This window comes from Pseudomonas sp. AC239 (assembly GCF_979258545.1).
Window position 1 is genome coordinate 3,293,125 of the sequence record NZ_OZ409864.1, and the last position, 54,859, is coordinate 3,347,983.

Annotated in this window: 58 protein-coding genes and 2 tRNA genes (1 of these 60 cut by a window edge); 41 read left to right on the top strand and 19 right to left on the bottom strand. The window is 59.7% G+C overall.

Going from position 1 to position 54,859, the window contains the following annotated elements; translation table 11 throughout:
- The 33 genes from ACZ0AZ_RS14905 to recX all read left to right on the top strand — a co-directional run.
- Window positions 1–67 carry the 3' end of a baseplate J/gp47 family protein gene (locus tag ACZ0AZ_RS14905; protein WP_463537645.1) on the top strand. Its footprint begins 929 nt before the window's first position, so the window shows 67 of its 996 coding nt (coding positions 930–996); its start codon lies beyond the left edge, outside the window; the stop codon is at window positions 65–67.
- Window positions 64–699 carry a phage tail protein I gene (locus ACZ0AZ_RS14910; protein WP_463537646.1) on the top strand — a complete coding sequence of 212 codons (636 nt, stop codon included), beginning with the start codon at window positions 64–66 and terminating at the stop codon, window positions 697–699. Before ACZ0AZ_RS14905 ends, ACZ0AZ_RS14910 begins: the two co-directional genes overlap by 4 nt.
- Window positions 700–3,102 (top strand): phage tail-collar fiber domain-containing protein, encoded by a 2,403-nt coding sequence (locus ACZ0AZ_RS14915; protein WP_463570795.1) that lies wholly within the window; start codon window positions 700–702, stop codon window positions 3,100–3,102.
- A 9-nt stretch (window positions 3,103–3,111) separates the two neighbouring features.
- Window positions 3,112–3,657 carry a DUF4376 domain-containing protein gene (locus ACZ0AZ_RS14920; RefSeq protein ID WP_463537648.1) on the top strand — a complete coding sequence of 182 codons (546 nt, stop codon included), beginning with the start codon at window positions 3,112–3,114 and terminating at the stop codon, window positions 3,655–3,657.
- A 103-nt stretch (window positions 3,658–3,760) separates the two neighbouring features.
- A complete protein-coding gene (locus ACZ0AZ_RS14925; protein WP_129998788.1) occupies window positions 3,761–3,946 on the top strand; it encodes a hypothetical protein in 186 nt (61 codons plus the stop codon).
- Window positions 3,947–3,948: 2 nt separating this feature from the next.
- Window positions 3,949–5,115, top strand: a complete 1,167-nt coding sequence (locus tag ACZ0AZ_RS14930; RefSeq protein ID WP_463537649.1) for a phage tail sheath protein — start codon at window positions 3,949–3,951, stop codon at window positions 5,113–5,115.
- Complete coding sequence (locus tag ACZ0AZ_RS14935; RefSeq protein WP_039762530.1) at window positions 5,115–5,621, top strand: phage major tail tube protein; 507 nt, start codon at window positions 5,115–5,117, stop codon at window positions 5,619–5,621. The genes ACZ0AZ_RS14930 and ACZ0AZ_RS14935 overlap by 1 nt, the downstream gene beginning before the upstream one ends.
- A gap of 164 nt (window positions 5,622–5,785) precedes the next feature.
- A complete protein-coding gene (locus ACZ0AZ_RS14940) occupies window positions 5,786–6,367 on the top strand; it encodes a phage tail assembly protein (protein ID WP_129998790.1) in 582 nt (193 codons plus the stop codon).
- A gap of 129 nt (window positions 6,368–6,496) precedes the next feature.
- Complete coding sequence (locus tag ACZ0AZ_RS14945; RefSeq protein ID WP_463570793.1) at window positions 6,497–8,695, top strand: phage tail tape measure protein; 2,199 nt, start codon at window positions 6,497–6,499, stop codon at window positions 8,693–8,695.
- Window positions 8,695–9,078, top strand: coding sequence for a phage tail protein (locus tag ACZ0AZ_RS14950; RefSeq protein WP_129998792.1), 384 nt, complete (start codon window positions 8,695–8,697; stop codon window positions 9,076–9,078). The genes ACZ0AZ_RS14945 and ACZ0AZ_RS14950 overlap by 1 nt, the downstream gene beginning before the upstream one ends.
- Window positions 9,071–9,283 carry a tail protein X gene (locus ACZ0AZ_RS14955; RefSeq protein ID WP_039762536.1) on the top strand — a complete coding sequence of 71 codons (213 nt, stop codon included), beginning with the start codon at window positions 9,071–9,073 and terminating at the stop codon, window positions 9,281–9,283. Before ACZ0AZ_RS14950 ends, ACZ0AZ_RS14955 begins: the two co-directional genes overlap by 8 nt.
- A 9-nt stretch (window positions 9,284–9,292) precedes the next feature.
- On the top strand, window positions 9,293–10,315 hold the full coding sequence (locus ACZ0AZ_RS14960; RefSeq protein ID WP_129998793.1) for a phage late control D family protein: 1,023 nt from the start codon (window positions 9,293–9,295) through the stop codon (window positions 10,313–10,315).
- 157 nt (window positions 10,316–10,472) lie between these two features.
- Complete coding sequence (locus ACZ0AZ_RS14965; RefSeq protein ID WP_129998794.1) at window positions 10,473–11,057, top strand: phage tail terminator protein; 585 nt, start codon at window positions 10,473–10,475, stop codon at window positions 11,055–11,057.
- The gene (locus ACZ0AZ_RS14970; RefSeq protein ID WP_039762541.1) at window positions 11,054–11,236 is read left to right on the top strand and encodes a DUF2635 domain-containing protein; all 183 of its coding nucleotides are present in this window, start codon (window positions 11,054–11,056) and stop codon (window positions 11,234–11,236) included. The genes ACZ0AZ_RS14965 and ACZ0AZ_RS14970 overlap by 4 nt, the downstream gene beginning before the upstream one ends.
- Window positions 11,236–12,732: a phage tail sheath subtilisin-like domain-containing protein gene (locus ACZ0AZ_RS14975; protein WP_129998795.1), complete on the top strand. Its 1,497-nt coding sequence runs from the start codon at window positions 11,236–11,238 to the stop codon at window positions 12,730–12,732. Before ACZ0AZ_RS14970 ends, ACZ0AZ_RS14975 begins: the two co-directional genes overlap by 1 nt.
- Window positions 12,733–12,799: 67 nt before the next feature.
- Window positions 12,800–13,147: a phage tail tube protein gene (locus tag ACZ0AZ_RS14980; protein WP_039762543.1), complete on the top strand. Its 348-nt coding sequence runs from the start codon at window positions 12,800–12,802 to the stop codon at window positions 13,145–13,147.
- Complete coding sequence (locus tag ACZ0AZ_RS14985; RefSeq protein WP_039762545.1) at window positions 13,144–13,440, top strand: phage tail assembly protein; 297 nt, start codon at window positions 13,144–13,146, stop codon at window positions 13,438–13,440. Before ACZ0AZ_RS14980 ends, ACZ0AZ_RS14985 begins: the two co-directional genes overlap by 4 nt.
- A 130-nt stretch (window positions 13,441–13,570) precedes the next feature.
- The gene (locus ACZ0AZ_RS14990) at window positions 13,571–15,460 is read left to right on the top strand and encodes a phage tail protein (RefSeq protein ID WP_463537652.1); all 1,890 of its coding nucleotides are present in this window, start codon (window positions 13,571–13,573) and stop codon (window positions 15,458–15,460) included.
- The gene (locus ACZ0AZ_RS14995; RefSeq protein ID WP_129998797.1) at window positions 15,457–16,692 is read left to right on the top strand and encodes a DNA circularization protein; all 1,236 of its coding nucleotides are present in this window, start codon (window positions 15,457–15,459) and stop codon (window positions 16,690–16,692) included. The genes ACZ0AZ_RS14990 and ACZ0AZ_RS14995 overlap by 4 nt, the downstream gene beginning before the upstream one ends.
- 4 nt (window positions 16,693–16,696) lie before the next feature.
- The gene (locus ACZ0AZ_RS15000; protein WP_463537653.1) at window positions 16,697–17,746 is read left to right on the top strand and encodes a phage baseplate assembly protein; all 1,050 of its coding nucleotides are present in this window, start codon (window positions 16,697–16,699) and stop codon (window positions 17,744–17,746) included.
- 151 nt (window positions 17,747–17,897) lie between these two features.
- Entirely contained in the window at window positions 17,898–18,407 is a 510-nt protein-coding gene (locus ACZ0AZ_RS15005; RefSeq protein ID WP_041478093.1) for a phage baseplate assembly protein V, read from the top strand.
- Window positions 18,407–18,805, top strand: coding sequence for a phage GP46 family protein (locus ACZ0AZ_RS15010; protein WP_463537654.1), 399 nt, complete (start codon window positions 18,407–18,409; stop codon window positions 18,803–18,805). Before ACZ0AZ_RS15005 ends, ACZ0AZ_RS15010 begins: the two co-directional genes overlap by 1 nt.
- Window positions 18,795–19,838, top strand: a complete 1,044-nt coding sequence (locus ACZ0AZ_RS15015) for a baseplate J/gp47 family protein (protein WP_129998799.1) — start codon at window positions 18,795–18,797, stop codon at window positions 19,836–19,838. The genes ACZ0AZ_RS15010 and ACZ0AZ_RS15015 overlap by 11 nt, the downstream gene beginning before the upstream one ends.
- Window positions 19,826–20,425, top strand: coding sequence for a YmfQ family protein (locus tag ACZ0AZ_RS15020; RefSeq protein WP_463537655.1), 600 nt, complete (start codon window positions 19,826–19,828; stop codon window positions 20,423–20,425). Before ACZ0AZ_RS15015 ends, ACZ0AZ_RS15020 begins: the two co-directional genes overlap by 13 nt.
- A gap of 12 nt (window positions 20,426–20,437) precedes the next feature.
- The gene (locus tag ACZ0AZ_RS15025) at window positions 20,438–21,991 is read left to right on the top strand and encodes a hypothetical protein (RefSeq protein WP_039762561.1); all 1,554 of its coding nucleotides are present in this window, start codon (window positions 20,438–20,440) and stop codon (window positions 21,989–21,991) included.
- A gap of 1 nt (window position 21,992) precedes the next feature.
- On the top strand, window positions 21,993–22,460 hold the full coding sequence (locus ACZ0AZ_RS15030; protein ID WP_463537656.1) for a tail fiber assembly protein: 468 nt from the start codon (window positions 21,993–21,995) through the stop codon (window positions 22,458–22,460).
- Window positions 22,461–22,593: 133 nt separating this feature from the next.
- On the top strand, window positions 22,594–23,481 hold the full coding sequence (locus tag ACZ0AZ_RS15035; protein ID WP_463537657.1) for a gp53-like domain-containing protein: 888 nt from the start codon (window positions 22,594–22,596) through the stop codon (window positions 23,479–23,481).
- Entirely contained in the window at window positions 23,482–23,928 is a 447-nt protein-coding gene (locus tag ACZ0AZ_RS15040; protein ID WP_463537658.1) for a tail fiber assembly protein, read from the top strand.
- Window positions 23,929–24,039: 111 nt separating this feature from the next.
- Window positions 24,040–24,606: a glycoside hydrolase family 19 protein gene (locus ACZ0AZ_RS15045; RefSeq protein WP_129998802.1), complete on the top strand. Its 567-nt coding sequence runs from the start codon at window positions 24,040–24,042 to the stop codon at window positions 24,604–24,606.
- Entirely contained in the window at window positions 24,585–25,103 is a 519-nt protein-coding gene (locus ACZ0AZ_RS15050) for a lysis system i-spanin subunit Rz (protein WP_039762571.1), read from the top strand. Before ACZ0AZ_RS15045 ends, ACZ0AZ_RS15050 begins: the two co-directional genes overlap by 22 nt.
- Window positions 25,104–25,170: 67 nt before the next feature.
- A complete protein-coding gene (locus ACZ0AZ_RS15055; protein ID WP_463537659.1) occupies window positions 25,171–25,671 on the top strand; it encodes a CinA family protein in 501 nt (166 codons plus the stop codon).
- A gap of 83 nt (window positions 25,672–25,754) precedes the next feature.
- Window positions 25,755–26,813 (top strand): recombinase RecA, encoded by a 1,059-nt coding sequence (gene recA / locus ACZ0AZ_RS15060; protein WP_039762573.1) that lies wholly within the window; start codon window positions 25,755–25,757, stop codon window positions 26,811–26,813.
- 8 nt (window positions 26,814–26,821) lie between these two features.
- Window positions 26,822–27,289: a recombination regulator RecX gene (recX, locus tag ACZ0AZ_RS15065; protein ID WP_039762574.1), complete on the top strand. Its 468-nt coding sequence runs from the start codon at window positions 26,822–26,824 to the stop codon at window positions 27,287–27,289.
- A 59-nt stretch (window positions 27,290–27,348) separates the two neighbouring features.
- On the opposite strand, the gene ACZ0AZ_RS15070 is transcribed toward recX, so the two are convergent.
- The gene (locus ACZ0AZ_RS15070; RefSeq protein ID WP_129998804.1) at window positions 27,349–28,464 is read right to left on the bottom strand and encodes an LOG family protein; all 1,116 of its coding nucleotides are present in this window, start codon (window positions 28,462–28,464) and stop codon (window positions 27,349–27,351) included.
- Between the two features lie 339 nt (window positions 28,465–28,803).
- Here ACZ0AZ_RS15070 and ACZ0AZ_RS15075 point away from each other — a divergent pair, with 339 nt between their 5' ends.
- The gene (locus tag ACZ0AZ_RS15075; RefSeq protein WP_039762578.1) at window positions 28,804–29,001 is read left to right on the top strand and encodes a hypothetical protein; all 198 of its coding nucleotides are present in this window, start codon (window positions 28,804–28,806) and stop codon (window positions 28,999–29,001) included.
- Here ACZ0AZ_RS15075 and ACZ0AZ_RS15080 read toward each other — a convergent pair whose 3' ends face one another.
- Window positions 29,002–29,427, bottom strand: coding sequence for a PA3611 family quorum-sensing-regulated virulence factor (locus ACZ0AZ_RS15080; protein ID WP_007908738.1), 426 nt, complete (start codon window positions 29,425–29,427; stop codon window positions 29,002–29,004). It abuts the gene before it with no gap.
- A 189-nt stretch (window positions 29,428–29,616) separates the two neighbouring features.
- Here ACZ0AZ_RS15080 and ACZ0AZ_RS15085 point away from each other — a divergent pair, with 189 nt between their 5' ends.
- The 3 genes from ACZ0AZ_RS15085 to ACZ0AZ_RS15095 all read left to right on the top strand — a co-directional run bounded on the left by ACZ0AZ_RS15085 (window position 29,617) and on the right by ACZ0AZ_RS15095 (window position 31,673).
- Entirely contained in the window at window positions 29,617–30,360 is a 744-nt protein-coding gene (locus tag ACZ0AZ_RS15085) for a tRNA-uridine aminocarboxypropyltransferase (RefSeq protein ID WP_129998805.1), read from the top strand.
- A gap of 225 nt (window positions 30,361–30,585) precedes the next feature.
- Window positions 30,586–31,236 carry a response regulator transcription factor ErdR gene (gene erdR, locus ACZ0AZ_RS15090; protein ID WP_039762582.1) on the top strand — a complete coding sequence of 217 codons (651 nt, stop codon included), beginning with the start codon at window positions 30,586–30,588 and terminating at the stop codon, window positions 31,234–31,236.
- A 74-nt stretch (window positions 31,237–31,310) separates the two neighbouring features.
- Window positions 31,311–31,673 (top strand): diacylglycerol kinase, encoded by a 363-nt coding sequence (locus ACZ0AZ_RS15095; RefSeq protein ID WP_016771411.1) that lies wholly within the window; start codon window positions 31,311–31,313, stop codon window positions 31,671–31,673.
- On the opposite strand, the gene ACZ0AZ_RS15100 is transcribed toward ACZ0AZ_RS15095, so the two are convergent.
- The gene (locus tag ACZ0AZ_RS15100; protein WP_024011881.1) at window positions 31,670–32,596 is read right to left on the bottom strand and encodes a LysR family transcriptional regulator; all 927 of its coding nucleotides are present in this window, start codon (window positions 32,594–32,596) and stop codon (window positions 31,670–31,672) included. The genes ACZ0AZ_RS15095 and ACZ0AZ_RS15100 overlap by 4 nt on opposite strands.
- A 132-nt stretch (window positions 32,597–32,728) precedes the next feature.
- Between ACZ0AZ_RS15100 and fpr the strand changes: the two genes are divergently transcribed.
- Entirely contained in the window at window positions 32,729–33,508 is a 780-nt protein-coding gene (fpr, locus tag ACZ0AZ_RS15105) for a ferredoxin-NADP reductase (protein WP_007908723.1), read from the top strand.
- A 156-nt stretch (window positions 33,509–33,664) separates the two neighbouring features.
- Here fpr and tsaA read toward each other — a convergent pair whose 3' ends face one another.
- The 6 genes from tsaA to rimO form a co-directional block, all read right to left on the bottom strand.
- On the bottom strand, window positions 33,665–34,363 hold the full coding sequence (gene tsaA / locus ACZ0AZ_RS15110; RefSeq protein ID WP_165368409.1) for a tRNA (N6-threonylcarbamoyladenosine(37)-N6)-methyltransferase TrmO: 699 nt from the start codon (window positions 34,361–34,363) through the stop codon (window positions 33,665–33,667).
- Between the two features lie 165 nt (window positions 34,364–34,528).
- On the bottom strand, window positions 34,529–35,299 hold the full coding sequence (locus tag ACZ0AZ_RS15115) for an SDR family oxidoreductase (protein ID WP_463537660.1): 771 nt from the start codon (window positions 35,297–35,299) through the stop codon (window positions 34,529–34,531).
- Window positions 35,300–35,468: 169 nt separating this feature from the next.
- The gene (locus tag ACZ0AZ_RS15120) at window positions 35,469–35,936 is read right to left on the bottom strand and encodes a YehS family protein (RefSeq protein ID WP_016771408.1); all 468 of its coding nucleotides are present in this window, start codon (window positions 35,934–35,936) and stop codon (window positions 35,469–35,471) included.
- A gap of 69 nt (window positions 35,937–36,005) precedes the next feature.
- Window positions 36,006–36,716: an rRNA pseudouridine synthase gene (locus tag ACZ0AZ_RS15125; protein ID WP_129998808.1), complete on the bottom strand. Its 711-nt coding sequence runs from the start codon at window positions 36,714–36,716 to the stop codon at window positions 36,006–36,008.
- A 189-nt stretch (window positions 36,717–36,905) separates the two neighbouring features.
- A complete protein-coding gene (locus tag ACZ0AZ_RS15130; protein ID WP_160768296.1) occupies window positions 36,906–37,379 on the bottom strand; it encodes a GNAT family N-acetyltransferase in 474 nt (157 codons plus the stop codon).
- Between the two features lie 220 nt (window positions 37,380–37,599).
- Window positions 37,600–38,937, bottom strand: coding sequence for a 30S ribosomal protein S12 methylthiotransferase RimO (gene rimO / locus ACZ0AZ_RS15135; RefSeq protein ID WP_024011887.1), 1,338 nt, complete (start codon window positions 38,935–38,937; stop codon window positions 37,600–37,602).
- 349 nt (window positions 38,938–39,286) lie between these two features.
- Here rimO and ACZ0AZ_RS15140 point away from each other — a divergent pair, with 349 nt between their 5' ends.
- Window positions 39,287–41,128: a potassium transporter Kup gene (locus ACZ0AZ_RS15140; protein WP_372339860.1), complete on the top strand. Its 1,842-nt coding sequence runs from the start codon at window positions 39,287–39,289 to the stop codon at window positions 41,126–41,128.
- 198 nt (window positions 41,129–41,326) lie between these two features.
- On the opposite strand, the gene ACZ0AZ_RS15145 is transcribed toward ACZ0AZ_RS15140, so the two are convergent.
- From ACZ0AZ_RS15145 to ACZ0AZ_RS15165, 5 genes are all read right to left on the bottom strand, one after another.
- On the bottom strand, window positions 41,327–41,653 hold the full coding sequence (locus tag ACZ0AZ_RS15145) for a DUF3077 domain-containing protein (RefSeq protein WP_463537662.1): 327 nt from the start codon (window positions 41,651–41,653) through the stop codon (window positions 41,327–41,329).
- Window positions 41,654–42,340: 687 nt separating this feature from the next.
- Window positions 42,341–43,636: a virulence factor family protein gene (locus tag ACZ0AZ_RS15150; RefSeq protein WP_310406811.1), complete on the bottom strand. Its 1,296-nt coding sequence runs from the start codon at window positions 43,634–43,636 to the stop codon at window positions 42,341–42,343.
- Entirely contained in the window at window positions 43,636–46,275 is a 2,640-nt protein-coding gene (gene mprF / locus ACZ0AZ_RS15155; RefSeq protein WP_463537663.1) for a bifunctional lysylphosphatidylglycerol flippase/synthetase MprF, read from the bottom strand. The genes ACZ0AZ_RS15150 and mprF overlap by 1 nt, the downstream gene beginning before the upstream one ends.
- A gap of 279 nt (window positions 46,276–46,554) precedes the next feature.
- A tRNA-Met gene (locus tag ACZ0AZ_RS15160) sits at window positions 46,555–46,631 on the bottom strand.
- A gap of 217 nt (window positions 46,632–46,848) precedes the next feature.
- Window positions 46,849–46,925, bottom strand: a tRNA-Met gene (locus ACZ0AZ_RS15165).
- Between the two features lie 279 nt (window positions 46,926–47,204).
- Between ACZ0AZ_RS15165 and dinB the strand changes: the two genes are divergently transcribed.
- Complete coding sequence (gene dinB, locus ACZ0AZ_RS15170) at window positions 47,205–48,266, top strand: DNA polymerase IV (RefSeq protein WP_129998816.1); 1,062 nt, start codon at window positions 47,205–47,207, stop codon at window positions 48,264–48,266.
- A 110-nt stretch (window positions 48,267–48,376) separates the two neighbouring features.
- On the opposite strand, the gene ACZ0AZ_RS15175 is transcribed toward dinB, so the two are convergent.
- From ACZ0AZ_RS15175 to ACZ0AZ_RS15190, 4 genes are all read right to left on the bottom strand, one after another.
- Window positions 48,377–49,330, bottom strand: a complete 954-nt coding sequence (locus ACZ0AZ_RS15175) for a hypothetical protein (RefSeq protein ID WP_039762595.1) — start codon at window positions 49,328–49,330, stop codon at window positions 48,377–48,379.
- A gap of 17 nt (window positions 49,331–49,347) precedes the next feature.
- A complete protein-coding gene (locus ACZ0AZ_RS15180) occupies window positions 49,348–51,063 on the bottom strand; it encodes a proline--tRNA ligase (RefSeq protein WP_463537664.1) in 1,716 nt (571 codons plus the stop codon).
- Between the two features lie 129 nt (window positions 51,064–51,192).
- Complete coding sequence (locus tag ACZ0AZ_RS15185) at window positions 51,193–52,752, bottom strand: AmpG family muropeptide MFS transporter (protein WP_039762596.1); 1,560 nt, start codon at window positions 52,750–52,752, stop codon at window positions 51,193–51,195.
- A 43-nt stretch (window positions 52,753–52,795) separates the two neighbouring features.
- On the bottom strand, window positions 52,796–53,149 hold the full coding sequence (locus ACZ0AZ_RS15190) for an MGMT family protein (protein WP_463537665.1): 354 nt from the start codon (window positions 53,147–53,149) through the stop codon (window positions 52,796–52,798).
- 165 nt (window positions 53,150–53,314) lie between these two features.
- Here ACZ0AZ_RS15190 and ACZ0AZ_RS15195 point away from each other — a divergent pair, with 165 nt between their 5' ends.
- Window positions 53,315–54,322, top strand: coding sequence for a DUF481 domain-containing protein (locus ACZ0AZ_RS15195; RefSeq protein ID WP_129998819.1), 1,008 nt, complete (start codon window positions 53,315–53,317; stop codon window positions 54,320–54,322).
- A 117-nt stretch (window positions 54,323–54,439) separates the two neighbouring features.
- On the opposite strand, the gene ACZ0AZ_RS15200 is transcribed toward ACZ0AZ_RS15195, so the two are convergent.
- Window positions 54,440–54,649, bottom strand: a complete 210-nt coding sequence (locus tag ACZ0AZ_RS15200; protein WP_002554837.1) for a cold-shock protein — start codon at window positions 54,647–54,649, stop codon at window positions 54,440–54,442.
- Between the last annotated feature and the right edge of the window lie 210 nt (window positions 54,650–54,859).

The window sequence follows — 54,859 nt, forward strand, 5'->3', positions numbered from 1 at the left end:
GATCGTGACGACCGCGTTTCAGGCGCCGTATTGCACCGCGGTCGAAATCGAGGTGCTGACGCTATGAGTGAAAAAACTCAGCGGCCAACCTTGCTTCCGGCTAACAGCTCGGCACTGGAACGCGGACTGGATCTGGGCTTCGGTGCCTTGCTCGATCGCATCGCACCGCCGTTCCCCGAACTGATGAACCCCAGCGAAACGCCGGTGGCCTTCCTGCCTTATCTGGCTGCCGATCGTGGCGTCGCCGAATGGAGTACCGATGCGCCGGAAGCGGAAAAGCGCCTGACCGTCGAACTGGCCTGGCCCACTGCACGCCAGGCCGGCACTCGAAAAGCGCTGGAAAACGCCGCCAAAGGTTTGCAATTAAGACCCGAGATCCGCGCCTGGTACGAACAGACACCGCCCGGCGTGCCGTACAGCTTTTCCGTACGAGCCTTCAGCGACCAACCCTACAGCGAAGAAATCGATGCACGTCTCGACCGCCGTCTGGCCGATGCGAAAAGCGAGAGGGACGTTCTCTCCGTATCGGTGGGTTTGAGCGCATTCGGCAGTCACGTCATCGGTGCTGCGACGTTCTGCGGCGAGCTGACTACGGTTTATCCGGTGTTCACCGAAGGCCTTGAAACCTCTGGCGAGGCGTTCATGGCCGCGGCTTTGTACACCGTCGAAACATCCACTATTTATCCTCAGGGGGCCTGAATGGCTGACTATTACACCCTGCTCACCAACGCAGGGATTGCCTACGAAACGGCGTGCAAGGCCGCAGGTACGCCGATCAAGCTGACGCAGATTTCCGTCGGCGACGGCAACGGCGCGGTCTACAACCCGGCCGCCACCGCGACCGCACTGAAACGCGAAGTCTGGCGCGGGCCACTCAATGCACTGTTCCAGGATGAGAAAAACCCGAGCTGGCTGCTCGCCGAAGTGACCATTCCGCCGGATGTTGGCGGCTGGTATGTGCGGGAAGCGGGGCTGTGGACTGACACCGGGATTCTTTACGCCATCGTCAAATATCCGGAGTCGTTCAAACCGGTGCTGGCGACGTCGGGCTCGGGTAAAGAGTTTTACATTCGCTCGATTTTCGAGACCAGTAATGCGTCGCTGGTGACGTTGTTGATCGATGACACGGTGGTTAAAGCGACGCGTGCCTGGGTCATGAATTATCTGGCTGAAGAACTCGGCAAACTTGATGGCAAGCAGTCGGTGCGCGTTGCGGCGACTGGCAATGTCGTGATGAACAGCGCACAGCAGATTGATGGTGTTGCCGTGGTTGCCGGCGATCGCGTGCTGTTGCCGAGCCAGACGCTGGCCAAGGACAACGGCCTGTGGATCGTTGCCAATGGCGACTGGGTGCGGGCCACTGATGCCAACACCAGCGCCAAGGTCACCCCGGGCCTGACGGTTATGGTGGAGGAGGGCGTAGCGAATGGCGATTCGCTGTGGCACCTGACCACCAACGCACCGATTACCCTTGGCACGACCGCGCTGCAATTCAAGATGCTCGCCGGGCGAACCGGGATTGCTGCGGGGACTTACAAGAGTTTGACGGTTGATGAATATGGTCGCGCGACTGCGGGTGCAAACCCGGAGACGCTGGCCGGATTTGGGATCAAGGATTCGTACACCAAAGCTGAAGTTGAAGCGCTGATCGCCAAGGCTTCGGCGTTGCCAGTGGGATCGATTGTGGCGTTTCCGGTTGATGCGCCGCCGCCGGGTTTTCTGGAGCTGGATAACAGCGTCAAGAGCAGCGCGACTTACCCGGACTTGAGCGCCTATTTGGGTGGCAAGTTCAATAAGGGTGATGAGGGGGTTGGCAACTTTCGGTTGCCTGAGGCGCGCGGGGAGTTTTTGCGCGGTTGGGATCATGGGCGGGGGGTGGATGCCGGGCGTGGCCTTGGCAGCTGGCAGGCCGACGACAACAAATCGCACGCTCATACGGTCACCCGCATGCAGGCGTTCGCTAATGCGTCCGGCAGCAATCCCAGTGCCGTAGTGGTAGACAACGGCAATACGGCCGTAATGACCAATTTCGCGGCAGGCTTCAATAGTTCTGGTGGCGCAGAGGCACGCCCCCGCAACATCGCCGTCATGTGGTGCATCAAAGCCTGGAACGCCCCGGTCAATCAGGGAACTATCGATGTCGCTGCGTTGGCAAAGGAGGTCGAACGGTTGAAGTCAGCCGTTCCGGTGGGAGCTGTTCTTGCTTTTCCGGTAGGGATCGTTGCTCCTGGATATCTGGAGCTCGACGGCAGTGTCCAGAGCATTGCGACTTACCCTGACCTGGCCGCTTATCTTGGTACAAAATTCAACAAAGGCGACGAAGGCGCAGGCAATTTCCGGCTGCCGGATTCGCGTGGTGAATTCTTGCGTGGTTGGGATCATGGCCGCGGGGCGGATCCGGCACGCGCAATTGGCAGTTATCAGCTCGGCACTTTAACGGCGTTCGACAGTAATACCCCCGGAGGTGCCTCGGTCGACACCCTACGTTGTAGTCCTGCCCAGGCTCAAGCCGATGTTTACCGCTCGACTGATTATCCCGGCGTCGGAATAACCTATACCGCATCTGACCTTAGTGTGGGCGAATACCCTGTCGAGGGCGGTGTTACACGGCCACGCAATCTCGCCGTCATGTGGTGCATCAAAGCCTGGAACGCGCCGATCAATCAGGGAAGTATTGATATCGCCGATTTAGCCGCTTTGGCTCAACAAGCGACTGAAATCAAGCGTGGCACCGCTCAAATTGCCACTCAAGAACTGACGGATACCGGAGCTAACGACACAACAACCGTCACGCCCAAAAAACTTCGCTGGGGCTTTCAAATCCTCAAAGCCATTAATGGCTACATCATCTTCCCCTCATGGCTGGGAGGTCTGATCATCCAGTGGGGAAGAGTTTCAGGAAATGGCGGTACGGATATCGCAACGGCCTTCCCTATCGCTTTCCCAAATGCCATGTACAGCCTCAACGCTACGTTGAACTACACGCCAGGTTCTGCGGTGAACGGGTATGTGGACGTGGGTGTTTCAAATCTGAATGCATTTTATGGAAAACATACGTTTCCCGGGGTCACTGTATTCCATTGGATCGCGGTGGGTAGTTAAGGAGAGATCATGAAATACGCACTGTTTGACGAAAATGCGAACTTACAGACCTGTCTGATCGAGGGAGTGCATAAGATCCCCACGTCAGCAGTAAAAATTGACCAGGATTTGTTTATCAGGTTGACGCAAGAAACCGATGGTATCTGGCGTCGAGTGGGCGAAGAAATAGTGAAAGAGGCGTTCCCGGAAGCGGCTGCGGACTATGCGAAGTCGGTCGCCGCCGAGCGCTACGAGCGAGAAAACTCCGTCGTGTCAGTGGAGGGGCTTCGCATCTCGACCTCCCGCGAAAGCGCGGCTCTGATCTATGGCGCTGCTCTCTCGGCGATCCTTGATCCTGATTATCGTTGCAACTTCAAATCGCTCGATGGATTCGTGGAAATTGATGCCCTAGAGATTCTAGCGATCGCCAAAGCCGTCAGGGCTCACGTCCAAGCTTGTTTCGACCGAGAACTCGAACTGCTTAAATTCATTGAAGCTGGTACTTACTTGAACGATATGCTCAAGGAAGGTTGGCCGTATTTTAAGCCGCAGACATCAAGTCCTCTTACTTACTAACCGCCCCGAATCCTGGGGCGTTTTCTTATCACCGTCAAAACACCCAACACCCGCCAAAGCCCCTCCCTCCCGAGGGGCTTTCCCGTTTATGGAGAAACGAAAAATGGCAACCCGCCAAACCTACACCGTGCTCGTCCCATTCCCCACCGGCGGTGGGCACTGGTCGAGCGTTGGTCAAGAACTCGATCTGCTCGACGTCGAGGCCAGCGCCTTGCACTTTGCCGGTCGACTTGAACCGAAAACCCCTATCCCCCAGGCCAAAAAGGCCGCTGCCAAGAAGGCTGACTGAACATGGCTGAGGTTCTGAACTTCGAGCACAACGGCATTACCGTCAATGCCACTGAATCCCCCGAGGCCATGGGTGGCCTGGGTGACAACGTCATCGGTCTGGTCGGCACCGCGCCGAAAGCCGATCCACTGATTCCGCGTAACGCGGCGTTCCGCATCAACAGCTTTACCACTCACGCGCTGCTCGACCCGACCGGGTCGGAAGAGGGCACGCTGTATCACGCGGTTTACCAGATCCTCAAAGTGGTCAAGGTGCCGGTGTACGTAGTCATCGTCGAGGCAGGCGCGACGCCGGCCGACACGGTCAACAATGTGATTGGCGGTGTCGAGCCGGCCACTGGCCGCAAGCTGGGTCTGGCGGCGCTGGGCAGTGTCCCGGAAGACCTGACCATCATCGGTGCGCCGGGCTTTACCGGCAGCAAAGCGGTGGCCGGTGAGTTCGCCGCGTTCGGCAAGCGCATCAAGGCCCGTGTGGTGCTGGACGGCAAGGATGTCTCGGTGGCCGATCAGGTGCTGTACAGCCAGGAACTCGGCGGCGCCGAGCTCGGTTTCGACCGTTGCCTGGTGGTGCACAACATGCCCGCCGTGTATTCGAAAGCGGCGAAGAAAAACGTCTTCCTGTCGCCGTCCAGTCTGGCGATTGCCGCGCTGGCCAAGGTCAAGCAGTGGGAGAGCCCGGGCAACCAGGTGACCTACGCCGAAGACGTCTCGCGCGTCGTCGAATACAACATTCTCGACACTTCCACCGAAGGCGATCTGCTCAACCGTTACGGCGTCAGCTACTACGCCCGCACCGTGCTTGGCGGCTTCTCGCTGCTGGGTAACCGCTCGGTCACCGGCAAGTTCATCAGCTACGTCGGCCTCGAAGACGCGATCAGCCGCAAGCTGGTCAAGGCCGGCCAGAAAGCCATGGCCAAGAACCTCACCAAATCCTTCATGGATCAGGAGGTCAAGCGCATCAACGACTGGCTGCAGACCCTGGTTGCCGACGAAACCATTCCCGGCGGCAGCGTCTATCTGCACCCGGAACTCAACAGCGTCGAGAAGTACAAGAACGGCACCTGGTACGTGGTCATCGACTACGGCCGCTACGCGCCGAACGAACACATGGTTTATCAACTCAACGCCCGCGATGAAATCATCGAGCAGTTCCTGGAGGACGTTCTCTAATGTTTACCAACCGCGTAAGACAGGCCATCGCGGCCACCCTGCAAGGCCTGCCGTTGTCGGCGACCGTTGAGGAATTCACCCCGCCGAAAATCGAATTCGACATGGAAGAGATGCGCGGCGGGCGCTTCATCGTCGAAGAAATGGCCAAGGGCGGCAAAGCGCTCGGCGCCAAGCTGACCCTGCAAGGCCTCGGCGCCGAAGTGCTGCTGGCGCTGGGCGTGAAGCTGGGCGACGACATCCTGCTGAACGTGCGCGAAGCCGGTCAGGATCAGGACGGCAACACCTGGTTTACCTATCACACCGTGGGTGGTCAGCTGAAATCCCTTGAAGAGACCGCAGTGAAAATGGGCGAAAAACCCAAGACCAATCTGGAGCTGTCCTGCCGCACCTACAACCGTTTGGAAAACGGCGTGCCGGTGATCGACATCGACGTGCGCACCCAGAAGTTCGTGCTCAACGGCGTCGACATCCTCGGTGATGCGCGACGTGCGGTGCTGATGCCGTAACCCGGCAGCGCACACCACACACACACAAAACCTGTGGGAGCGGGCTTGCCCGCGATAGCGGTGGGTCAATCAACTCAATGTTGGAAGTGCCGACCTCATCGCGGGCAAGCCCGCTCCCACAAGGGATTTCAATAATTCCCAAAGAATCACCAAGGAATTCATACATGTCGTGGATGCCACCCCAACATGAGCTGCTGTCGCCGATCACTGGCGACGACGGTTCGCAAATCGAAACCCTGCAGCTCAAACCGCTGTTCTACGCCGCACAGAAAGAAGCGCTGGAGCGCGCCGGCGATGACGAGGACGAGCAGTTTTTTGAACTGGCACTGCTCGCCACCGGCCTGTCGGTCAAGGAGCTCGACCAGCTCAAGCGCCCGGATTACGTGAGTATTGCGCAGTACGTCCATGAGATGTCGACCCGGCCGAGTGCGTACTTTCTTGACCAGGTCGAAGACGCGGAGAAATCCGACGATCCCGATCAAGTGCAATTGCTGCAACCGCTGGCCGTCACCGGCCGTACCGTGACCTCGCTGAGCCTGGAAATGCCTGCACTGCGCGCCACCAAAGTGATGAAGAAACTGAAAACGGCGAAGGAACGCGCCGAATTCATCACTGCCCACTGCACCGGCCTGATGATCCCCGATCTGGCCCAGCTGACCGTCCCCGACTGGACGCAATTGCAGGTGCGCATTGATGATTTTTTAAACCAGCCGGCGGCCTACTTTCGGAACGCGACATCGAAGTAATCCTCGATATCGTCCCGCTCATTTACTTGGTAAGTGAGGCGGAGATTCTGGAATGGGACGTCGAGAAGGCGTTGCGCCGCTACGACATAGCGATCACTCGCCTTGGCGTGAAACAGGAGTAGAGCGGCAATGGCAGTGAATCAATTTGCGCTAACGAATGCTGACGACAGCAAGGGCCTCGCGCTGGCCAATATCAGCCTGAGCGCAGCGGCGTTGGGAGCAGCACCCGGACCACTTCTCGCCACAGACCAGACGGGCGGCCTGCATCAGGCGTTACTGACGGCCAGCGGCAAGATCAGTCTGCTCACTACGGCGATAGACGCGTTGAACGTGACGCTCGCGGCGCTACGTTCTTTGTCACTGACGTCCAGTACTGGAGCGAAGGGCGACTCATCCGGCGCGCGCAAAACCGAGGAAAAACCCTCAACGAATGCTGAGCTTCCAGCAACCCGGAAGTCGGCGCTGGCAATGGATACGGCGGCGGCCGCGCTGAGCAGCGTCGCCGCAATTTCGCGCAAAGATGGCAAGGACGTCGCCCAGTCCAGCCTGATCATGGCCAGCGCCCCGCTAGTAGCGGCGGGTGGCACTACCGGGGTGGATCTGGTCAATGTCGCAAGCGTGGCAGCCAAAGCAGGGCTTGGCAGCCAATACGCCAATGCTTCTGACAAAAAGCTCGAGTTGCTGACCTTTGCCAACGACGTGGCGATCACGGCGGCGGCCTTCAAGCTCCCGGCGATGGAAGTGGCCGAAATGACCAAGGTCTGGCGGACCTCGATGAAGCTTACGCGGGACGAGGCCGTTGATCTGGCAGACGCGGTCAACCACCTCGGCAAGCTGCCTGGGGATGTGCAGTCAGCCGACATCGGTGCAGTCCTGCAACAGTCGGGTGAGTCAGCAGTAGCCGCCGGCCTGCAACCGGAAAAGGCAGCGGCGCTGTCGGCAGCACTGCTGAACGCTGGCACGAAAAAGGATGATGCCGGCGTTGCGCTGAAAAACATTTCCGATGCGTTGGCTAAAGGCGACCAGGCCTCCGCGGCTGAAGCGGCCGCCTGGCAACAATTGAAGCTTGATCCCAAAGCTGTTGCGCAAGCCTTGCGCGATACCGGCAACCAAGGCTCGCAACAAGGCGCTGTGCTGACGGTGCTGGCTGCGCTGAACGCCAAACCCGTCGAACAACGTACGGCATTGGCCCGCACGCTATTTGCCGACAGTGGCAATGCCGCGCTCGCGCTTTCGCAGAACCTGGCACAGGTCAACGAAGCGTTTTTCCAGGTAACCGATAAACGCCAATATGCGACCTCGGCCCTGGGCGACAACGCCTCGGTGAAAGCGTCCGCGCTGGCGCTCGCCAATACTCAACAAGGGCAGTTGAACATCAAGAATGCGCGAGAGGAGCGCTTGTCGGTCGCCAAAGGCAACGCATTGGCACCCGACATCGAGAAACCGGGCGATACGCATTCGACCGATAAGTTGAGTGAGCTGGCCGAAACCTATCCGAAAACCACCGGTGCCGTTTTGACGGCGGCTGAGTGGGCTAAACCAGTGTTCGACTTCGTTCTCGAATCGGTTGCCGATCAACTCAAGGAGCGTTTAGGCAAAGGCATTGTCGATAAAGCCGCCAGCCGTATTCCTGATCGCTGGAAACCGGCTGGATCAGCGGGTGCCGCTGTGAACTCGCTTACTCAGGGGGCGGGGCCCGTCATTGCCAATCGGGCTTCCAGCGCCAGCAACGGGTTGAAGATATTCGAACAGGCAGCATGGCCCAGTGCTCCGCGCCTGGGCGTTGCGGCCGCTGAAATTCGCCCCGTGTCACGAATCATGCCTTGGCCGGTGAAGGCGGCAATCGGCGCCGCCGATGTCGTCGAAGGCGTAGCCAGCGGTGACAAGCGCAAAATGGCGACAGGCCTGGGTGCCGCTGGCGGTGGCTGGGCCGGTGCGGCCGCCGGTTCCGCCATAGGTGCATCGATAGGCAGCATCGGGTTGGCGCCGGGCATGGTGGTAGGCGGCCTCATTGGTGGGCTCATCGGTGGTTGGCTCGGCTCGGAAGGAGGCAGTTGGCTGGGAGAGAAACTGGTTGCGCCAACACCGGACAAGCTCGCTGCGCCCGAGCAGGTCAGTAAAGAACTGACGACTGCTCAGCCTGCAGCGCAGCCGCTGACGTATGCACCGACTGTGCAGGTCTACTGCAGCGATCCCGGCAGCTCGGACAAGATCGGTCTGTTGGTCGCGCAACATCTACAAAACCAATTCATGCAAATCACCCCGTTGATGACCAACAACCCTCTTGCCACGCGCCGCGATGCAGCCCTGACCGATGGAGTCGCCTGATGAAACAACAAATGGCACTGGGCAGTTTCATCTTCGGCCTGTCGCGCAACTTTGCGTACCACCAGTTACTGCGCAAGTCTGATGGCGGCTGGACCGAGATACAGATCCTCACCAGCAAACCCAAGTCCAGCCAGACCGGACAAAAACCGGAAACCCTGACCATCACCGGCAAGTCGATGTACGCCGTAGCCATGGATCGGCTCGATGAGTTGCGTGCGCTACAGGCTCTGCGTACCCCGCTGCCGTTGATCGACGGGATTGGTCGCAATTGGGGTCTGTGGCGGATCAGTAGCGTTCAGGAAACCCAGACCCAGATCATCGATGACGGCACGGCGATGGTGGTCGATTGGGTCATTGAATTGGCGGAGTTCAACAATGCGTAAGGCACGAAGCGTGGCCGGTGACTCGGTGAATCTGCTGCTCTTTCGGGAAACGGGGCGCAGTGATGACACCGCTGAAGAGGCGCTATGGAAACTCAACCCGACCTTGGCCGAGCACGGGTCGATTCTGCCCGCTGGCGTCTGGGTCGAGCTGCCGGAACTGGACGTGAAACCTGCGGTGGTCAAAGCAGCGACGGCCTGGGATTAAGGAGGGGGCATGGCACTGGGATTTACGCCGGCGGTGAATATCTACGGGGCCAACGCGGCCCTGCTCAATCAGCGTCTGATCAGTTGGGAGCACATTGATGCCGCCGGTTTCGAGTCCGATCAGCTGACGCTGACCATCGATCTGGAGGGCCTTGAAGGGCTGCCGAGTCTGGGCGGAAAAATTGGTCTGCAAGTCGGTTATCGGGAAACCGCAATGATCGATAAAGGCCAGTTCAAAGTGACGCGTCTGACGCCGACACTGTTCCCGTTTCGCCTCACACTGGTGGCCACTGCGGCGCCGTTCAGCAAGGATGATGAAACCGGCTTCAAGCAGCGCCGCACCGTCAGTCATGGGCCGACGACGCTGGGCGGGTTATTTCGCAAGCTGGTAGAACCCCACGGCTTTTCGCCACGGGTCGCGCCTGAAGTTTCGTTGATCCGCATCGAGCACATCGACCAGTCCAACGAGACCGACATGGGTTTTGTCACGCGTCTGGCGAAAAAGTACAACGTCGTGGCCAAGCCTTACGGCGACGTGTATGTGCTGGCGCGGCCCGGGCAGACCAAGTCGTTGTCGGGGCAGATTCTGCCGGACGTGGCCCTGTCGGTTACGCACAACAATCGCCCCGGCGATCACGCATTCATCAGCGCCACGCTGGAAGAATCGGCCCGCGAGCAGGCCAAGGGCTGCAAGACCTGTTTCTGGGATGCGGCGGCCGGGGTGTTGCGTTGGGTCGAGACGGGCGTTGCGCCGTTCAAGACCGTGCGCCAGAAGCAGCCCAGCGAAGCGGATGCCATCGCGGTAGGCGAGGGCGAAGTACGCAAGATGCTGCGCCAAAAGTACAAGGTGAAGATCACCTGCCCGGGCGATCCGCGCCTGGCGGCCGAAGGTCTGCTGTTGCTCGATGCGAGCTGGCCGGACTTCATGCGCGGACGCTGGTCGATCGACAAGGTTACCGCCAGCGGCAGTCGCGAGAACAGCTATCGCTGCCTGATTGATGCGTCGTGCCTGGATCCCAAGGCTGAACAGTAATCCTGAACCGAATGCATATTCCTGTGGGAGCGAGCCTGCTCGCGAAAGGGAAGTCAGCTTCAGCATCGATGTGACTGATCGACCGCTTTCGCGAGCAGGCTCGCTCCCACAGGGACTGCGGCGTTCACTGTAATTTCTCTTACTTCGGAACACCCCCATGAAGATCACCCCGATCCTCACGCAACTGCGTGGGCAATGCCCTGGGCTTGCCAATCATATTTCGGTGGGCCTCGATCTGGCGCTGCTGCAAGGCAACCCGGATCTGCCAACACCTTCGGCCCACGTGCTGCCAATCGCCGATCTGGCCAGCAACAGCACCACCCAAAACCTCGTCACCCAACCGATCCGCGAGCGCTTCGAAATCGTCCTGGTGCTTGACGCGACCGACGCGACAAAAGCGCTGGATCTGTTGCACGACCTGCGCGCCGAACTGTGGCGCGCGCTGGTGGGGTTCAAGCCCGATGCCGACTACAGAGCCATCGTCTACGACGGCGGTGAACTCGCGTCGATCAACAGCAGCCGCGTGTTCTATCGGCTGCGTTTTTATGCCGAGTTCCAGCTCGGCCGCAATCTGCCAAGTCAGCCTGCGGAGAGTTGGCACGAGCGCGAACTGGACGCTTTGTCGTCCTTTACCGGGATGACGGTGCGGGTCGATGCGATCGATCCGGCTGACCCCAATCTGCAACGCCCGGGCCCGGATGGCCGGGTGGAAATGACTTTCTCTGGAGACGTAACCCCATGAGCAACCGCATCACCGTAGTGCCGGCCGCTGGCCGTGTCGTACCTGACCCGGAGGCGGGCGACTTGCTACCTGCCGAAGGCCGTGAAGTGCTGGACAGCGCCTGGTGGCGCCGGCGTCTGGCCGACGGCGATATCACACTCAAAACCGCAAAAGCGGCTAAACCACAGGGAGCCAAATAATGGCGATCGGATTCAGCAACATCCCGGCGGACATTCGTGTGCCGCTGTTCTATGCCGAAATGGACAACTCGGCCGCCAACAGCGCGACCTCGGCCATGCGCCGTTTGATCGTCGCGCAGGTCAACGACAATATTGCCCCGACTGAAGTCGGCAAACTGGTGCTGGTTTCCAGCGTGGCGCTGGCGAAAAGCATCGGCGGCCAGGGCTCGATGCTCGCCTCGATGTACGAGACCTTCCGTAAGGCCGACCCGATCGGCGAGATCTGGTGCCTGCCGCTGCACAACACTGAAGGAGCAATCGCCAAGGGTGTGCTGACTCTGACCGGCACCGCGACCCAGGCGGGCATGCTCAACCTGTATGTCGGCGGCGTACGTGTGCAAGCCACCGTGGTCAATGGCGCCACCGCCGCGCAAGCGGCCACTGCACTGGCGCAGAAAATCAACGCCACTGCCGACCTGCCGGTCAGCGCAGCCGCTGCTGAAGGTATTGTCACCCTGAACGCCAAATGGACCGGCGACAGCGGCAATGACATCAGCCTGCAATTCAATCGCCTGGGCAAGAGCAACGGCGAAGAAACTCCGGCTGGCCTGACCAGTGCAATCACCGCCATGACCGGCGGCGCCGGTGTACCGGATCAGATCGCCGCCGTCGCGGCACTGGGCGACGAGCCTTTCGAATTCATCGCCTTGCCGTGGTCCGATCTGGCCACCCTCAACACCTGGCAAGCGATCATGGATGACAGCAGCGGGCGCTGGTCGTGGGCCAAGCAACTGTTCGGTCACGTCTACAGCGCCAAACGCGGCACGGTCGGCACGCTGGTCGCCGCAGGCCAGGCGCGCAACGATCAGCACATGACCATCCAGGCGCTGGAACCGGGCGTACCGCAACCGTTCTGGGTACAAGCGGCGGCACTGGCAGCGCGCACGGCGGTGTTCATCTCCGCCGACGCCAGCCGCCCGACACAAAGCGGCAGCCTGCCGGGCGTTGATCCGGCGCCGGCAAGCGAGCGCTTCACCCTGACCGAGCGTCAGTCGCTGCTCAACTACGGCATCGCCACTGCTTACTACGAAGGCGGTTACGTGCGCATCCAGCGTTCGATCACCACCTACCAGAAGAACGCTTACGGTCAGGCCGACAACTCCTATCTGGACAGCGAAACCATGCACCAGTCGGCGTTCATCGTGCGTCGTCTGCAAAGTGTGATCACCAGCAAGTACGGCCGCCACAAACTGGCCTCCGACGGCACCCGTTTCGGCGCCGGCCAACCGATCGTCACGCCAGCGACCATTCGCGGCGAGCTGATTGCGCAGTACGCCAAGCTTGAGCTGGAAGGTCATGTGGAGAACGCCGAGCTGTTCGCCGAGCACCTGATCGTCGAGCGCGACGTGCAGGACCCGAGCCGCGTGAACGTGCTGTTCCCACCGGATTACATCAATGGCCTGCGCGTGTTCGCGCTGCTCAACCAGTTCCGTCTGCAGTACGACGACGCGGCCTGATCGGCGCCGTCGTCGCTAAGCATTCAGCCCACCTCGCGTGGGCTTTTTTATTCAAGGGAGTAACACCATGGGTCAACTGATTGCAGGCACCTGCTACGTCAAGGTCGACGGCGCACAACTGACCATCAGTGGCGGCTGCGAAGCCCCGCTGATGGCCGTCAAACGTGAAACCGTCGTGCCCGGTTTCTACAAGGAAACCGACATCGCGCCGTCGTTCAAAGTGACCGCGCTGCACACCGCCGACTTCCCGCTGAAGAAGCTGATCGAAGGCACCGATATCACCGTCACCTGCGAATTCAGCAACGGCAAAGTCTACGTGCTGGCCGGCGCCTATCTGGTCGAGGAGCCAGTCTCCAAGGGCGACGACGCCACCATCGAACTGAAATTCGAAGGCATCAAGGGGACCTGGCAATGAGCGGCGCCGTGAAGCTTCAAGTAGCAATCGAAGCCCACGGCGAGCCTCTGACCGAACTCGTCCTGCGCCGTCCGACGGTGCAGGAAGTGCGAGCGATCAAGGCGCTGCCGTACAAGATCGACAAGAGCGAAGAAGTCAGCCTCGACATGGACGTGGCGGCCAAATACATCGCCGTGTGCGCCGGCATTCCGCCGTCGTCGGTCAACCAGTTGGATCTGGCTGACCTCAACACGCTGAGCTGGGCCGTTGCGAGTTTTTTCATGAGTGCGGCGTCGGCGCCATCACCGACCTGATCGCCGTCGCCTATGACCTGGCCTGGTTCTGGAAGGTTGACCCCGAACAGATGATGGCCAGGCCACTGGATGTGCTCCGCGAATCGCTGGAGCACGCGCAACGGATCAATGCGATGCAGCAGGTGCAGTGATGGCAGACGAAGAGAAGAAAACCCCGAAACCGGTGCTGATCACCGGCATCGATGAACTCTCGCCCAAACTGGGCGCCCTGCGCATGAAGGTTGAGAGTTTTAAAAACAATCTCGAGCAGACCGGCCTCGGCAAACTGGACATCAGTGGTCTGTTCAAGGGCGGCAGCGTGATCACACCGTTCGTGGAAGGGATCAAGTCGGCGGCGGCGTTCCAGGGCAAATTGAGCGAAGTCAGCGATACGGCGAAAACCGTCGAGCTGCCCGCCGCGCCGAAAGTCGCGGCGCAGAACATGAATGTGTTCAGCGCTTCGATGGAAAAGGTTTCGGCTTCGGTCGACGCCGCGCTGGTGCCGGCCGTCGGGGCTTTGGTGGTTGGTCTGGAACCGGTGCTGACTCAGGTCGGCAGCCTGCTCGCTGACAATCCGCAACTGGTCGAAGGCCTGGCGGCGGGGGCGATTGCCTTCTCCGCCATGCAAACCGCGGTCACCGGTATGACCCAGGTGATGGACGTCATGAGCATGGTGCTCAAGACCAACCCGATCATGTTGATCGCCATGGGCATTGCCGTGGCGGCCGGTTTGATCGTTGCCAACTGGACACCGATCAGCGCGTTCTTCACCGGGATGTGGGAAGGCGTGAAAAACGCCGGCGCGAGTGCGATGGCGACGTTGCGCTCGATACTCGACTGGCGACCGCTCGCGGCACTGGCTGCACTGTGGCAACCGGTAACGGGATTTTTCTCGGCTATCTGGGACAAGGTCATGGCCGTGACGGCGCCAGTGATCGACTTCTTCAAGTCGGTTTTCGCGTGGTCGCCTGCCGGCATGATCATCGAAAACTGGGGGCCGCTGACCGGCCTGTTCTCGGCGATCTGGGAATTGCTCAAGGCCTTGAGTGTGCCGGTGATGGCGTTTCTCAGAAACCTGTTCGATTTCTCGCCGATGCAGATGATTACCGATGCGTGGGGTAGTGTCGTGACGTTCTTCGAACCGATGTTCAGCGGTCTGCGAAAAGTCGCGCTACCGGCGAAAGAGTTCCTCGTGTCGCTGTTCGATTTCTCGCCGATGCAGATGATTACCGACGCGTGGGGTGGTGTCGTCACGTTCTTCGAACCGATGTTCACGACGCTGCAATCGGCGGTGCAAAGCACCCGGGACATCGTGCGGACGCTGTTCGATTTTTTCCCGATGGAAATGCTGACCAGTGCCTGGGGTGGGATTGTCGGGTTTTTCGAACCGATCTGGATGGCGCTGCAAACATCTGTGCAGCGGGTCAGAGGCTTTTTCACCAGCCTGTTCGAGTGGTCGCCGCTGGAGCAGATTGCCCAGTATTGGCAGCCAATCGGTGAGGTCTTTTCGGCGATCTGGGGCGTTGTATTGGCACTGTCCGCGCCGGTCGTGGACTTTCTGCACGGCCTGTTCGAATGGAAGCCTTTGGATCAGATCATCGAGAGTTGGGGACCGATCACCGAGTGGTTCGGCGAGTTGTGGCAAAAGCTGCAAACCGTCATCGCGCCGATCAAGGAATTGTTCGAGGGTGGCTTCGCCGGACTGATCGCCAAGGTCACCGGCAAGGTTGAAACTCTCACTGAAGCACAACGCCAGACCAATGCCGAAGGCAAAGGCGAACTGGCGCCGGCGTTCTTCGCTGCCAACCCGGCGCCTGTTGGCAATGGCACACTGCAAAGCGGTTCGTTGCCGCAAACCTCCAGCGCGCTGATCCAGCAAAGCGCTGCCAACAACCGCACGCAACTTGAAGGCGGGCTGACCGTGCGCTTCGAAAATGCGCCGGCCGGCCTGCGCACCGAACAACCGCAAACCAATCAACCTGGCCTGGCCGTGTCTTCACGCATCGGCTATCGCTCACTGTCGATGGGAGGTTCCCAATGAACGGGCGTGACCGTTTGTTGCCGGCATCCTTTCGCGGTGTCGGTTTCTGGATCGACCAGGCGAAAACCCCGGTCGGTCGCAAAGGGCAGTTGCATGAATACCCGCAACGCGACCTGCCGTTTTTCGAGGACCTCGGCCAGCAGGCCAAGACCCACGATCTGACGGCGTTCATCATCGGCCCCGATTGCCTGGAGCAGCGCGACAAGCTGCTCAAAGCGCTGGAGCAGGGCCGTGGCGAACTGGTGCATCCGTGGCTCGGACGTCTGCAGGTCAAGGTCGGTGAATGCGACATGACCCACACCCGCCAGGACGGTGGGCTAGTGACATTCGCGCTGAAGTTCTATCCCGACCAACCCCTGCCGTTTCCGACCGCCACGGTCAGTACGCAGAAAGTGCTGCTGGCCAAGGCCGACGGTCTGCTGGGTTCGGCGGTGGCGCGTTTCGAACAGGCGATGACGTTGATCAAGGCAGCGCGGATCGGCATCACCAACCTGCGCAACAGCCTCACCGGGGTTTACGAGGTGATCAAGGAGCAACTGAAACCTTTGATCGAGCAGTACCGCCAGATCACTGAACTGGTCAAAGCCGTGAAGGAATTGCCCAAGGAAGTGTCGGCGGAATTCAAGGGTTTGCTCGGTGATATCAAGGAGCTGAAAGCGTTCGCCAAGGAAGGCTACCGTGGCGTGATTGCCGACGTGTCGCAGCAGCTCGAAGCGATTCGCAAGGCTGATGCGCCGAAGATCACCACGGGCAAGGACACCAATGCCGCAGCGCAGGCCATGGCCGATCTGGTGCAGGACACGATACTGGTCAAAGTCGCGCAGTGGGTCGCGTCGATGCCGGTGGCGAGCACGCCGGTAAAACTGGCGTCGACACCGTCGGTGGCTCAACAGTCGACGTCGCCGGTCAGCCGTCAGGAAGTCCCTGTCAGCGATGACATGCAAGCCCTGCGCGCTGCGGTAACTGCCGCCATTGATCCAATGCTGGCGAAAGCCGGACCTGCGCACTTCCAGGCCATCAACGATGTAAAGGAAGCGCTGGTGGCTCATCTCAAAGCGGTGGCGTCCTCCGGCGTGCGGCAAGTCAGCAAATCGTTTCAGGAGAGCTTTCCGGCAGTGGTCGTGGCCTACAAGCAGTTCGGCGACGCCACGCGAGTCGAAGAGGTGACTCAGCGCAACGCGATCACCCATCCGGGTTTCTCGCCCAACGATGTAAAAGTCTCGCGGGAGTGACGTCATGAGCGAGATGGACAATCACGTCACGCTGACGGTCAACGACATGGAATACGGCGGCTGGAAAAGCGTCGAAATCACCGCCGATCTGGAGCGTCAGTTCCGCACTTTCAAGCTCGACATTACCTGGCAGTGGCCGGGTCAGACCGTAGATCAAAGGATCAAACCCGGCGACCCCTGCGAAGTGAAAATCGGCAAGGACCTGGTGCTCACTGGTTACGTGTTCAAAGCACCGATCCGCTATGACGGGCGGCAGATCAGCCTGACCATCGAAGGCAGTTCCAAGACCCAGGATCTGGTCGATTGCGCCGCCCGCAACCTGCCCAGCCAATGGCAGCAACAACCCTTGCTGACTATCGTCCGCGATCTGGCGAGCGAATATGGGCTGTCAGTGGTCAACGAGATCAGCGAAACCACACGCCTGACCAAACACACCATCGTGCCGGGTGAAACGGCATTCCAGTCGATCGACCGATTGCTCTCGCTGCTGCGGGTGTTTTCCACCGACAACGAGCTGGGCCAGTTGGTGTTGGCCAAACCCGGCAGCGGTGGCCGCGCCAGCGATGCGCTGGAGCTGGGCAAGAACATCCTGTCGGCCAATGCGCCGATGGATTTCAGCCAGGTGTTCTCCGAGTACCGGGTAATCGGCCAGCAAAAAGGCTCGGATGCAAAAAGCGGCGCGGCGGTCAGCGAAGTCGAGTCGACGGCGGCCGATCTGAGCTTCAAACGGCGGCGCACCACGGTGATCAACGAAGGCACGCAACTGACCTTTGAGTTGGCGCAGCAGCGTGCCCAATGGGAAAGCGCGACCCGCATGGGCCGCGCACAGACCACCACCTATCAGGTGCAGGGTTGGCGGCAGAGCAATGGCGATTTGTGGCGCCATAACACGCTGGTGAAGGTCAAGGATCCGGTGCTGGATTTCGATGGCGACATGCTGATTTCCAAGGTCACCTATTCGTTGTCGGCGCAGGGTTCGGTGACCACGCTGCAAGTGGCCCCGCCGCATACGTTTGATCCTGATCCGACACCCCCGAAGCAATCCCAGGCCTGACGCAGGATCCTGCTGGCGACAATGGCCCCTGTGGGAGCGGGCTTGCCCGCGATAGCGGTCGTGACAACAAATACATTTTTTCCCTGACACACCGCCATCGCGGGCAAGCCCGCTCCCACAGGGTTTGTGTCGACAAAGTCTAAGGAAACCCATGAGCCTACTGACACGCCTGCTGGCGCGCGGCACTGTCGTGCTCGCCAATTCGGCATCCAAGCTGCAATCGCTGCAAATGCGCCTCACCGCCGGTGAAGTCAACGACGACCTCGAACACTTCGAACCCTACGGTTTCACCAGCCATCCGTTGGCTGGCGCCGAAGGGGTCGTCACCTTCATCGGCGGCGACCGTTCCCATGCTATCGCCTTGGTCATCGCCGACCGCCGCTATCGCCTGCAAGCACTCGCTGCCGGTGAAGTGGCGATCTACACCGACGAGGGCGACAAAATTCATTTCAAGCGCGGACGGATCATCGACATCGAAACCGCCACGCTGAACATCCGCGCCAGTAGCGCGGTGAACTTCGACACGCCGGTGATAAACCAGACCGGCAAGATCGTTTCCACCGGTGATCAACTGGCTGGCGGCATCAGCCAGATCAAACACGTGCATGTTGGCGTGCAGGCCGGTAACGGTCAGACCGGCGCGCCGGCAGGAGGCCAGTGATGTTCATCAGCCAGAACCTCAACGCCGCGCTGACCCGTGCCGTGCTCATCAGTCTGTTCACCTGGCGTCGCGCCGCTGATGACGACGCCCTCGATGACGAAGAACGCTTCGGCTGGTGGGGCGACAGTTTTCCCACGGTTGCCGACGATCGCATCGGCTCGCGGCTGTGGCTGCTGCGCCGGGTCAAGCTGACCCGGCAGACGCAAATGGACGCCGAGTTCTATGCCCGCGAAGCCCTGCAGTGGCTGCTCGACGACGGTCACTGCAGGGCGATCGACATCATCAGCGAACGCCTCGATGCCCAGCGCCTGAACCTGCGCACGGTCCTGACCCTGGCCGACGGTGAACGTCTGGACATCAACCCCGATAACAGTTGGCAGGTGATCTATGCCGTTTGAAACCCCTTCGCTGCCGGTGCTGATCAAGCGCACCCAAAGCGACCTGGCCGGCGATTCGCTGCGCCAGTCCGATGCGCAAGTGCTGGCCCGCACCCTCGGCGGCGCCGCTTATGGCCTGTACGGTTATCTCGACTGGATTGCCCAACAGATCCTGCCCGACAAGGCCGATGAATCGACACTGGAACGCATCGCCGCGTTGCGCCTGAACCAACCGCGCAAAGCTGCACAAGTGGCCACCGGCAGCGTCAGTTTTACTGCAACACCTGGCGCGGTGCTCGACGTTGACACTCTGCTGCAAGCGAACGATGGGCGCACCTACAAAGTCATCGCCGCGCGCACCACGGTCAATGGCAGCAACACCACCACGATTGCGGCGCTGGAGGCCGGTAGCCTGGGCAATGCCGACGCCGGTCTGACGCTGACCCCGGTGCAACCGATTGCCGGGATTGTCGGCAACAGCTTCGTGGTGCTGGCGCCGGGCCTCAGCGGTGGCGTGGCCCGCGAAAGCCTCGAGTCGCTGCGCTCGCGGGTGATTCGTTCCTATCGGGTGATTCCCCATGGCGGTTCGGCCAGTGACTACGAGACGTGGGCACTGGAAGTGCCGGGCGTGACCCGTGCGTGGTGCCGTGGCGGCGATGGCGGCATGGGCATTGTCAGCCTGTTCATCATGCGCGATGACGATACGCAGCCGATTCCCGGGGCTGAGCAATTAGCCGAGGTTCAGGCCTATATAGAACCATTGCGTCCGGTGACCGCCGAAGTGCATGTGCTGGCTCCGGAGCAGGTCCCGGTCACCTATAAAATACGCTTGAGTCCTGATACCAGCGCCGTGCGGGCCGCGGTGCAAGCGCAACTGCATGACTTGCACAACCGCGAGGCCGGTCTGGGCGACACCTTGCTGCAAAGTCATATTCGCGAAGCGATCAGTAGCGCCACCGGCGAGTATGACCACCAACTGATCGCGCCCGTTGGCAATGTCGTGCCGACCGAGAACCAGTTGCTGACCTTCGGGGGTTGCATATGGGAGGCATAAGAACTGCGGTGCAATATCAGGCCCAGTTACGCAACTTGCTGCCCAGTGGTCCGGCCTGGGATCCGGAACGAGTGCCTGAACTGGACGCAGTGCTCGTGAGTATTTCCCTGGAGCTGTCGCGTCTGGACGCCCGCGCCGTTGACCTGCAAAACGAAATGGATCCTGCCGGCGTCAGCGAGTTGGTACCCGATTGGGAGCGGGTCATGAATTTGCCTGATCCGTGCCTTGGACAGAAGCCGTTGTTCGACGACCGTCGTCTGGCGGTGCGCCGGCGCCTGCTCGCAGTCGGTAGCCAGACCATAGGCTACTTCGTCGAAATCGCCAGAACCCAAGGCTATCCCAACGCCAGCGTGACTGAGTTAAGAGCACCACGAATGGGGCGCTCACGTTTCGGTAAAGGGCACTTTGGCAGTTGGCAGGCGCAGTTCATGTGGACGCTCAATACCGGTGGTCGGCAATTCATCGGCCGCCGTTTCGGCGCCAGTTATTGGGGTGAGCGCTTTGGTGTAAATCCCGGTAGCGCCCTGGAGTGCCTTATCCATCGCAGTGCACCTGCGCATACCCGTGTGCACATCAATTATGACTAGAGGTTAAAAAGTATGGATTACCCGAAAAACACCCCCGGTGTCGGGCTGGTGAATGGACAGTTTGTGGACGAGAACCCGGTCGCAGGAACACCTGGGTCTTTGATCCCGGCAACTTGGGGCAATGCGGTTACCCAAGAGATCCTGAACGTGATCAAAGCGGCGGGGATGGAGCCCGAGGAAGATGTTTCAACGCAGTTGCTGCAAGCCATCCAGAGTTTTGCCGCTCATGACTTCAAGAACTCGGTGCGGGTAGCGACCACGGGAACAATTGCCCTCAGCGGTTTGCAGAACATCGACGGTGTACAACTGGCCGTGGCAGATCGAGTGCTGGTGAAAGACCAGGCCAATGCATCGCAAAACGGTGTTTACGTGGTGGCTGCCGGCTCATGGGCGCGCGCCGTGGATGCCGCGCAGGACTATCAAGTGACCAGCAGCTTTGTCATTGCGACCGATGAAGGTGTGGTGAACAGGTCCCGCCTTTGGCAACTGACCACACCAGGTCCGATCAAGGTCGGCACCACTGCGCTGACGTTTGAATTACTGGCGGGGTACACCGGAGTAGCCTCTGGCGAATACCGCAAGGTCATGGTCAATGCACGGGGGCAAGTCACAGCCGGCTCCAATCCGACAACCCTTGATGGCTACGGCATAGTGGATGCGTACACGAAAGTAGCTGCCAACAGCGCATTTGTGAAACAGGGCGGTGGCGCCGGGCAACTTGGCAACACGGTATCCATTGGCTGGGACGGCAAGAACATCTTGATCCAAGTGGACGCTACCAGTTTTGGCAACCTGTGGTGTTCGGCCAACTTTGACCCCGGGACCAAGGCCAACGTCGCGGACGTGTACAGCAAGAGTGCGACGAATGGCTTGCTGGACGCCAAAATCGCTTCGGATACATGTTCTGTGGCCGGTTTCGCAGGTGGGAACTCCGCTTCTCCTTATATGCGAAACAAGAACAGCAACGAAGTCGTGATGCTGGCGAAAAGTGCCTCGACACTTGCGGGCTATGGCATCACGGATGGGATGACGCGTGCCGAGATTACCGGCCAGGTCAGTGCTCGGGTGCTCAGTGACGGCATTACTTGGGCAGGGTTTGCCAGTAATGATCCGAATCAGCCCTATATGCGGCGTACTTCCGATAACGGCGTCTATCTTTTGCAGCCTCGTCTGGGGTTCACACCGGTTCGCCAGGGCGGAGGAAACTTCCAGTCGAACAATACGGTAATGATCGGCTGGGCGGCCGACGGTACGTCTCTGCGAGCACAAGTCGATGCAACTGATTTGGGCAGCATCTGGACCGACGGCATCGGTAATGCCAAAGCGGTCGCTGCGCAATCAACCGCCGAAGCAGGAGTGGTCGGTTCTTATGCGTTGTTAGTCGTTGGCGGAGGAGGCGCTACAGGGCCGGGCGCACTTGCTGCCGGCGTCAACTGCCGGTTCACGGCCACCGACGGTTCTGCCTGGGGCGGCGCACCTGCCGGCACTTGGCGAATCATGGGGGCAATCCGAAATGCCGACGGTGCCAGCCCTGACTCAACTGTTCTATGCCTGAGGGTTTATTGAAATGATGACAATTCTGAGTGCGCGTCAGCCCTGCTGGAACGACGTGGAACATACCTCGTTGAACCTGTTGGTAACTTTCGAAGAGACCAGAGAATCATTGGGTGAAGTACCTTTTACGGCTTCGCCGAACGATCCGGAGAGTCACGGTCGAGAATTGTTTGAACGGGCAGCTGCTCTGGAATACGGCGACATTGCCGAACCCGACGAAGAACAACTGAAAGATGCAATGCGTATGAAATCTTCCGCGCTCTCGGCGCTGGCTTCATCGACGATCGCAAAGTTGCAGGGTGACTTGAGCACTCTGCAGGACTCCGAGGCGCTGGGCATGGCCACAGATGAGGAAATCACGCAGTTGCCATTGACTCAGGCACAACTTGATCTCTGGAGAAAGTACCGGGTACTGCTTTCAAGAGTCGAAAGCCAGCCCGCTTTTCCTCGCGCGGTCGATTGGCCACCGCAGCCTGATTGAATGTTTGGTGCATGAGCCGAGTACATGGCCCTTAGAATGCTGCACAGCATTTTTGCTACTTGCAGAGCGGTCGCAAGACCGGGCCGGCTGCGTGCACTCTCGGCGTCGAATGAATAACAGCCGGAGACTAAAAATGGATTATCCAAAGAGTGTGCCCAATATCGGACTGGTCAATGGCAGGTTCGTGGATGAAAACCTTGCAAGCGGAGCGCCGGGCTCGCTGATTCCTGCTGTGTGGGGTAATGGCGTAACGCAGGAAATTCTGAGTGTTGTGCAGGCGGCAGGTCTAACGCCGGACGAGACGACCAATGATCAATTGCTGGGCGCACTTCGCAGTCCGGCGCTGTTTTTGACTGCTGCCCAGTTTGATAAAGGTCGGTCAGTGGCCACTGCGGAGTTTGTTCAGCGTGCGTTGGGCAATTACGCAAGTGCACGGGGAATATCCGCCGCAACGCAACTATCGATCGCTGATATCGGCTGCTCGATCGGAATGGGCGGGACCGCTACCTATACCGTTACCCTGCCTGACGTCGCCTCGGTACCTGATGGTGCGAGCATTGGCCTGCACTGCCGCAACAGCGCACCGGTCACGGTTGCGAGTAAGTCCGGTGCACAGATCAGCCCCCAAGGCGCCTATCTGACCTCGATTGTGATGAACAGCGGGGAGAGCGCCAACTTTGTCAAAGAGAGCGGCATCTGGACTGTTTACGGTACCGCCAGTTTGAAATATGCCGCGCTGTTTTCCGGAATGGTCAGCAATCCCGGGTATCAAAAACACGCCAGTGGCAACATCGATCAGTGGGGCACGGGGATATCGAACGCCGAGGGGGATGTCTACGTGACATTTCCGATGACGTTTCCCAAGGCATATTTCTCGCTGGTGGCGACACATACGGGGGGCGATGCGGCGATGGTTGCGGTAACGGCGTACAGCGCAAAGGGCTGCACACTGAGAATTCGCAATGCTGCTGGTCAAGTCAGCGCCGGTTGGTCGGTGAATTATTTTGCAAAGGGCTACTGAATGAACCCCTTCACCGTTTTATTCAGCGCCAGCACCAAGGGCGCGTATGTGCCGGGTATCAATTCGACGGATATTCCCGATGACGTAATCGAGATTCCTCAGGGCTACTGGATCTCATTACTGCAACAGTTGGCGGTTACGCCAAAAATGATTGGCGTGAGCGAGGCTAACGGCTACCCGATTCTGGTCGATCCACCGCCACCCTCGCCGGATGCAGCCGCTGACACCGAGCGCGCCTGGCGCACGGCCCAGCTGGCCGCCACTGACGGTTTGGTGGCGCGTGACCGGGACGAACTTGAGGACGGCGGCGGTACCACGCTGACTACCGAGCAATACACACAATTGCAAGTCTATCGTCGTGAGTTGCGTGACTGGCCGCAGGGATCATTTTTTCCGTTCAGCGAGTATCGGCCGTTGGCTCCGGGGTGGTTGGCTGCTGCAATCTGAAGCAGCTTGATCAAGGCTCTATTGCCTGAAAACTTCAGAAAGAAATGGCTGACAGGCATCAGCCGTCAACCATGATTCAATCGGGGCAACATCCAGGGAGGATCAAGCATCATGCAATTAACTGAAAAACATCTTATCGACATCATGCCCAACGCCCGCTCCCAAGCGGGCGTTTTTGTTTCGGCACTCAACGCCGCCATGGCCAGGCAGCGCATCGATACGCCCAAGCGTATCGCCGCGTTTCTGGCACAGGTCGGTCACGAGTCGGGCCAATTGCGTTACGTGCGCGAACTGGGCAACAACCAGTACCTGAGCAAATACGACACCGGCACCCTGGCGCTGCGTCTGGGCAATACGCCCGAGGCGGATGGCGACGGGCAAAAGTACCGAGGGCGTGGGCTCATTCAAATCACCGGTCGCGCCAACTATCGCCAGTGTAGCCTCGGCTTGTTTGGCGATGAGCGTCTGTTGGCATTGCCCGAGTTGCTTGAACAACCGCAGTGGGCGGCCGAATCGGCGGCGTGGTTCTGGGCGCAGAAGAGCCTGAATGAGTTGGCCGACGCGGACCAGTTCAACACCATCACCCGGCGTATCAACGGTGGGTTGAACGGTTTGCAGGATCGTCTGGAAATCTGGGGGCGGGCGAGGGCGGTACTATGTCCGGCTCCTGGCGGGTGATTGGTCTGTTGTTGCTGGTGGCCGGAGCTTTCGTCGCGGCGTGGCAGTTTCAGGACTGGCGCTACGGGCGGCAATTGGCCGAACAGGCGCGGTTAAACGCCGAGACGCAGAATCAACTCACTCAGACCGCCTTGAGCGCGCAGCAGGCCGAGCAGGATAAACGCCTGGCCCTGGAGCAACGGCTCGCGGCGAGTGAACAAACCCATTATCGAGCGCTGAGCGATGCCCAACGTGATCAGGATCGCCTGCGCGATCGCCTTGCTACTGCCGATGTGCGGCTGTCAGTCCTTCTCGACGCCGGCGACGTTGCCCACGGCTGCGCGGTGCCAGCCACCGCCGGCACCGGCGGCGTGGATTCTGCAACCGTACGCGCCCGACTTGACCCGGCGCATGCTCAACGAATTATCGCCATCACCGACACCGGGGACCGTGGATTGATCGCTTTGCAGGCTTGTCAGGCCTACGTCAGAGCGTTGGCGCCCGAACATTTTGAATGATTCTGTGTATTGAAAGCGCGTCCGGCTCGTGTACGGTGAAGGCATTCCACACGATCCGGAGCTCGCCGTGAAAGAGACCACCCAACTGGCCGCAGAACTGGGCCGACGTCTGCAAATGCTCAATGCCCACGTTACTACCGCCGAGTCCTGCACAGGCGGCGGGATTGCCGAAGCGATCACGCGGATTCCGGGCAGTTCGGCCTGGTTTGAAGCGGGTTACGTGACATATTCCAATCGACAGAAAACCCGGCAGTTGACTGTGCCGGGCGATTTGTTCGAGACGGTGGGCGCGGTCAGTCGTGAAGTGGTCGAGGCGATGGTGCGCGGTGCGCAGCAGCACAGCCTGGCGCATTTTGCCGTGGCGGTCAGCGGTGTTGCCGGTCCCGACGGCGGCACGCCGAACAAGCCGGTGGGTACGGTGTGGCTGGCCTGGGGCGTGGGCGATGCGATTTACAGCGAGGTTCAATACTTCCCTGGCAACCGCGACGAAGTCCGCCGACAAACGGTGAAGGCCGCGCTGGAGGGGCTTGTGCGACTAGCGGCACGAGAAATCGAAAATCAGGGGTAGGCGATCTTCGAACGCTGTGGAATAATACTGGCTACTTATACAGGTGTTGGCCGTCAGGCCTTATTGATTACGTGAGGACTTTAATGGACGACAACAAGAAGAAAGCCTTGGCTGCGGCCCTGGGTCAGATCGAACGTCAATTCGGCAAGGGTGCCGTAATGCGTATGGGCGATCAAGACCGTCAGGCGATCCCATCCATCTCTACTGGCTCTCTGGGTCTGGACATTGCACTCGGCATCGGCGGCCTGCCAAAAGGTCGTATCGTTGAAATCTACGGTCCTGAATCCTCCGGTAAAACCACACTGACACTGTCGGTCATCGCCCAGGCGCAGAAAGCTGGCGCGACCTGCGCATTCGTCGACGCCGAACACGCTCTCGATCCAGAGTACGCCGGCAAGCTGGGCGTCAACGTTGATGACCTGCTGGTTTCCCAGCCGGACACCGGCGAACAGGCCCTGGAAATCACCGACATGCTGGTGCGCTCCAACGCTGTTGACGTGATCATCGTCGACTCCGTGGCCGCATTGGTACCGAAGGCTGAAATCGAAGGTGAAATGGGCGACATGCACGTCGGCCTCCAAGCCCGTCTGATGTCTCAGGCGCTGCGTAAAATCACCGGTAACATCAAGAATGCCAACTGCCTGGTCATCTTCATCAACCAGATCCGAATGAAAATCGGCGTGATGTTCGGCAGCCCGGAAACCACTACTGGTGGTAACGCGCTGAAGTTCTACGCCTCGGTTCGTCTCGACATCCGCCGTACCGGCGCGGTGAAAGAAGGTGACGAAGTGGTCGGCAGCGAAACCCGCGTCAAGGTTGTGAAGAACAAGGTGGCTTCGCCGTTCCGTCAGGCCGAGTTCCAGATTCTTTACGGCAAAGGCATCTACCTCAATGGCGAGATGATCGACCTGGGCGTGCTGCACGGTTTCGTCGAGAAGTCCGGCGCATGGTATGCCTACGAAGGCACCAAGATCGGTCAGGGCAAGGCCAACTCGGCCAAGTTCCTGGCAGACAACCCGGAAATCGCCGCGAAGCTCGAGAAGCAACTGCGTGACAAGCTGCTGGCCCCAGTGGCAGACGTCAAGGCTTTGGCCTCCCGGGACAAGCTCGATAACATGGCCGAGGCCGATGTCGACGTTTGAGTCGTTGAATGACACTTGTACTCGATACTCTCGTCGCGGTGCGGCGAACCGCCATGGACCTGCTCGCACGTCGCGAGCATGGTCGAGTCGAGTTGACGCGTAAGCTGCGTCAGCGCGGCGCCGAGGCGGAGCTGATCGAAACAGCCCTCGACCGTTTGACGGAAGAGGGTCTGCTTTCCGAAGCCCGTTACCTTGAAAGTTTTGTCTCCTACCGCGCCCGTTCCGGCTATGGCCCATTGCGAATTCGTGAGGAGCTCAGCCAGCGCGGTTTGCAACGCACCGATATTGAAATTGCCCTGCGCGAAAGCGGTATCAACTGGCAGGCGCAGCTTCAGGATACGTGGCAACGCAAGTTCTCCGGGCATTTACCGATTGATGCGAAAGAACGGGCCAGGCAAGGCCGGTTTCTGGCGTATCGGGGGTTTTCGATGGAGATGATCAACCGCTTGTTCAGCGGTCGAGGGATGGACGATTAGACCGATTCAACAAAAAAGGCCCGCTATTTTTTAGAAAATAGCGGGCCTTTTTTTTGCCTTCAAATTACGTTGAAAGGCTCGCGTGAGCGTTGTGCTGCGGGCGGTTTTGAGTCGGCCCAGTTTTCCGCCAGGTTGATGAAGTCCACCAATTCCCTCAGCCGACCATGAGTGCGGCCATTGAAGGCAAACGCCAATCGCGCCAAGTGGCTGAACTGCGCATCGTCTTGTTCTTCACCGCTGTAGGCGTGTTGATGAAACCCGTCGCTCAGGCACAGATCAGCAAATTCCTCCTGCATCTGCGCCAGTGCCTGGTCGCTGAGCTTATGGTTCATGCGAATCACAAATTGGCGCTTGAGCCAGCGGCTTGAGTGGAAGTTGCTGTAGAACTGATCGATTTGTTCTACCGCTTCTTCAACGCTGTAAACCAGTCGCATCAGCTTCATATCGGTCGGCAGGATATAGCGATTTTCTTCCAGCTGATTGCGGATGAAGTCCAGCGCACCTTGCCAGAAGGTGCCGCCCGGAACATCCAGCAACACCACCGGCACCAACGGGCTTTTGCCAGTCTGAATCAGCGTCAGCACTTCCAGCGCTTCATCAAGGGTGCCAAAGCCGCCCGGGCACAGCACCAGCGCATCAGCCTCTTTGACGAAGAACAGTTTGCGGGTGAAGAAAAAGTGGAAGGGCAACAGCTTGTCAGTGCCATCCACGGTCGGGTTGGCGTGCTGTTCGAAGGGCAGAGTGATATTGAAGCCCAGGCTGTGGTCACGTCCGGCCCCTTCGTGGGCGGCGGCCATGATGCCGCCGCCAGCGCCGGTGATGACCATCATGTCTGCCTGCGTCAGCGCTGCGCCGAGCTCACGGGCCATTGCATACAGAGGATGTTCCACTGGCGTACGTGCCGAGCCGAACACGGTGACCTTGCGCCGGCCCTTGAACTGTTCGAGCACACGGAACGCCTGCTCCAGTTCACGCAGGGCTTGCAGAGTGATCTTGGCGTTCCAGCGGTTATGGTCTTCCTGAGCCATGCGCAGCACGGTGAGAATCATGTCGCGGTAGATAGGGATGTTCGGGCTGTTGGGGGAAACATGGTTGAGTTGTGCTTCGACCTCGCGGATGAGGTCGCCGCTTTCCTGAAAATGACGGCTCAAGAGGTCATTCGGTTGATAAGGCATTCAACGTCTCCTTCTGTACAGGGCGGCTAGCCCTGACAACCAGCGTCCGGGCCGCACTGCAAAAACACACAGGGCCGGCAGTTCCATTTCTGCCGTTAACGAATGATCGGGAATACTCTCAATCTAGACCCTCGCACGCATTCGCGCTGACTTGAACAGTGCGCTGTAACGTTTCGCCTGGCAACCGCTTACTGATTCGCGCCAAAGCCTCGCCGCTCGTCTGAACGTGTCGCAAAGGGCCATCACTCTGATTTACTCAACTACAGATGTCGCAAGACAACCTTGCGTTAGCGCAAGGCAGGCAATTCAAGGATTCGTGGTGGCAAGGAGGCGGGATGCATGGCCAGAGTGGTTCTGGAGATCGATACGCAGCTGTATCGGATGTTGCAAGAGTCGGCCAAGACCAATCAATTGAGTCTCGAGGAGGAGTGCTGCCGACGATTGGCGGGCGGCGAGCGCCGCTCGCGCTATTTGCAGGCTCTGGTGGCGGAATTGCGCGCCGAGGATGAACAGCGGCGCGCTAATGCTTCGCGCTGATTACTTCTTCTTCGCCGGCGCGGCTTTCGGGCAATCGGATTCCTGATAGCTGGCCGAACCGATGGCTTTGTTGGTTTTCACTTCGGTGAAGTCGTAACGCATGATCGCGCCCTTGGCCATCAGCTTGCGGTACGACGGGTTGTTGCAGACCGACGCGCCCAATTGGAAATACACAGCCTTGGGATCGGCGCGCATCTTGTCGGCGTGGCTCTTTTGCACGCTCAGATGGTTGATCAGTTGCGTGCCTTCGACGGTGTAGCCTTGATCAAGAATGTCTTCATTGATCGCCCGTGGCGTGCCGACGCTGCTTTGGGCGGCGACGTTGCGCAGCTCTCGGTTCAGATTCTGCTCACTCAGGGACGCAGCCTGAGCGGTAAAGGACGACGCCAGCAGAATGGCAGCGGTAGGAACGATAAGGCGCAGCATGAAACTCTCCTGATTCGGTGACTGGTGGTTCGACCCGTCACGGGGCGGTGCGTTCAGTGGCGGCGAATTATAGGGGAGCCGGTCTGGACGGTACAGGCTTGTGGCCGTCGCTCTGGTAAACTGCCGGCCTTTATTGCCCTGCCGAGTGTCGTTCGTGTCGAGTTTCCCAGTCTGCCGGTGTTGCCCGTGATGAACCATGCGCCCAACGCCGTGGCCCGCCTGCGCGATCAGCGCGAGGACGAAGGCATCAAGCCGATTCAGGCGCGCGGCTTTCGCTCCGAGCGTTGCCGCGATTGCCGGGTCATCATCAGTCATTGTCTGTGCGCCTGGCGGCCAAGCGTCGACACCCGTTCTGGCGTGTGTCTGATCATGACCGGCAAGGAAGTGTTCAAGCCAAGCAACACCGGTTGGCTGATTGCCGATGTGGTGCGCGACAACCATGCGTTCATCTGGTCACGCACCGAGCCCGACCCGCAAATGCTTGCGCTGCTCAACGATCCGCAATGGCAGCCATATCTGGTGTTTCCGGGTGAATATGTCGAGCCGTCGCGGGTAACCAACACGGTGAGTGTCGATAGCAGCAAGCGCCCGCTGTTCATTCTGCTCGATGCGACCTGGACTGAAGCGCGGAAGATTTTCCGCAAGAGTCCGTATTTCGACCGCTTACCGATCCTCAGCCTGCTGCCGGACAAACTCTCGCGTTACCGTTTGCGCCGTTCGACCCGCAGCGAGCACCTGTGCACCGCCGAAGTCGCAGCGTTGTGCCTGGAACTGGCCGGTGACAGCGATGCCGCTTCGGCGCTGGACGCTTATTTCGATGTGTTCAGCCAGCATTACCTTGGTGCGAAACAGCAACTGGACCTGAACGAATCGACCCCCGCTCACGCCGAGCTGCTGCCTTATATACGAAAGCCGCAGCCGGAGTTGGCCTGATAGTGGCCCATACTGTCGCTAGCGCTGGCCATGTTGCTTGACCACCCCGGCTGCGCTGGGCATGCTTGGCGCCGATTAGGGTGCGGCCAAGGTTTGAAACGCCGTGTTTGTTGCTGATTGGCGTTGAACGTGCCCCTGTGGATGTCGCCGGAATGTGGCATCTTGAGTTGCTTTGGTCTGACCGGAATGCACTGGCGGGCCATCAAAAACAGGATCATTTGAAAAATGGCCACATACGACATCCTGATTGCCGATGATCACCCCCTGTTTCGCAGCGCCCTCCACCAGGCAGTGACGCTGGGCCTTGGCCCGGACGTGCGGTTGGTGGAGGTGGCGAGCATTGCCGAACTGGAAGCGCGCCTGGCCGAAAAGGCTGACTGGGATCTGGTCCTGCTGGACCTGAACATGCCCGGCGCCTACGGTTTTTCCGGCTTGGTGCTGCTGCGCGGGCAGTACCCGCAGATTCCGGTGGTGATGGTCTCGGCCCAGGAAGAAGCCTCGGTGATGGTCAAATCCCGCGAGTTCGGCGCCAGTGGCTTCATTCCAAAATCCAGCGATCTGAGCGTGATTCAGGAAGCGGTGCGCAAGGTGCTTGATGGCGATGTGTTCTGGCCGCCGCAAGCCTTCGAAGCGGTGAGCGTGTCCGATGAGGCGAAAGCCGCCAGTGATGGCCTCGCCAGCCTGACGCCGCAACAGTTCCGCGTGCTGACCATGGTCTGCGAAGGTCTGCTGAACAAACAGATCGCTTATGAGCTGAGCGTGTCGGAAGCGACCATCAAGGCCCACGTCACGGCGATCTTTCGCAAATTGAATGTGCGCACTCGGACACAAGCGGCTTTACTGCTGCAACAACTTGAGTCAATTCCGAGCCAGTGATGGCTGGCGGTTTCACGCTTTTTTGACTTTCGTTGATCTAGCTTCCCCACTCCTTTTTGGCTGGTTTCTTTCTTATGTCTCCTTTCAAGGGCCAGACCGGCCTGAAACGCATTCTCAACGCTTCCGGCTATTCGCTCGACGGCCTGCGCGCCGCCTTCACCGGCGAAGCGGCGTTCCGTCAATTGGTGCTGCTCAACGTGGTGCTGATTCCGCTGACATTCTTCCTCAATGTCAGCCGTGTCGAGCAGGCGGTGTTGATTGCTGTTTGCTTGCTCGCTCTGATTGTCGAGCTGCTCAATTCAGCGGTGGAAGCGGCCATCGACCGCATCTCGCTGGAACTGCACCCGCTGTCGAAGAACGCCAAGGACATGGGCAGCGCTGCGCAGTTCGTGGCGTTGAGCATGATTGGCCTGGTGTGGGCGGTGATTCTGCTTTAAGCAATGGTCGGCAAGACGATCTCGTCGCTGCGCTGCACCCCGGCGGTGAAGGCGCGGCACAGCTCAAGGAATTCGCGCATGGCCGAGGTCTGGTACTTCTGTTTATGCCAGATGAAATAGAACTGCCGGGCCAGATCCAGGTCCGGCGTCTCCACCGGCACCAGACTGCCGCGCCGGAAGGCATCGCGCAGCGCCAGCCGCGAAATGCAGCCAATTCCCAGCCCTGATTCCACTGCGCGCTTGATCGCTTCGGTATGTTCCAGCTCCAGCCGAATGTTCAGCGCGCTGCGATGGTGACGCATGGCCTGATCGAAGGTCAGCCGCGTGCCAGAGCCCTGTTCCCGCAGAATCCATGCCTCGTGGGTCAGTTCTTCCATCGTCGCGCTGCCGCGTTTGGCCAGCGGATGTTGCGGCGCACAGAACACCACCAGCTCATCCTCGACCCAGCTCTGCACTTCGATGTCGGGGTGGCTGCAATCGCCTTCAATCAGACCCAGATCAATTTCGTAATGCGCGACTTGCTGCACGATATTGGCAGTGTTCTGCACGTGCAGCTTGACCTGACTTTCCGGGTGCCGCTGCATGAAGCTGCCGATCAGCAGGGTGGCCAGATAGTTGCCAATGGTCAGCGTCGCCCCCACTGATAAAGAGCCGAAACCGGATTTGCCATTGAGCAGGTCTTCGATTTCCTTGGCCTGATCGAGCAGGGCCACCGCTTGCGGCAACAGTTGTTTGCCAAGGGCGTTGAGGCTCAGGCGTTTGCCGGCGCGGTCGAACAGCTGGCAGCTGGACTGGCGCTCGAGCTCGGTGATCGAAGTGCTGGCCGCCGATTGCGAGAGGTTGAGCAGACCCGCAGCACGGGATACGCTTTCCTGCTGGGCGACGGCGACGAAGACTTGCAGTTGACGGAGAGTAAATCGCATATCGATATAACCGATAACCCTTATCTTAATAATCCAGTTAACAGATATTGTCGTCGCTATTAGAATGCGATGCAATTGCGCACGTTAAGCCTCATTGAGCCGCGCAGACCAATCTCCAGGAGTCAAACGTACATGAGCAACATGAACCACGAGCGTGTCCTCAGTGTTCATCACTGGAACGACACTCTGTTCAGCTTCAAGTGCACCCGCGATCCGGGCCTGCGCTTCGAGAACGGTCAGTTCGTGATGATCGGCCTGCAACAGCCCAACGGCCGCCCGCTTATGCGCGCTTACTCGATCGCCAGCCCGAACTGGGAAGAGCATCTCGAATTCTTCAGCATCAAGGTTCAGGACGGTCCGCTGACCTCCCAGCTGCAGCATTTGAAGGAAGGCGACGAGATCATCATCTCGAAAAAGCCTACCGGTACGCTGGTTCTCGATGACCTGAACCCGGGCAAGCACCTGTACCTGCTGAGCACCGGCACCGGTCTGGCGCCGTTCATGAGCGTCATTCAGGACCCGGAAACCTACGAGCGCTTTGAAAAAGTGATCCTGGTCCACGGTGTGCGTTACGTCAACGAAGTCGCCTACCGCGAATTCATCACCGAGCACCTGCCGCAGAACGAGTTCTTCGGCGAAGCGCTGCGTGACAAGCTGATCTACTACCCGACCGTGACCCGCGAGCCGTTCGAAAATCAGGGCCGTCTCACCGACCTGATGCGCAGCGGCAAGCTGTTCAGCGACATCGGTCTGCCACCGATCAACCCGCAGGACGACCGTGCGATGATCTGCGGCAGCCCAAGCATGCTCGACGAGACCAGCGAAGTGCTCGACAGCTTCGGGCTGAAGATCTCGGCGCGGATGCGCGAGCCGGGTGATTACCTGATCGAGCGTGCGTTCGTCGAAAAATAACACCCCTTTGTAGGAGTGAGCCTGCTCGCGATAGGGCCGTGTCAGTCGAAATCCATCTTGACTGATCCACCGCAATCGCGAGCAGGCTCACTCCTACAGAAAAGCAAAAAGCCCGCGTTGCCTGAGAGGCAGCGCGGGCTTTTTCGTTTCCGGGGTCTACGCTGAGGCCGGGATGACTTCCAGCACGCGGATCTGTTCGGGCGTCGGGTAATGCCAGCGCACGTCCAGATCCCAGAACTGTGCGCCATATTCACGCTCCGGCGTCGGTGTCTGATACGCCGGACGCGGATCCTGAGCCAGGCACTGTTCAATCAGTTCAACCAATGGCTCGCCGAGGCGCTGAGCGTGTGTGTGCGCCTGTTTCAGCGCCGAATCCGCCCATTGCACGTCGATCAGCTGCGGCGCGGCGCTGGCGATGTCGTTGGTCGCCGCCGGGATGATGTCGGCATACGGCACGTACGGTTTGATATCCAGCACCGGCGTGCCGTCGAGCAGATCGATCCCGGAAATAAACAGGCGATTGGCCTCGACCTTGTCCAGCTTCACCACTGATTGCCCGATGCCGTTCGGTCGGTGTGTGGCGCGGGTGGCGAACACGCCCATCGACTTGTTGCCGCCCAGTCGCGGCGGGCGCACCTTCAGGCGCGGCTTGTCTTCCAGGGCCTGATGGAACAGGAACAACAGCCACACGTGACTGACCTGCTCCAGCCCCTGCACCGCGTCACCCTGATCGAACGGCGCCACCAGCTCCAGCACGCCACGGGCGGCCGGGGCCAGTTGTGGCTGGCGGGGAATGGCGAACTTCTCCTTGAAACAGGAGCGCACGAAGCCGATCGGGGACACGCTGTAAGTCATGGTTTGCATTCGAAGCGGGGTAGGGCGGGCATGATAACCCGGCTCGCTTCAAGTCTGGTGGTGACAGGGCTTCCGCTATCGCGAGCAGGCTCGCTCCCACAGTGGATCTATGTCGTGCACAAATCCTGTGGGAGCGAGCCTGCTCGCGAAGGCCGCACCGCCGATCTACAAACTGAACCCACCATCCAGCGGAATGATATTCCCGGTCATATAAGCCCCCGCCGTACTCGCCAGGCTGATCGCCAGCGCCGCCATCTCTTCCTCGCGCCCCCAGCGCTTCATCGGAATCAGCGCAGTATCCTCAGCAAATGCCTGCTCATCGTTACCAATATGCTGGGTCATCTTGCTCGGAAAGCGACCCGGCGCAATCACGTTGACGTTGATGTGCTGGCTCACCAGTTCCCGCGCCAGAATTCGCGACAACTGATGCAGGGCGGCCTTGCTCGGCCCATAGGCATACGCCTGCTCGCCAAACGAAGAAATCCCCGCCACCGAACCGATATTGATGATCCGCGCCGGATTCGCCGCCGAGCCAGCCTTGCGCAGCAACGGCAGAAACTGCTGGATGCAACTGAAGACCGAGGTCACGTTGAGCTGCATGACCTTCTGCCAGCCCTTGACCGGATAACTCTCCAGCGGCGCGCCCCACGTGGTGCCGGCATTGTTCACCAGAATGTCCAGATGAATGATCTGCTCGCCCAGACGCGCGGCCAATTCCCGCACGCCTTCTTCGGTCGCCAGATTCGCCGCCACGCCGTGACAAATGCCCAACGCGCCAAGTTCTTCAGCGGTTTGCTGGCAGGCTTCAACATCGCGCGAGCACACATAGACATGGGCGCCGGCCTCGACGAACGCCTTCGCGATCATCTTGCCGATACCGCGAGTGCCGCCAGTCACCAGAGCGGTGCGGCCTTGCAGGGAAAAGTAGGGATGCATGGCGAGTCCTGAAGAGTAGGGATCAGTACACCCTAGTCGTCAGCCGCGAAAAGCGGAGCCACTATTTTCGGAGGGAATGAGGGGCCATGCGGCCAGCTTCGAGCTGCAAGCTACAAGCGGCAAGTCAAACACCGTGCCCGGCCTTGCAGCTTGCAGCTTGCAGCTGTTTTCAGGCTCTCACGCGCAGCGTGAGCCCTTTGAGGAAATTACGCAGCAACTGGTCGCCACACGGGCGATAGTTGGTGTGGCCGACCTTGCGGAACAGCGCGCTCAGTTCAGGCTTGGATACCGGAAACTCGGCAGCCTTGAGGATCGCGTGCATGTCGTCTTCTTTCAGTTCGAAGGCCACGCGCAGTTTTTTCAGGATAATGTTGTTGGTCACCGGCACTTCGATCGGCTGTGGCGGACGGCTTTCGTCCTTGCCACGCTTGAAGATCACCAGCCCGTCGAGGAAGTGCGCGATGACTTCGTCCGGGCAGCGTACGAAGCCTTCTTCGTCTTCTTCTTTCTTGTCGAGCCAGGTGATGACATCGGCGAGCGTGACGTCCATGCCGCCCAGTTTGATGATCTCGACAACTTTCTTGTCGCTGATGTCGAGCATGTAGCGCACGCTGCGCAGTACGTCGTTATGAACCATGTCGGTATTCCTGATACGTGTGGGCAGCGCTCGCGGGCGCTGCCGGAATGTGGGGCGGCAGGGGAAGTCTTAAAACTTCTCTTTGCCGGACAGGTAGCGCCATTGGCCGAGCGGGACCTTGCCGATCGACACGCCGCCGATGCGGATGCGGCGGATGCCGATGACCTTCAGGCCAACCGCTTCGCAGAACTGCGCAATAATTCCCGGCTGCGGGTTTTTCATGGCGAAGCGCAGTCGGTTTTCGTTCTGCCAACTGGCCTTGACCGGCGGCAGCTCCTTGCCCTTGTGGGTCAGGCCATGCTGCAAACGGTTGAGGCCGTGGGCAGCCATCTCACCTTCGACTTCGACGATGTACTCCTGCTCGATCTTCGCAGCGTCGGCGGTGAGCTTGCGCAGGATTTTCCAGTCCTGGGTGAACACCAGCAGGCCGCTGGCCTTGGGCTGCAGGTCGGCGCTGGCGGTCAGGCGCAGGAAATGCCCGCGCAACGGACGCTTGCCATAGCGATGCTCTTCGCTGAGGGTTTCGGCGCTGAGCGATTGCATGGCGCTGTCGACATCCATGCCAGGCGGCGCGTTGAGCAGGATGGTCACCGGCTCCGGCGCGGTGGCCTTGGCGTCCTTGTCGAGCTCGACCTTTTGCTCGCCGACCTTGAATTGCGGCTCATCGATGACTTCGCCGTCCACGGTGACCCAGCCGCCCTCGATGAACAGCTCGGCCTCCCGGCGGGAGCAACCGACCAGTTCGATGAGGCGTTTGGACAGGCGAATCGGGTCAGTCATGACAGGGCCGTAACAAAAAAGGGGTGGGCATTGTACCTGTGTGGAAGCGGTTAAGCCCGGTTCCATTTGCTGGATGGTCGCTTTGCCTGTGGGAGCTGGCTTGCCAGCGATGGCATCGCCTTGGCATTTGTCGGTCACCGCGGCGTCTGCATCGCTGGCAAGCCAGCTCCCACAGGGTTCTATGTGGTGTCAGGCATGGTTCGCGCGCTGCTGGTTTTGCCGCAAGCGCATATGCAGCAGCGGATACGGCTGGCCCATGCCATCGACCTCGGAGCGGCCGATCACTTCAAATCCCTGCTTTTCATAAAAACCCAAGGCTTGCGGATTTTGTTCGTTGACGTCGAGTTCATCGGCGTTGAGCCGTTCGATCGCATATCGGAGCAACTGCTTGCCCAAGCCTTGACCACGGTGATCAGGATCGATGAACAGCATTTCAATCTTGCCCGCCGCCACACCGGCAAAGCCAGTGATGCGCTGCTGGCGGTCCTTGGTGCAGATCAGCATGACCGCATCGAGATAGCGAGTGAGCACCAGATTGCGCAGCAGCTCTATGTAGCTGTCCGGCAGGAATTGATGAGTAGCACGGACCGAGGCCTCCCAGACCCGGGTCAGTTCTTCGTAATCGCTGATTTTCGGTGTGTGAATGACCGAATGCTGACGCATGTGCGTGTGCCTCTTGTGCGGTTCAAGGGAGTCCGTCCCCCGCTAAACGATAGCCGCAAAAAAGCCCCGTATCTTGTAAAAAAGAGCGGGGCTTCTGGATACAGCGCTATTCCCCTGTGGGAGCGAGCCTGCTCGCGAAAGCATTGTGTCAGGCAATATTTGCAGCGACTGACCCAGCGCATTCGCGAGCAGGCTCGCTCCCACAGGTATTTTGCGGTGCTTAGATCTGCTCAGCCCACAGGTCGTATTCGTCGGCGTCAGTCACCTTGCACCAGACCTTGTCACCCGGCTTCAGGTTGCTGCCGTTATCGATAAACACGTTGCCATCGATCTCAGGCGCGTCGAAGAAGCAACGGCCCACCGCGCCTTGTTCATCAACCTCGTCCACCAGCACTTCAATCTCACGACCGATGCGCATTTGCAGGCGTGCCGAGCTGATCGCCTGCTGGTGCGCCATGAAGCGCTCCCAACGATCCTGCTTGACGTCGTCCGGCACCACTTCCAGATCCAGATCATTCGCTGGCGCGCCGTCAACCGGCGAGTACTGGAAGCAGCCGACGCGGTCGAGCTGGGCTTCGGTCAGCCAGTTGAGCAGGTACTGGAAGTCTTCTTCGGTTTCGCCCGGGAAGCCGACGATGAAGGTCGAACGGATGATCAGGTCCGGGCAGATTTCGCGCCAGTTCTTGATGCGTGCCAGGGTCTTGTCTTCGAACGCCGGGCGTTTCATCGACTTCAGGACTTTCGGGCTGGCGTGCTGGAACGGGATGTCCAGGTACGGCAGGATTTTGCCGGCGGCCATCAGCGGAATCAGCTCGTCGACGTGCGGGTACGGATAAACGTAGTGCAAGCGGACCCAGACGCCCAAGGTGCTCAACGCTTCGCAAAGCTCGGTCATACGGGTTTTCACTGGCGCGCCGTTCCAGAAGCCGGTGCGGTATTTCACATCAACGCCGTAAGCGCTGGTGTCTTGCGAGATCACCAACAGCTCTTTGACGCCGGATTTGACCAGGCGCTGGGCTTCGTCGAGCACATCGCCAACCGGACGGCTGACCAGTTTGCCGCGCATCGACGGGATGATGCAGAACGAGCAGCTGTGGTTGCAGCCTTCGGAAATCTTCAGGTACGCGTAGTGGCGCGGGGTCAGCTTGATGCCTTGCGGCGGCACCAGGTCGATCAGCGGGTTGTGATCCTGACGCGGCGGCACCACTTCGTGCACGGCGTTGACCACTTGCTCGTACTGCTGCGGACCGGTCACGGCCAGCACGCTCGGGTGTACGTCGCGGATGTTGCCTTCTTCCACGCCCATGCAACCGGTGACGATGACCTTGCCGTTTTCCTTGATCGCTTCGCCGATCACTTCCAGCGACTCGGCCTTGGCCGAATCGATGAAGCCGCAGGTGTTGACCACCACCACGTCGGCGTCCTGATAGGTGGACACCACGTCATAGCCTTCCATGCGCAGCTGGGTCAGGATGCGCTCGGAGTCGACCAGTGCTTTCGGGCAACCCAGAGATACAAAGCCAACCTTTGGATTGGCCGGCGCAGGAGTGGTGGACATGTCTAACCTCGGTGTTTTGTGACGTCGCTGGCCACGCGCGGCAGCTGACGGATGGGCGCTTGAGATGCGCCTCTGATCAAAAAGTGCGCAATTCTAGCGGCGGGCAACGCACTTGACCAGCTTTATACGGGGAAATACGACGAGTGCTGCGCTATGCTTCGCGCCGTTGAGCTTTACCGATTTCGTGCAGTCAATCATTGGTCTGTAACAACAGGTAAAACAGCGCATGCTGCAACTCAAAGCATAGTGCTTCCTTCAAAGAAGCCGGTATCGAGATCAGGAGTGTTGGATGGGTCAGGCAAGTAGTCATGCGGCGGGCGCCGAGGGTTCGGCGAGCAGACCGCTGAGCATGCTGGTCGCGGCGGTCGGGGTGGTTTATGGCGACATCGGCACGAGCCCGTTGTACACCCTCAAGGAAGTGTTTTCCGGCGGATACGGTGTGCCGGTCAATCACGACGGCGTGCTGGGCATTCTGTCGTTGATCTTCTGGTCGCTGATCTGGGTGGTCTCGATCAAATACATGATGTTCGTCCTGCGCGCCGACAACCAGGGCGAAGGCGGCATCATGGCCCTCACCGCGCTGGCACGGCGGGCAGCGGCGGGGCGCAAGCGTCTGCGCACGCTGTTGGTGGTGTGCGGGCTGATCGGCGCGGCGCTGTTCTACGGCGACAGCATGATCACCCCGGCCATTTCGGTGCTGTCGGCGATCGAAGGCCTGGGCCTGGCGTTTGACGGCATCGATCACTGGGTGGTGCCGCTGTCGCTGGTAGTGCTGGTCGCGCTGTTTCTGATCCAGCGCCACGGTACCGCGCGGATCGGCATTCTGTTCGGGCCGATCATGGTCACCTGGTTCCTCGTCCTCGGCGCGCTCGGTGTGTACGGCATCAGCCACACCCCGGAAGTGCTGCACGCGCTGAACCCGATGTGGGCGGTGAATTTTTTCGTCGTGCACCCGGGCATGGGCGTAGCGATCCTCGGCGCGGTAGTGCTGGCGCTGACCGGCGCCGAAGCGCTGTACGCCGACATGGGCCACTTCGGTCGCAAGCCGATCGCCCGCGCCTGGTTCCTGCTGGTGCTGCCGGCGCTGGTGCTCAACTACTTCGGCCAGGGCGCATTGCTGCTGGACAACCCGGACGCGGCGCGTAACCCGTTCTATCTGCTGGCGCCGAGCTGGGCGCTGATTCCGCTGGTCGGCCTTTCGACCCTGGCCACGGTGATCGCCTCGCAAGCGGTGATTTCCGGCGCGTTCTCCCTGACCCGTCAGGCGATCCAGCTCGGTTACATCCCGCGCATGTACATCCAGCACACCTCCAGCGACGAGCAGGGGCAGATCTACATCGGCGCGGTGAACTGGGCGCTGATGGTCGGCGTGGTGCTGCTGGTGATCGGCTTCGAATCCTCCGGCGCACTGGCCTCGGCCTACGGCGTGGCGGTGACCGGGACCATGCTGATGACCACCATTCTGGTGTCAGCGGTCATGCTGCTGCTGTGGAAATGGCCACCGATCCTCGCGGTGCCGGTGCTGCTTGGCTTCCTGCTGGTGGATGGCCTGTACTTCGCCGCCAACGTGCCGAAGATCGTTCAAGGCGGCGCGTTCCCGGTGATCGCCGGTATCGCCCTGTTCGTGCTGATGACCACCTGGAAGCGCGGCAAACAACTGCTGGTCGAACGCCTCGACGAAGGCGCGCTGCCGCTGCCGATCTTCATCAGCAGCATCCGCGTGCAACCACCGCATCGCGTGCAGGGCACCGCCGTGTTCCTCACCGCTCGTTCCGACGCCGTGCCGCATGCGCTGTTGCACAACCTTTTGCACAATCAGGTGCTGCATGAGCAAGTGGTGCTGCTGACGGTGGTTTACGAAGACATCCCGCGCGTACCGCCATCGCGGCGCTTCGAAGTCGAAGCCCATGGTGAAGGCTTCTTCCGGGTGATCCTGCACTTTGGCTTCACCGACGAGCCGGACGTGCCGCAAGCGCTGAAGCTGTGTCATCTGGATGATCTGGACTTCAGCCCGATGCGCACGACCTACTTCCTCAGCCGTGAAACGGTGATTGCCTCGAAACTTGAGGGCATGGCGCGTTGGCGTGAAGCGCTGTTCGCGTTCATGTTGAAGAATGCCAATGGGAACTTGCGGTTCTTCAATCTGCCGCTGAACCGGGTGATTGAGTTGGGGACGCAGGTGGAGATGTAAGCCTCGCCTCAACTGAAAAAGCCCCCATCGGCCTTGTGGCTGGCGGGGGCTTTTTTGTGCCTGCACATAAACTTCAAACCCACGCAAATCCCCCTGTGGGAGCGAGCTTGCTCGCGAAGGTTGAGTGACAGGAGAAGCATTCTTCGGCTGACCCACCGCATTCGCGAGCAAGCTCGCTCCCACAAGGGTTCTGTGGTGTTAGTGGCTTTCAGGCAATTCTTCTTCGGATTCGGTCTTTGTGCGAGCAGGTCGTGGCATCAACGCCTGAATCACATCATCAATCAACGCTTTGCCCATCACCGTCAGGTAATGCGCAGCCCAGGCATGGCGGTCGGTGTCTCTGATGAAGGCAGCATCCCCGGCGAAGGATTTGGCGAGGGATAGCAGGTCGGAGGATTGCGACAAGGCATCGATGATCGGGATGCCGGCGCGGACGTTGAAGAACGCTTGATCCGAGTTGTAGAGGAAAGGGGTGAAGCCGATGGTTTTAACGCTTGCGAGTCCGTGCAGATCAGGTTCGGTCATCGTGTTACTCCTTAGTTCGAAGCGCCGCGACTTTCGTTACCACGCGAAAGGGAGGCAACTGTACGCAGGGTGGTAAACCGGGAACCAAGGAAACCGGCACGCTCGAAAGCGTCCCACGCACAGCCGCCATAACTCGAGGAGCGGGCTGTTGCGATGGTTTCTCCGGGTTACCACACCCGATCGCTGAATGGGTCAGCGACGTCCGGAGAGTATCCCGTCGAAAAACAGCGCAATAGAGCGGCAAAGCGCCCGAATACGAGATTCGGAGTTTGCCTACAAGGTCTGTGGGCGTCATCTGATATTGCGAGACCAGACGTAAACGAAACTAAACGTTGCTGGCGGTTACGTGGGTATTTGTTCGGTAGATGAATGAGTGTGGAGTTGACGATTCGATAATGCCAATTAAGCAGGTGTCCACGTTTTATGGAATGTGGACACTTGGCGTTTTTGGCTTCCTGAAGAGTCAAGAGATTTGCGAGCCTTGGCACAAAACTGTTGAATCCAGCGCAATTCCCCTGTGGGAGCGAGCTTGCTCGCGAAGGCGTAGTGTCAGTCGGCGAATGTGTTAACTGACCTGCCGCTTTCGCGAGCAAGCTCGCTCCCACAGGAATTGATGCTGTTCTTGAAAAATGTAAAAAGCCCCCGTCATCGCGAGATGGCGGGGGCTTTTTGTGGGCGTGGCTCAGATCACTCTTCGGCGACCGAGTCCTTGCTCTGACGTTTCTGGATCAAGTCCACCAAGCGCTTGGCCAGCGCCGGGTAGTTCTCGTCGAAGTGATGGCCACCGGGCAGTTTCACCGGCTCACCCACTGCAGTCTTGTCGGTGCAGCCACTCTCATCGGTTTCTTCTTCACCGTAGATGCACACCACCTTGGCCGCTGGCAGCTTGGCCATTTCCGGCCCGGTGGCGGCTTCTTTGCCGGCGTTACCCAGCCAGCCTTCAACTTCGATTTCGAAGCTGCCGGTGCGGGCGAAGGCGAGCAGGATGATCGCGTCGACACGCTGTTGCTCGTTCTCCGGCAGGCGGTTGTAGATGGCTGGCAGGACGTCAGCACCGAACGAGTAACCGGTGAGGATGAAGCGTTTGGTGCCCCATTTCTGCCGGTAGTGCTGCATCAGTTCGGTGAGGTCGAGTGCGCTTTGCTCCGGGCTCTTGTGCTGCCAGTAGTAGCGCAGGGTGTCGATGCCGACCACCGGGTAGCCGATCTTGGCCATTTCCCCGGCCACGTCGCGGTCGAGGTCGCGCCAGCCGCCGTCGCCGGAGAGGAACAGCGTCACCGTGTCGTTGGCCTGACCCGCCGGCACTTCCACAACCGGGATCGCCAGGCCGCCGTTGGCCTTGTCGCCGCCGACGAGGATTTTGCGCAGTTCGTTGTTCAGCACTTGCGGCAGGTTGATGTCGTAGTCGCTGATGCTGGTTTCGGCGTTCGGCTGATCACGCACGAAGCCTGCGCTGGCATCGTCCGGGTTGTCGTTCCACGCCACCAGCCAGTGGCCGTGGGCGGCGGATTTCGGCAACAGGTGGGTGCAGCCGGGTTTTTCCAGAGCCAAGTCGACGGAGATGGCCTGGGCCTTATCGTCTTTCTGCTCCGCTAGCCAGCGCCACGCCAGCACAGCGCCTGGGCCGATGCCGCTGACCAGGGTGGCCGGGCCATTCAGTTCGCGCAGGCCTGATTGCAGGGCGCGGCTTTGCAGCAGGCAGTCCTTGGGCAGAATCACCTGGACGATCTGCGCCGAGGCGCTGCGGCTGAGGGTGGTCAGTTGTTTCTCGGAGAGCTTCTGTTCGTCGGTGACGGCCACCAGCACCTGAGCCTTCGGCTTGCTGCCCGGGATCACGCGCGTCATGGTCGTGCCGTCGGCCGGTTTGAGTTGTTCGACGGTCGGTTCCGGTGCCGGGCGTTTGAGGTACCAGTAACCGCCGCCGGCAATCACGGCCAGCACCAGCAGGGCGGCCAGGATGTACTTCAGGGAGCGTTGAATCATCAGCGTTTCACCAATCCAGTCAAGCCGCCCGCGATCAGGGCAGCAGTGTCGGCCAGCGCCACGAGCGGATCGAGTCCGGCGGGCACGGCCATATAACGGGGTTCCCAGTCAGGCTGGAACTTGTCTTTGAAACGGCGCAAGCCTTGGAAGTTGTACAGCTGCTCACCACGGCGGAAAACCATCGAGCCCAGGCGCTGGGTCAGCGGTGCGCCGCGCCGGGGTTGCAACCCCGACAATGGCACCATGCCCAGGCTGAAGCGCGCGTATCCGTGACTCTTATAGTGTTGAATCAGGCCGACCATCATGAATTCCATGGTCAGCTTCGGCGCTTCCGGGTGCGCGCGCATCAGATCGAGACTGGCCAGATCGTGGCTGTAGGTCTCGAGCAGATTGGCGAACGCCACCGGGCGGCCTTCGAAGCGAATCACCGCAATGCGGAAATGCTTCAGGTAATCGTCGCTGAAGCGGCCGAGGGAGAAACCTTTCTCGCGCACGTTCTTGCCGGTCAGCCAGGCATCGGAAATCACTTTCAGCTCATCCATCGGCGCCTGGCCCGGCTCATGGATTTCCAGCGACAGACCATCGCGGGTGCCGCGGTTCCAGGTGTAGCGCAGGTCCTTCATCTCCTTGCCCTTGGCTTCGAGATCAAAGCGCTGCAGATCGACCCGGGCCTCTTCGCCGAGCTTGATCGCCGTCAGGCCGATGTCCATGTAGTACGGCAGGTTCTCCGCGCGCACTTGATAGAACACGGGTCGCGTGTGATGGATGTCGCAGAGGTCGCGGAACTGCCAGATCATTTCCGCGCGCTGCTGGCTCGGCCCGATCGGGTCGTACAGCGCCACCAGACTGCGGCCACGGCGGGCGTACATCAGGAACGCCTCATCGTTGGGATGAAACAGCAACGCCTTGTCCCCGGTCAGCGCGAGGCCGCCGTCGGGTTGCGACGAGGCCATGAGGATTTTTGCCGCGCGGTCGAGTTCGTCCGGCGTCGGCAAATGAATCACCGGGCGCGCGGTGCGCAGCAGCCAGGTCAGCGAGATGATCACCAGCAACACCGCCGCACCGAGCAGCGAGCGCAGACCGCGCGGCGCGTCAGCGTCGAGGGTGAACTGCCACCACAGTTGATGGCTGTAGGGCACGTCCTGATAGGCGAACAGCAGCAACCAGGCCGAAGCGCCCAGCACGCATAGACTGGCGACCAGATACAGCGGCGAAAACGGCAGTTCGGTCAAACGGCTCGGGCGATAGAAGGAGCGGCGGAACACGCCGAGCAGCGCGGCCGTCAACGTCATCAACGTGGCTTCTTCCCAGTCGAAGCCTTTGAGCAGCGAGAGCAGGGCACCGACCAGCAGCAGAATGGTGGTCAGCATCCACGCCGCCGACAGACGCCGGCGCAGGCCTTGGGCGAGCAACAGGCACAGCACGCCAATCAGGCTGGCGCCGAAGTGCGAGGCGTCGACCAGGCGATGCGGGATCAGAAAACCGATGTGCTCCAGGCGCGTGTCGATCTCCGGGGTCGCGCCGGAAAACAGCAACACCACGCCCGACAGAAACACCAGCACCGCCAGAATCGGCGCGGCCAGACCGGACGCGGCGCGCATGGTCTGGGTCTGAAACAGGCGCTGGCCTTCGTTGATCAGCAGCAATACGCAAGCGACCAGCAGCGGCAGCACTACGTAGATCAGGCGATACAGCAGTAGGGCAGCGGCCAGCGGCGCGGCGCCAAGCTTGTCGGCAAACGCCGCGAGCAGAATCGCTTCGAACACGCCAACGCCGCCCGGTACATGGCTGAGTACACCGGCGGCCAGCGCCAGCAGATACACCAGCAGGAACGGCGCAAACGGCGGCGCTTCCGGCAGCAATAAATACAGAGCGGTGGCGGCAGCCGCGACATCGAGAGCGGTGATCACCAGTTGCAGCAATGTCAGGCGCCGACCCGGCAGGCGCAATGTGCGCCGACCGGCGCGGACCAGCAGATTGTCGGGGTAGGGCTGTTCCGGCAGACGACGGCGATAGATGCCGATTGCCAGCACAGCACCGACGATCAATACGGCAGCGGCGACAGAACCGAGCAAGACTTCGGACAATCCCAAGGCCTGCGAGGCGGCCGGCAGGTTACTCAAGGTCGCCAGCGCGGCCAGCGGCGGCAAGGCGCAGCCCAGCGAGAGGCTGGCGAACAAGGTCATGTGCGCGACTTCCGACGCACCGACGCCCAATCGCGCATATAAACGATAGCGAACCGAGCCACCGGAGAGCAGCGACAGGCCGATCGCATTGCCGATCGCAAAAGCGGTGAAGCCGCCGAGCGCGAGCATGCGCGGCGGCAGTTTTACACCGGCGTAGCGGCTGGCCGACCATTCATAGCCGAGCAGGATGATGAAACCGACCACCGTCGCGCCAATGGCGCCGAGCAGGGCCGGTTTCGGTACATCGAGAATCGAGTCATGCAGCGCATCGAGATCAAGCTCGGCGAGCAGATGGCGGCAGGCAATCAGGGCAATGGCAAACAGCAGCAACGTGACGGCCAGACCGATCGGCTGACGGTATTTGCTTAACCGATCCAGCCAGCGCAAACGCTCGGGTTTGATCGGTTGTTCTGCTGTAACGGTGTCTTGTGGATCAGACGAGTTGGCGCGCATCAATCACCTCTTGGATTGTGCGCGACAGGATGGAGGTATCCAGCCAAGTTACCAATCCCTGTAGAAAAAAATAATCACAAAATACTACGCCTCTCGTCGGGCATCGGCGAGGGCAGTTCCTGGATTGCAGAAGGTCTGTCTGCGACTCAAGCATAGTCGCAACTCAGCGTTTCCGATGATCCCCAGCGGTTCACTGCACAGTGACAGATCATTGTTGCGAAAGGACTTTTTCAACAGATACAAAAAAGGCCACTCTTTCGAGTAGCCTTTTTTGATGTTTGGTTGCGGGAGCCGGATTTGAACCGACGACCTTCGGGTTATGAGCCCGACGAGCTACCAGACTGCTCCATCCCGCGTCTGTGTGGCGGCATTCTACAGGCGAACGGCGAGGTGTCAACCGCTAATCCTGGAATGGGTCAAATAACTGCGAAATCGCGGCAAACGGTCGCAGGTAATGTGTAAGTTTCGGAAATGCAACGAATTGCCGTTTTGCTTGCGATTGAGCGGGGCGCTCATTTGCAAAACAGACGCGCACAAAAAAGGCCACTCTTTCGAGTAGCCTTTTCTGATGTTTGGTTGCGGGAGCCGGATTTGAACCGACGACCTTCGGGTTATGAGCCCGACGAGCTACCAGACTGCTCCATCCCGCGTCTGTGTGGCGGCATTCTACAGAGGTTCGCGCGTGTGTCAACCGTCGATCTGGATAAATCTGTTGAGGTTCAAGTGCTTAGCGTATGTTAGCGGCGGTTGGCCGGCGCACAGGGCAGGTGGCGCAAGGCTTTCAGCTCTATTGCATCTTGATTTGTGATTGAAAAAATAAATTCAGCGGAAATCTCCTACGGTCGGAAAAGAACATTCAACCACTGGTGCTATATACAGGTGTGAGTGAGATACTGCCGCTCCGGCTTGCCACGTTGTCTTTTTCCGACATGACCCAGCGAAAAATCATCCACATTGACTGTGACTGTTTCTACGCCGCCATCGAGATGCGCGATGATCCTCGTTTGGCCGGCAAGCCGTTAGCGGTGGGTGGTTCGGCGGATCGACGCGGGGTGATCGCCACCTGCAACTATGAAGCTCGCGCCTATGGTGTTCGCTCGGCGATGGCCTCCGGGCATGCGTTGAAGCTGTGCCCGGACCTGACCATCGTCAAGCCGCGCATGGAGGCTTATCGCGAAGCGTCGAAGGAAATTCATACGATCTTTGCCGACTACACCGACCTGATCGAGCCGCTTTCGCTGGACGAGGCCTACCTCGACGTCTCCGACAGCGCGCATTTCGGCGGCAGCGCCACGCGCATCGCCCAGGACATTCGCCGCCGCGTCTCCAATCAACTGCACATCACCGTTTCCGCAGGCGTCGCGCCAAACAAGTTTCTGGCGAAGATCGCCAGCGACTGGAAAAAACCCAACGGTTTATTCGTGATCACCCCGAATCAGGTCGAGGATTTCGTCAGCGGTCTGCCGGTGAGCAAGCTGCACGGCGTCGGCAAGGTTACCGCCGACAAGCTCGGCAAGCTTGGCATCGTTGACTGTCAGCACCTGCGCGAGTGGGGGAGGCTGGCGTTGGTGCGCGAATTTGGCAGTTTCGGCGAGCGCTTGTGGAATCTGGCCCGTGGGATCGATGACCGTCTGGTGCACAACGACAGTCGGCGTCAGTCGATCAGTGTGGAAAACACCTACGATGTTGATCTTCCGGATTTGCGCGCCTGCCTCGACAAATTGCCCGAGCTGCTCGATACCTTGCAAACCCGCATGTCGCGGATCGACAGCAGTTATCGACCGGGCAAGCCGTTCGTCAAAGTCAAATTTCATGATTTCACCCAGACCACACTGGAACAGGCCGGGGCAGGGCGCGATTTGGGCAGTTATCAATTATTGCTGACGCAGGCGTTCAATCGCGGCGGCAAACCGGTGCGGTTGTTGGGCGTGGGGGTGAGGCTGGAGGATTTGCGCGGCGGGTTTGAGCAGATGGAGTTGTTTGAGCGGTAGATTCGCGGCGCCTGGCAGGGCGTCTTCGCGAGCAGGCTCGCTCCCACATTGGATCTGCGTCGTTCACAAATCCCTTGTGGGAGCGAGCCTGCTCGCGAAGTTTCTAAGCTTTAATTCGGTCCCGGATCAGCCACTAAACGCCCGGCATCCTTGGTCAACGCCTTGAGAAACTCAGCCTGCAATTCAGGATCATTGCGGGTCAGTTCGATCAGGCTCTGTTCCAGTTCGCTGGCTTCTTCTTCCAGGCCCAGCTCCGACAGGCGTTTGACCCGGTGAACCCACTGGCTCACTTCGTCATCTTCCAGGTCGTCATAAATCAGCCCGTGCGCCTCAATCAACTTGCCGCGCAGGTGGCCGCTGAGCATCAGCGTCGAGTCGGTATGCACATCGTCCTTGGCGTCTTCGACACTGATCTGCAAGCGGCCGATATGGTTGAGGTCATGTTCGGCAAACGGACTGTCGAGCAGGTTCAAGCGCAACACGCCGTTGCGGTCGGTGGTCATGTCGAATGTTTGCTTGCCGGCCTTGACCTGCACCGGCCGCTCGCTCCATGGCAGGCTCGAATACTCCGTGCGCTTGTCGCGCTGGACTTCATCGATGCCGGCGAGGTTCTGCTGTGCGCGACCGTTGGACTGCACGTTCATGAACGGGTTGAGCCCGGCGAAACCGTAGCTCAGCCAATCCCGGGTGACGCTGTCCGGCAGATTGCCGAGTGCGAACACGTTGACCACGTTCGCACCGACACCACCGACCACGGCCACCGCGCCCAGCGGAATCTCATAGACTTCGCGCCAGGGTTGATAAGGCGTGTAGCGGTCGTAACGGCGGGTGACCTCGAACTCGGTGACTTCGAAAGTCTTCTGCTCGTTGATCTTCACGCGTCGTTGCGGCAGCTCGAGCACTTTCGGCTCGCCTACATCGATCTGCAGGCTGTGGTTGAGCAACTTTCGCTCGACCCGCTCTTCGTGCTCGCTGCGTTGCGACATGTGATTGGCGCAGCCGCTGACCAGCAGGGCGCCGCACAGGGCGGCGCCACCGAGGCCTAAGGTGTTTCGCTTGAACATGACGTCTCTATCTGGTTTCAGCGGCGGATTCGGGCCTGAAGGAAGGACACAACATCGGCCACCGGCAGCGCTTGCGCCTCTGCTTCGGAACGACTCTTGTATTCCAGGTTGCCTTCGGCGAGGCCGCGGTCGCTGACCACGATCCGGTGTGGAATGCCGATCAGCTCCATGTCCGCGAACTTGATGCCCGGGCTGGTTTTCTTGTCGCGATCGTCCAGCAGCACTTCGAAGCCGGCCGCCGTCAATTCGGCATACAGCTTGTCGGTGGCTTCGCGCACCTGCTCGGTTTCATAGCGCAGCGGTACCAGCGCGATCTGGAATGGCGCCAGGGTGTCGCTCCAGATGATGCCGTTGGCGTCGTTGTTCTGCTCGATGGCAGCAGCCACCACGCGCGATACGCCAATGCCGTAGCAACCCATTTCCAGAGTCACCGGCTTGCCGTTCTCGCCCAGCACTTCGCACTTCATCGCCTTGCTGTACTTGTTGCCCAGCTGGAAGATGTGGCCGACTTCGATGCCGCGCTTGATTTCCAGTGTGCCTTTGCCGTCCGGGCTTGGGTCGCCGGCGACGACGTTGCGCAGGTCGGCAACGGTCGGAACCGGCAGATCACGCTCCCAGTTCACGCCGAAGTAGTGCTTGTCATCGATGTTCGCGCCGATGCCGAAGTCGCTCATCATCGCCACCGAGCGGTCGATGATGATCGGCAGTGGCAGGTTCAGCGGGCCGAGCGAGCCGGCGCCGGCGCCAATCGCGTCACGCAGTTCGGCATCGGACGCCATGACCAGCGGGCTGGCCACGCCAGGCTGGTTGGCAGCCTTGATTTCGTTCAGTTCGTGGTCGCCACGAATCACCAGCGCGATCAGCTTGCCTTCTTCTTCGGCGTGGACGATCAGGGTCTTGATGGTCTTTTCAATCGGCAGATTGAATTTTTCCACCAGCGCCGCGATGGTCTTGGTGTCCGGCGTGTCGACCAGACGCAGTTCTTCGGTTGGCGCAGGGCGTGAGGTTTCCCGTGGCACCGCTTCGGCTTTTTCGATGTTAGCCGCGTAGTCGGAACCGTTGCTGAAGACGATATCGTCTTCGCCGGACTCGGCCAGCACGTGGAATTCGTGGGAGCCGGCACCACCGATCGAACCGTTGTCAGCTTCCACCGGGCGGAATTTCAGGCCCAGACGCGTGAAGATGTTGCAGTAGGCTTCATGCATGCGGTCATAAGTGATCTGCAGCGACGCCTGATCAGCATGGAAGGAGTAGGCGTCCTTCATGATGAATTCGCGGCCGCGCATCAAACCGAAGCGCGGGCGGATTTCGTCGCGGAATTTGGTCTGGATCTGGTACAGGTTGATTGGCAGCTGTTTGTAGCTGCTCAACTCGTTGCGCATCAGATCGGTGATCACTTCTTCGTGGGTCGGGCCCGCGCAGAAATCACGACCGTGGCGGTCTTTGATGCGCAGCAGCTCAGGGCCGTATTCGTCCCAGCGCCCCGATTCCTGCCACAGCTCGGCCGGTTGGGTGCTCGGCATCAACACTTCCAGAGAACCGGCAGCGTTCATCTCTTCGCGAACGATGGCTTCGACCTTGCGCATGACTCGCAGGCCCATCGGCAGCCAGGTGTAGAGGCCCGAGGCAAGCTTGCGGATCATGCCGGCGCGCAGCATCAGCTGGTGGCTGATCACGACCGCGTCGGAAGGCGTTTCTTTCTGTGTGGCGAGCAAAAATTGACTGGTGCGCATGGTTGGCCGTTGTCGGTTGCTATGACTGGAAATGACGCAGCAGTGTACCGGCGAGTTTTGCTGACGTACAGAAGTGTGGCCGGCGGAAGGCGCCAGCGGCGGGATTCCTCCCGCCATTGGCGAAGCGTCCTACGATTCTTCGGTGGCCGGCGTCGGTGCAGGCTCGGGCGTCGGTGTTTGTCCTTCGCGGCGGCGTTCCTGGAACCAGTGCAGCGCGATCAGTAGCAGCGTCGGCACGCCGAGCAGCGCGGTGATGAGGAAGAAGCTGTGATAGCCGAACTTCTCGACCAGCACGCCGGAATAGCCGCCCATCAAGCGCGGCAGCAACAGCATGATCGAGCTGAGCAGGGCATATTGCGTTGCGGAAAACTTCAGGTTGGTCAGGCTCGACAGGTAGGCAACGAACGCCGACGTCGCCAGGCCCGAGCTGAAGTTATCGAGGGAAATGGTCACCACCAGCATTTGCAGGTTCGGGCCCATGTCCGCGAGCATGACGAACAGCAGGTTGGTCGCCGCCGAAGCCACGCCACCGATAAACAGGATCGGCAGAATGCCGAAACGCACGATCAACAGCCCGCCCATGCCAGCGCCGACGAGGGTCATGATCAGGCCGAAGATCTTGCTGACACTGGCGATCTGATCCTTGGTGAAACCCTGGTCGATATAGAACACGTTGGCCATCACGCCCATGACTGTGTCCGACATCCGATAGGTGGCGATCAGGCCCAGCAGCAACAGCGCCTGCCAGCGATAGCGCAGGATGAAGTCATTGACTGGCGTCAGCACCGGTGCCAGTCCGCGCCGGCCCATGGCCGACAGACACATCCCGGTGAGCAGGGTATAGAGAATGGCGCGCAGGAAAGCACGGTCTTCGAGCAGCAGATCGAGCGGGCTCATGTCACCGAACAGCACGCCGGCAAAATCGGTGTTGTACAACTGGGTAAACATCGCTGGTACCGACACCAGCAATATGATCAGCACGAACACCGACATCAATTGATGCATGAACGTATAGCGCCCGGCCTGCAACTGCGTGCGCAGTGGCACGGGCGGCTCACGCATGAACAGCGTGGTCAGCAATGCGGGGACCATCAATGCGCCGAACAGCACATAGGTACCGGTCCATGCTGCGTGCTTATAGTTGAAGCCGGTGGAGCCGAAACCTTCGGCAAAGAACAGCGCGCCGGCAGTGGCAAGCAGGGCGGCGACGCGGTAACCGGACATGTAGCTGGCGGCGAGGGCGGCCTGGCGGCTGTCATCGGCGATTTCCAGGCGATAGGCATCGACCGCGATATCTTGCGTAGCAGAGGCAAAAGCGACGACGACGGCAATGGCGATCAGCCAGGACAAATGCTTCTGCGGATCACAGAAACCCATGCCGATCAGGCCGAGAATCACCAGTGCCTGGGAGAGCACCAGCCAGGAACGGCGGCGGCCGAGCTTGCCCAGCAAAGGCAGGCGCCATTGGTCGAGCAGGGGCGACCAGACCCATTTGAACGCATACGCCAGGCCGATCAGGCTGGCATAGCCGATGGTTTCACGGGCCACGCCCGCTTCGCGCAGCCATACGGAGAGCGTCGAGAACACCAGCATGTACGGCAGGCCGGCGGCAAAACCGAGCAACAACAGCACGAGCGTCGAAGGACTGGCATAGGCGGCGAGCGCGGCGCGCCAGGTTTTACGGGGCATGGGCTGAAGTCTGCCTCAAAATTGCGAAAACAAAGCGCGCACTCTAACCGCTGTGCTCTACCGGACGCCAGCCATGGCGCCGAATATCCACACGATTGTTCTGGACGGTGATGCCTTCCATGCGCAATCGCGCACGTTGTTCATCACCGGAGGGGCTGCCGACCGGCAGACTGATGCGTCCGCCGGCGCCGAGTACGCGGTGCCAAGGCAGCTTGGTGTCGCCGGGCAACTGACTCAAAGTCCGTCCGACCCAGCGCGCGGCGCGGCCCAGTCCGGCGAGTTCGGCCAACTGTCCATAACTGACAACTTTGCCTTCGGGCACTAGAGCGAGCGTCGAGTAGAGTGCCGTGCGTCGGATTTGCGCATCGTTTTCGACGCTGTCGAGCGGGTCTTTCACGTACGCGGCTCCTGAGCATTGGCGTGACGATGGCGACAAGGGTAAACGCTCGCGGTCCAGTTGAGAAATGAACTCAATTGAAATAGTCCGGTCAGTCCTTGTCATGGGCAAAATCCTACGGATAATGCCGACCTTTTTCGCCAACTCTGAGCCCCCGATCTGCTTATGTTTCCCAGAACCCTGTTGTGCCTTGCTGTTTTCAGCGCGTCCACGCCCCTGCTTGCCGACACCGTCTGGTTGAAAAACGGCGACAAGCTGAGCGGCACCATCACGGTATTCGACGGCGGCAAGCTGTTGATCCAGACCAAATACGCCGGTGCGGTGGCGATTGACTGGAAAGAGGTCAAGACCCTCGACAGCGATCAGCATCTGTTGGTGAAACAGGATGCCTATGCCGGCGAAGTGTCGAAGTCACTGACGGCGGCCGACGATGGCAAGGTCACCCTGGCCAACGGCGAGGCGCCAAAGACGGTCGAGCTGGCGAGCATTCAGCAGATTCTCAAGCCCAAGCCGATCGTCACCGACCTGGTGTGGAAGGGCAATGTCGATCTGGCCCTGGATTACCAGCGCGCCGAAAAGGACACCGACGATTACGACGTTGCGTTCAAGACGTCGGCGCGGCATGGTCGCTGGCGGCATACCGCCGAGGGTGAATACAACCGCGAAGTGCAGGATGCGGAAACCACCACCAACAACTGGCGCGCCGAATATTCCCTCGACCGCTTCCTCACCGATCAGTGGTTCTGGCAGGGCCGTCTGAACTACAAGCGTGATCACATTGAAGAGCTGGCGCGCCAGCGTGTCGTTGGTACCGGTCCGGGTTACCAGTTCTGGGACGACGAGCTCGGCGCGTTCTCGCTGGGTTCGTTGCTCAACCGCACCGACTACGAATATCGCGATGGCAGCAAGGACAACTTCTATTCCGTCGCGATGAAGTGGGACTACAACCGCTACCTGATCGGCAAGAAGGTCGAATTCTTCACCAATGGCGAAGTCGGCAAGCCGCTTTCGGGGGTTGCTGATTACGCGCTGGATGCCGAGCTGGGCCTGCGCTACAAGGTCACCGACTGGGCATCGCTCAACCTCAAGGCCGAGCGCGACATCATCAGCGGCACCAACGATGCGGATCTGAACAAGACCCGTTATACCGCTGGGTTTGGTGTGGCCTGGTAAAGGCACAAACAAAAAATCGCAGCCTTTCGGGTTGCGATTTTTTTTGCCTGAAAAAACAGGCGCCCACAAAAAAGCCCCGCTTTTAAGGGCGGGGCTCTTTTCTAAAGAAGCTACAAGTTAGATAACTTGTACTTCTTCAGCTTGCATGCCTTTCTGACCGCGGGTAGCGATGAAAGAAACCTGTTGGCCTTCTTTCAGGCTTTTGAAGCCGTCGGATTGGATAGCTTTGAAGTGAACGAACAGGTCGTCACCGGATTGTGGAGTGATGAAGCCGAAGCCTTTTTCATCGTTGAACCACTTAACGGTACCGGTTTGGCGATTAGACATGGTGTAACTCCTTGAACAAAGATAACTGCGACTCAGGAAGAACCCTGGCCGAGACTGAGTGCAAAGAGCAGGAAAAATTCTTGTAGATGGTTGGATCGAAATTCAACATATCGTGTAGAGATTCTCAGTGACACAAGCAACACAGTGACGCCACCTTAACCCTTTTTCCGGAACGTGCCAATGTTTCTTGCAAAGGATTCTGTGTTTTAG

Bases quoted from the DNA above. Each gene is read 5' to 3' on its own strand.
- ACZ0AZ_RS15025 (WP_039762561.1), top strand. From the start codon at position 20,438: ATGGATTACCCGAAAAACACCCCCGGTGTCGGGCTGGTGAATGGACAG.
- ACZ0AZ_RS14920 (WP_463537648.1), top strand. From the start codon at position 3,112: ATGAAATACGCACTGTTTGACGAAAATGCGAACTTACAGACCTGTCTG.
- ACZ0AZ_RS14995 (WP_129998797.1), top strand. From the start codon at position 15,457: ATGAACGGGCGTGACCGTTTGTTGCCGGCATCCTTTCGCGGTGTCGGT.
- ACZ0AZ_RS15180 (WP_463537664.1), bottom strand. From the start codon at position 51,063: ATGCGCACCAGTCAATTTTTGCTCGCCACACAGAAAGAAACGCCTTCC.
- ACZ0AZ_RS15145 (WP_463537662.1), bottom strand. From the start codon at position 41,653: ATGACCGAACCTGATCTGCACGGACTCGCAAGCGTTAAAACCATCGGC.
- ACZ0AZ_RS15030 (WP_463537656.1), top strand. From the start codon at position 21,993: ATGATGACAATTCTGAGTGCGCGTCAGCCCTGCTGGAACGACGTGGAA.
- ACZ0AZ_RS15005 (WP_041478093.1), top strand. From the start codon at position 17,898: ATGAGCCTACTGACACGCCTGCTGGCGCGCGGCACTGTCGTGCTCGCC.
- ACZ0AZ_RS14985 (WP_039762545.1), top strand. From the start codon at position 13,144: ATGAGCGGCGCCGTGAAGCTTCAAGTAGCAATCGAAGCCCACGGCGAG.
- ACZ0AZ_RS15125 (WP_129998808.1), bottom strand. From the start codon at position 36,716: ATGACTGACCCGATTCGCCTGTCCAAACGCCTCATCGAACTGGTCGGT.
- ACZ0AZ_RS15020 (WP_463537655.1), top strand. From the start codon at position 19,826: ATGGGAGGCATAAGAACTGCGGTGCAATATCAGGCCCAGTTACGCAAC.
- ACZ0AZ_RS15130 (WP_160768296.1), bottom strand. From the start codon at position 37,379: ATGCGTCAGCATTCGGTCATTCACACACCGAAAATCAGCGATTACGAA.
- ACZ0AZ_RS14935 (WP_039762530.1), top strand. From the start codon at position 5,115: ATGTTTACCAACCGCGTAAGACAGGCCATCGCGGCCACCCTGCAAGGC.
- ACZ0AZ_RS15140 (WP_372339860.1), top strand. From the start codon at position 39,287: ATGCTGGTCGCGGCGGTCGGGGTGGTTTATGGCGACATCGGCACGAGC.
- ACZ0AZ_RS15045 (WP_129998802.1), top strand. From the start codon at position 24,040: ATGCAATTAACTGAAAAACATCTTATCGACATCATGCCCAACGCCCGC.
- ACZ0AZ_RS14960 (WP_129998793.1), top strand. From the start codon at position 9,293: ATGGCACTGGGATTTACGCCGGCGGTGAATATCTACGGGGCCAACGCG.
- ACZ0AZ_RS15075 (WP_039762578.1), top strand. From the start codon at position 28,804: ATGGCCAGAGTGGTTCTGGAGATCGATACGCAGCTGTATCGGATGTTG.
- ACZ0AZ_RS15100 (WP_024011881.1), bottom strand. From the start codon at position 32,596: ATGCGATTTACTCTCCGTCAACTGCAAGTCTTCGTCGCCGTCGCCCAG.
- recA (WP_039762573.1), top strand. From the start codon at position 25,755: ATGGACGACAACAAGAAGAAAGCCTTGGCTGCGGCCCTGGGTCAGATC.
- rimO (WP_024011887.1), bottom strand. From the start codon at position 38,937: ATGTCCACCACTCCTGCGCCGGCCAATCCAAAGGTTGGCTTTGTATCT.
- ACZ0AZ_RS14945 (WP_463570793.1), top strand. From the start codon at position 6,497: ATGGCAGTGAATCAATTTGCGCTAACGAATGCTGACGACAGCAAGGGC.
- fpr (WP_007908723.1), top strand. From the start codon at position 32,729: ATGAGCAACATGAACCACGAGCGTGTCCTCAGTGTTCATCACTGGAAC.
- recX (WP_039762574.1), top strand. From the start codon at position 26,822: ATGACACTTGTACTCGATACTCTCGTCGCGGTGCGGCGAACCGCCATG.
- ACZ0AZ_RS15015 (WP_129998799.1), top strand. From the start codon at position 18,795: ATGCCGTTTGAAACCCCTTCGCTGCCGGTGCTGATCAAGCGCACCCAA.
- ACZ0AZ_RS15150 (WP_310406811.1), bottom strand. From the start codon at position 43,636: ATGATTCAACGCTCCCTGAAGTACATCCTGGCCGCCCTGCTGGTGCTG.
- erdR (WP_039762582.1), top strand. From the start codon at position 30,586: ATGGCCACATACGACATCCTGATTGCCGATGATCACCCCCTGTTTCGC.
- ACZ0AZ_RS14950 (WP_129998792.1), top strand. From the start codon at position 8,695: ATGAAACAACAAATGGCACTGGGCAGTTTCATCTTCGGCCTGTCGCGC.
- ACZ0AZ_RS15195 (WP_129998819.1), top strand. From the start codon at position 53,315: ATGTTTCCCAGAACCCTGTTGTGCCTTGCTGTTTTCAGCGCGTCCACG.
- ACZ0AZ_RS15200 (WP_002554837.1), bottom strand. From the start codon at position 54,649: ATGTCTAATCGCCAAACCGGTACCGTTAAGTGGTTCAACGATGAAAAA.
- ACZ0AZ_RS14965 (WP_129998794.1), top strand. From the start codon at position 10,473: ATGAAGATCACCCCGATCCTCACGCAACTGCGTGGGCAATGCCCTGGG.
- mprF (WP_463537663.1), bottom strand. From the start codon at position 46,275: ATGCGCGCCAACTCGTCTGATCCACAAGACACCGTTACAGCAGAACAA.
- ACZ0AZ_RS14955 (WP_039762536.1), top strand. From the start codon at position 9,071: ATGCGTAAGGCACGAAGCGTGGCCGGTGACTCGGTGAATCTGCTGCTC.
- ACZ0AZ_RS14990 (WP_463537652.1), top strand. From the start codon at position 13,571: ATGGCAGACGAAGAGAAGAAAACCCCGAAACCGGTGCTGATCACCGGC.
- ACZ0AZ_RS14925 (WP_129998788.1), top strand. From the start codon at position 3,761: ATGGCAACCCGCCAAACCTACACCGTGCTCGTCCCATTCCCCACCGGC.
- ACZ0AZ_RS14980 (WP_039762543.1), top strand. From the start codon at position 12,800: ATGGGTCAACTGATTGCAGGCACCTGCTACGTCAAGGTCGACGGCGCA.
- ACZ0AZ_RS15185 (WP_039762596.1), bottom strand. From the start codon at position 52,752: ATGCCCCGTAAAACCTGGCGCGCCGCGCTCGCCGCCTATGCCAGTCCT.
- ACZ0AZ_RS15120 (WP_016771408.1), bottom strand. From the start codon at position 35,936: ATGGTTCATAACGACGTACTGCGCAGCGTGCGCTACATGCTCGACATC.
- dinB (WP_129998816.1), top strand. From the start codon at position 47,205: ATGACCCAGCGAAAAATCATCCACATTGACTGTGACTGTTTCTACGCC.
- ACZ0AZ_RS15080 (WP_007908738.1), bottom strand. From the start codon at position 29,427: ATGCTGCGCCTTATCGTTCCTACCGCTGCCATTCTGCTGGCGTCGTCC.
- ACZ0AZ_RS15070 (WP_129998804.1), bottom strand. From the start codon at position 28,464: ATGCCTTATCAACCGAATGACCTCTTGAGCCGTCATTTTCAGGAAAGC.
- ACZ0AZ_RS15040 (WP_463537658.1), top strand. From the start codon at position 23,482: ATGAACCCCTTCACCGTTTTATTCAGCGCCAGCACCAAGGGCGCGTAT.
- ACZ0AZ_RS15115 (WP_463537660.1), bottom strand. From the start codon at position 35,299: ATGCATCCCTACTTTTCCCTGCAAGGCCGCACCGCTCTGGTGACTGGC.
- tsaA (WP_165368409.1), bottom strand. From the start codon at position 34,363: ATGACTTACAGCGTGTCCCCGATCGGCTTCGTGCGCTCCTGTTTCAAG.
- ACZ0AZ_RS14970 (WP_039762541.1), top strand. From the start codon at position 11,054: ATGAGCAACCGCATCACCGTAGTGCCGGCCGCTGGCCGTGTCGTACCT.
- ACZ0AZ_RS14940 (WP_129998790.1), top strand. From the start codon at position 5,786: ATGTCGTGGATGCCACCCCAACATGAGCTGCTGTCGCCGATCACTGGC.
- ACZ0AZ_RS14930 (WP_463537649.1), top strand. From the start codon at position 3,949: ATGGCTGAGGTTCTGAACTTCGAGCACAACGGCATTACCGTCAATGCC.
- ACZ0AZ_RS15000 (WP_463537653.1), top strand. From the start codon at position 16,697: ATGAGCGAGATGGACAATCACGTCACGCTGACGGTCAACGACATGGAA.
- ACZ0AZ_RS15095 (WP_016771411.1), top strand. From the start codon at position 31,311: ATGTCTCCTTTCAAGGGCCAGACCGGCCTGAAACGCATTCTCAACGCT.
- ACZ0AZ_RS15010 (WP_463537654.1), top strand. From the start codon at position 18,407: ATGTTCATCAGCCAGAACCTCAACGCCGCGCTGACCCGTGCCGTGCTC.
- ACZ0AZ_RS14975 (WP_129998795.1), top strand. From the start codon at position 11,236: ATGGCGATCGGATTCAGCAACATCCCGGCGGACATTCGTGTGCCGCTG.
- ACZ0AZ_RS15085 (WP_129998805.1), top strand. From the start codon at position 29,617: ATGAACCATGCGCCCAACGCCGTGGCCCGCCTGCGCGATCAGCGCGAG.
- ACZ0AZ_RS14915 (WP_463570795.1), top strand. From the start codon at position 700: ATGGCTGACTATTACACCCTGCTCACCAACGCAGGGATTGCCTACGAA.
- ACZ0AZ_RS15050 (WP_039762571.1), top strand. From the start codon at position 24,585: ATGTCCGGCTCCTGGCGGGTGATTGGTCTGTTGTTGCTGGTGGCCGGA.
- ACZ0AZ_RS14910 (WP_463537646.1), top strand. From the start codon at position 64: ATGAGTGAAAAAACTCAGCGGCCAACCTTGCTTCCGGCTAACAGCTCG.
- ACZ0AZ_RS15175 (WP_039762595.1), bottom strand. From the start codon at position 49,330: ATGTTCAAGCGAAACACCTTAGGCCTCGGTGGCGCCGCCCTGTGCGGC.
- ACZ0AZ_RS15035 (WP_463537657.1), top strand. From the start codon at position 22,594: ATGGATTATCCAAAGAGTGTGCCCAATATCGGACTGGTCAATGGCAGG.